This is a genomic window from Corallococcus sp. RDP092CA, from assembly GCF_041903675.1.
Taxonomy (GTDB): domain Bacteria; phylum Myxococcota; class Myxococcia; order Myxococcales; family Myxococcaceae; genus Corallococcus.
Genome location: NZ_JAYESI010000005.1, coordinates 57023 through 113501 on the forward strand (window position 1 = coordinate 57023; position 56479 = coordinate 113501).

At 72.0% G+C, this 56479-nt stretch carries 51 protein-coding genes (1 of these 51 only partly in view); 31 read left to right on the forward strand and 20 right to left on the reverse strand.

What is annotated here, in order from left to right:
• Window positions 1-35: 35 nt before the first annotated feature.
• Complete coding sequence (locus U8525_RS07725) at window positions 36-1169, reverse strand: aquaporin (RefSeq protein ID WP_374263181.1); 1134 nt, start codon at window positions 1167-1169, stop codon at window positions 36-38.
• Window positions 1170-1286: 117 nt separating this feature from the next.
• Here U8525_RS07725 and thiL point away from each other — a divergent pair, with 117 nt between their 5' ends.
• The 8 genes from thiL to larC all read left to right on the forward strand — a co-directional run bounded on the left by thiL (window position 1287) and on the right by larC (window position 9752).
• Window positions 1287-2249: a thiamine-phosphate kinase gene (thiL, locus tag U8525_RS07730; protein ID WP_374263184.1), complete on the forward strand. Its 963-nt coding sequence runs from the start codon at window positions 1287-1289 to the stop codon at window positions 2247-2249.
• A 64-nt stretch (window positions 2250-2313) separates the two neighbouring features.
• Window positions 2314-3687, forward strand: a complete 1374-nt coding sequence (locus tag U8525_RS07735) for a methyl-accepting chemotaxis protein (RefSeq protein WP_374263187.1) — start codon at window positions 2314-2316, stop codon at window positions 3685-3687.
• A 51-nt stretch (window positions 3688-3738) separates the two neighbouring features.
• Window positions 3739-4161 carry a chemotaxis protein CheW gene (locus tag U8525_RS07740; RefSeq protein WP_374263190.1) on the forward strand — a complete coding sequence of 141 codons (423 nt, stop codon included), beginning with the start codon at window positions 3739-3741 and terminating at the stop codon, window positions 4159-4161.
• A 71-nt stretch (window positions 4162-4232) separates the two neighbouring features.
• A complete protein-coding gene (locus U8525_RS07745) occupies window positions 4233-4601 on the forward strand; it encodes a response regulator (protein ID WP_014400067.1) in 369 nt (122 codons plus the stop codon).
• A 68-nt stretch (window positions 4602-4669) separates the two neighbouring features.
• A complete protein-coding gene (locus U8525_RS07750) occupies window positions 4670-7195 on the forward strand; it encodes a chemotaxis protein CheW (protein ID WP_374263194.1) in 2526 nt (841 codons plus the stop codon).
• Window positions 7192-7782, forward strand: coding sequence for a chemotaxis protein CheC (locus U8525_RS07755; protein WP_374263196.1), 591 nt, complete (start codon window positions 7192-7194; stop codon window positions 7780-7782). Before U8525_RS07750 ends, U8525_RS07755 begins: the two co-directional genes overlap by 4 nt.
• 44 nt (window positions 7783-7826) lie before the next feature.
• A complete protein-coding gene (gene larB / locus U8525_RS07760) occupies window positions 7827-8579 on the forward strand; it encodes a nickel pincer cofactor biosynthesis protein LarB (protein WP_374263198.1) in 753 nt (250 codons plus the stop codon).
• A 6-nt stretch (window positions 8580-8585) separates the two neighbouring features.
• On the forward strand, window positions 8586-9752 hold the full coding sequence (larC, locus tag U8525_RS07765) for a nickel pincer cofactor biosynthesis protein LarC (protein WP_374263201.1): 1167 nt from the start codon (window positions 8586-8588) through the stop codon (window positions 9750-9752).
• Window positions 9753-9780: 28 nt separating this feature from the next.
• Here larC and U8525_RS07770 read toward each other — a convergent pair whose 3' ends face one another.
• The 8 genes from U8525_RS07770 to U8525_RS07805 all read right to left on the reverse strand — a co-directional run bounded on the left by U8525_RS07770 (window position 9781) and on the right by U8525_RS07805 (window position 20111).
• Window positions 9781-11478 carry a DUF6311 domain-containing protein gene (locus U8525_RS07770; protein WP_374263203.1) on the reverse strand — a complete coding sequence of 566 codons (1698 nt, stop codon included), beginning with the start codon at window positions 11476-11478 and terminating at the stop codon, window positions 9781-9783.
• Window positions 11479-11536: 58 nt separating this feature from the next.
• Window positions 11537-12871, reverse strand: coding sequence for a hypothetical protein (locus U8525_RS07775; protein ID WP_374263206.1), 1335 nt, complete (start codon window positions 12869-12871; stop codon window positions 11537-11539).
• Between the two features lie 90 nt (window positions 12872-12961).
• The gene (locus U8525_RS07780) at window positions 12962-14695 is read right to left on the reverse strand and encodes a caspase family protein (protein ID WP_374263208.1); all 1734 of its coding nucleotides are present in this window, start codon (window positions 14693-14695) and stop codon (window positions 12962-12964) included.
• Entirely contained in the window at window positions 14692-15483 is a 792-nt protein-coding gene (locus tag U8525_RS07785) for a hypothetical protein (protein WP_374263211.1), read from the reverse strand. The genes U8525_RS07780 and U8525_RS07785 overlap by 4 nt, the downstream gene beginning before the upstream one ends.
• Window positions 15480-16151, reverse strand: a complete 672-nt coding sequence (locus U8525_RS07790; protein WP_374263213.1) for an RNA polymerase sigma factor — start codon at window positions 16149-16151, stop codon at window positions 15480-15482. Before U8525_RS07790 ends, U8525_RS07785 begins: the two co-directional genes overlap by 4 nt.
• A gap of 278 nt (window positions 16152-16429) precedes the next feature.
• A complete protein-coding gene (locus U8525_RS07795; RefSeq protein ID WP_374263215.1) occupies window positions 16430-18256 on the reverse strand; it encodes a serine/threonine-protein kinase in 1827 nt (608 codons plus the stop codon).
• 95 nt (window positions 18257-18351) lie between these two features.
• Window positions 18352-19281, reverse strand: coding sequence for a DUF2381 family protein (locus U8525_RS07800; protein ID WP_374263218.1), 930 nt, complete (start codon window positions 19279-19281; stop codon window positions 18352-18354).
• Between the two features lie 134 nt (window positions 19282-19415).
• Window positions 19416-20111, reverse strand: coding sequence for a hypothetical protein (locus U8525_RS07805; protein WP_374263221.1), 696 nt, complete (start codon window positions 20109-20111; stop codon window positions 19416-19418).
• Between the two features lie 209 nt (window positions 20112-20320).
• Between U8525_RS07805 and U8525_RS07810 the strand changes: the two genes are divergently transcribed.
• On the forward strand, window positions 20321-20974 hold the full coding sequence (locus U8525_RS07810) for a hypothetical protein (protein ID WP_374263224.1): 654 nt from the start codon (window positions 20321-20323) through the stop codon (window positions 20972-20974).
• Between the two features lie 17 nt (window positions 20975-20991).
• Here U8525_RS07810 and U8525_RS07815 read toward each other — a convergent pair whose 3' ends face one another.
• From U8525_RS07815 to U8525_RS07825, 3 genes are all read right to left on the reverse strand, one after another.
• Entirely contained in the window at window positions 20992-21558 is a 567-nt protein-coding gene (locus U8525_RS07815) for a head protein (protein WP_374263227.1), read from the reverse strand.
• Entirely contained in the window at window positions 21555-22145 is a 591-nt protein-coding gene (locus U8525_RS07820) for a hypothetical protein (RefSeq protein WP_374263230.1), read from the reverse strand. The genes U8525_RS07815 and U8525_RS07820 overlap by 4 nt, the downstream gene beginning before the upstream one ends.
• An 89-nt stretch (window positions 22146-22234) precedes the next feature.
• Window positions 22235-24571 carry a lamin tail domain-containing protein gene (locus U8525_RS07825; RefSeq protein ID WP_374263233.1) on the reverse strand — a complete coding sequence of 779 codons (2337 nt, stop codon included), beginning with the start codon at window positions 24569-24571 and terminating at the stop codon, window positions 22235-22237.
• 245 nt (window positions 24572-24816) lie between these two features.
• Between U8525_RS07825 and U8525_RS07830 the strand changes: the two genes are divergently transcribed.
• The 5 genes from U8525_RS07830 (at window position 24817) to U8525_RS07850 (ending at window position 30024) form a co-directional block, all read left to right on the forward strand.
• Window positions 24817-25305, forward strand: a complete 489-nt coding sequence (locus U8525_RS07830) for a transcriptional regulator (protein ID WP_374263236.1) — start codon at window positions 24817-24819, stop codon at window positions 25303-25305.
• Between the two features lie 101 nt (window positions 25306-25406).
• The gene (grpE, locus tag U8525_RS07835; protein WP_374263239.1) at window positions 25407-26276 is read left to right on the forward strand and encodes a nucleotide exchange factor GrpE; all 870 of its coding nucleotides are present in this window, start codon (window positions 25407-25409) and stop codon (window positions 26274-26276) included.
• A 2-nt stretch (window positions 26277-26278) separates the two neighbouring features.
• Window positions 26279-28108: a molecular chaperone DnaK gene (gene dnaK / locus U8525_RS07840; RefSeq protein ID WP_374263241.1), complete on the forward strand. Its 1830-nt coding sequence runs from the start codon at window positions 26279-26281 to the stop codon at window positions 28106-28108.
• Between the two features lie 94 nt (window positions 28109-28202).
• Window positions 28203-28505 carry a hypothetical protein gene (locus U8525_RS07845; RefSeq protein ID WP_374263244.1) on the forward strand — a complete coding sequence of 101 codons (303 nt, stop codon included), beginning with the start codon at window positions 28203-28205 and terminating at the stop codon, window positions 28503-28505.
• A 103-nt stretch (window positions 28506-28608) separates the two neighbouring features.
• Window positions 28609-30024 carry a serine/threonine-protein kinase gene (locus U8525_RS07850; RefSeq protein ID WP_374263701.1) on the forward strand — a complete coding sequence of 472 codons (1416 nt, stop codon included), beginning with the start codon at window positions 28609-28611 and terminating at the stop codon, window positions 30022-30024.
• Between the two features lie 99 nt (window positions 30025-30123).
• Here the strand turns inward: U8525_RS07850 and U8525_RS07855 are convergent, their stop codons facing one another.
• On the reverse strand, window positions 30124-31002 hold the full coding sequence (locus tag U8525_RS07855; protein WP_374263246.1) for a YsnF/AvaK domain-containing protein: 879 nt from the start codon (window positions 31000-31002) through the stop codon (window positions 30124-30126).
• A gap of 369 nt (window positions 31003-31371) precedes the next feature.
• Here U8525_RS07855 and U8525_RS07860 point away from each other — a divergent pair, with 369 nt between their 5' ends.
• From U8525_RS07860 to U8525_RS07895, 8 genes are all read left to right on the forward strand, one after another.
• Window positions 31372-31707, forward strand: a complete 336-nt coding sequence (locus U8525_RS07860; protein ID WP_374263248.1) for a hypothetical protein — start codon at window positions 31372-31374, stop codon at window positions 31705-31707.
• Between the two features lie 159 nt (window positions 31708-31866).
• Window positions 31867-33078 carry an ABC transporter substrate-binding protein gene (locus tag U8525_RS07865; protein ID WP_374263250.1) on the forward strand — a complete coding sequence of 404 codons (1212 nt, stop codon included), beginning with the start codon at window positions 31867-31869 and terminating at the stop codon, window positions 33076-33078.
• Window positions 33079-33096: 18 nt separating this feature from the next.
• Window positions 33097-34017 carry a branched-chain amino acid ABC transporter permease gene (locus tag U8525_RS07870; RefSeq protein ID WP_374263253.1) on the forward strand — a complete coding sequence of 307 codons (921 nt, stop codon included), beginning with the start codon at window positions 33097-33099 and terminating at the stop codon, window positions 34015-34017.
• Window positions 34017-35093 carry a branched-chain amino acid ABC transporter permease gene (locus U8525_RS07875; protein ID WP_374263256.1) on the forward strand — a complete coding sequence of 359 codons (1077 nt, stop codon included), beginning with the start codon at window positions 34017-34019 and terminating at the stop codon, window positions 35091-35093. Before U8525_RS07870 ends, U8525_RS07875 begins: the two co-directional genes overlap by 1 nt.
• Window positions 35090-35980, forward strand: coding sequence for an ABC transporter ATP-binding protein (locus U8525_RS07880; protein ID WP_374263259.1), 891 nt, complete (start codon window positions 35090-35092; stop codon window positions 35978-35980). The genes U8525_RS07875 and U8525_RS07880 overlap by 4 nt, the downstream gene beginning before the upstream one ends.
• Entirely contained in the window at window positions 35977-36729 is a 753-nt protein-coding gene (locus U8525_RS07885) for an ABC transporter ATP-binding protein (protein ID WP_374263261.1), read from the forward strand. The genes U8525_RS07880 and U8525_RS07885 overlap by 4 nt, the downstream gene beginning before the upstream one ends.
• 180 nt (window positions 36730-36909) lie before the next feature.
• Window positions 36910-37668: a hypothetical protein gene (locus tag U8525_RS07890; RefSeq protein ID WP_374263264.1), complete on the forward strand. Its 759-nt coding sequence runs from the start codon at window positions 36910-36912 to the stop codon at window positions 37666-37668.
• Between the two features lie 172 nt (window positions 37669-37840).
• A complete protein-coding gene (locus U8525_RS07895; protein ID WP_374263266.1) occupies window positions 37841-40186 on the forward strand; it encodes an exo-alpha-sialidase in 2346 nt (781 codons plus the stop codon).
• A 55-nt stretch (window positions 40187-40241) separates the two neighbouring features.
• Here the strand turns inward: U8525_RS07895 and U8525_RS07900 are convergent, their stop codons facing one another.
• Window positions 40242-42362 carry a MopE-related protein gene (locus U8525_RS07900; protein WP_374263269.1) on the reverse strand — a complete coding sequence of 707 codons (2121 nt, stop codon included), beginning with the start codon at window positions 42360-42362 and terminating at the stop codon, window positions 40242-40244.
• A 79-nt stretch (window positions 42363-42441) separates the two neighbouring features.
• The gene (locus U8525_RS07905) at window positions 42442-43095 is read right to left on the reverse strand and encodes a YiiX/YebB-like N1pC/P60 family cysteine hydrolase (RefSeq protein WP_374263272.1); all 654 of its coding nucleotides are present in this window, start codon (window positions 43093-43095) and stop codon (window positions 42442-42444) included.
• A 261-nt stretch (window positions 43096-43356) separates the two neighbouring features.
• Between U8525_RS07905 and U8525_RS07910 the strand changes: the two genes are divergently transcribed.
• Entirely contained in the window at window positions 43357-45552 is a 2196-nt protein-coding gene (locus tag U8525_RS07910) for a PhnD/SsuA/transferrin family substrate-binding protein (RefSeq protein WP_374263274.1), read from the forward strand.
• Here the strand turns inward: U8525_RS07910 and thpR are convergent.
• Window positions 45549-46100, reverse strand: coding sequence for an RNA 2',3'-cyclic phosphodiesterase (gene thpR, locus U8525_RS07915; RefSeq protein WP_374263276.1), 552 nt, complete (start codon window positions 46098-46100; stop codon window positions 45549-45551). The genes U8525_RS07910 and thpR overlap by 4 nt on opposite strands.
• A gap of 29 nt (window positions 46101-46129) precedes the next feature.
• On the reverse strand, window positions 46130-46672 hold the full coding sequence (locus tag U8525_RS07920; RefSeq protein WP_374263279.1) for a metal-dependent hydrolase: 543 nt from the start codon (window positions 46670-46672) through the stop codon (window positions 46130-46132).
• Window positions 46673-46741: 69 nt separating this feature from the next.
• Between U8525_RS07920 and U8525_RS07925 the strand changes: the two genes are divergently transcribed.
• Window positions 46742-47986: an adenylate/guanylate cyclase domain-containing protein gene (locus U8525_RS07925; RefSeq protein ID WP_374263282.1), complete on the forward strand. Its 1245-nt coding sequence runs from the start codon at window positions 46742-46744 to the stop codon at window positions 47984-47986.
• A gap of 59 nt (window positions 47987-48045) precedes the next feature.
• On the opposite strand, the gene proS is transcribed toward U8525_RS07925, so the two are convergent.
• Window positions 48046-49479, reverse strand: a complete 1434-nt coding sequence (gene proS / locus U8525_RS07930; RefSeq protein ID WP_374263284.1) for a proline--tRNA ligase — start codon at window positions 49477-49479, stop codon at window positions 48046-48048.
• Window positions 49480-49605: 126 nt separating this feature from the next.
• Between proS and U8525_RS07935 the strand changes: the two genes are divergently transcribed.
• The 3 genes from U8525_RS07935 to U8525_RS07945 all read left to right on the forward strand — a co-directional run bounded on the left by U8525_RS07935 (window position 49606) and on the right by U8525_RS07945 (window position 52025).
• Window positions 49606-50301 carry a DUF4336 domain-containing protein gene (locus U8525_RS07935; protein WP_374263287.1) on the forward strand — a complete coding sequence of 232 codons (696 nt, stop codon included), beginning with the start codon at window positions 49606-49608 and terminating at the stop codon, window positions 50299-50301.
• 110 nt (window positions 50302-50411) lie between these two features.
• Window positions 50412-51044: an MXAN_6652 family MXYO-CTERM-anchored protein gene (locus U8525_RS07940; RefSeq protein WP_374263290.1), complete on the forward strand. Its 633-nt coding sequence runs from the start codon at window positions 50412-50414 to the stop codon at window positions 51042-51044.
• A gap of 78 nt (window positions 51045-51122) precedes the next feature.
• Window positions 51123-52025 (forward strand): endonuclease/exonuclease/phosphatase family protein, encoded by a 903-nt coding sequence (locus tag U8525_RS07945; RefSeq protein WP_374263294.1) that lies wholly within the window; start codon window positions 51123-51125, stop codon window positions 52023-52025.
• Between the two features lie 4 nt (window positions 52026-52029).
• Here U8525_RS07945 and U8525_RS07950 read toward each other — a convergent pair whose 3' ends face one another.
• The gene (locus U8525_RS07950; protein ID WP_374263296.1) at window positions 52030-52593 is read right to left on the reverse strand and encodes a hypothetical protein; all 564 of its coding nucleotides are present in this window, start codon (window positions 52591-52593) and stop codon (window positions 52030-52032) included.
• Window positions 52594-52813: 220 nt separating this feature from the next.
• Here U8525_RS07950 and U8525_RS07955 point away from each other — a divergent pair, with 220 nt between their 5' ends.
• Window positions 52814-53446, forward strand: coding sequence for a YdcF family protein (locus tag U8525_RS07955; RefSeq protein WP_374263298.1), 633 nt, complete (start codon window positions 52814-52816; stop codon window positions 53444-53446).
• 5 nt (window positions 53447-53451) lie between these two features.
• On the opposite strand, the gene U8525_RS07960 is transcribed toward U8525_RS07955, so the two are convergent.
• On the reverse strand, window positions 53452-53892 hold the full coding sequence (locus U8525_RS07960) for a MarR family winged helix-turn-helix transcriptional regulator (protein ID WP_374263703.1): 441 nt from the start codon (window positions 53890-53892) through the stop codon (window positions 53452-53454).
• 141 nt (window positions 53893-54033) lie between these two features.
• Here U8525_RS07960 and modA point away from each other — a divergent pair, with 141 nt between their 5' ends.
• The 3 genes from modA to modC form a co-directional block, all read left to right on the forward strand.
• Complete coding sequence (modA, locus tag U8525_RS07965) at window positions 54034-54945, forward strand: molybdate ABC transporter substrate-binding protein (RefSeq protein ID WP_374263301.1); 912 nt, start codon at window positions 54034-54036, stop codon at window positions 54943-54945.
• Between the two features lie 154 nt (window positions 54946-55099).
• On the forward strand, window positions 55100-55777 hold the full coding sequence (modB, locus tag U8525_RS07970; protein ID WP_374263705.1) for a molybdate ABC transporter permease subunit: 678 nt from the start codon (window positions 55100-55102) through the stop codon (window positions 55775-55777).
• A protein-coding gene (gene modC, locus U8525_RS07975; RefSeq protein WP_374263707.1) for a molybdenum ABC transporter ATP-binding protein crosses the window boundary here: on the forward strand, window positions 55777-56479 show its 5' portion. The gene runs 368 nt beyond the window's last position; 703 of the gene's 1071 nt are visible here — the first part of the coding sequence; the start codon lies at window positions 55777-55779; the stop codon falls past the right edge of the window. The genes modB and modC overlap by 1 nt, the downstream gene beginning before the upstream one ends.

Sequence of the window (56479 nt, forward strand, 5' to 3'; positions counted from 1 at the left end):
GCTTCGCGCCGCTGCCGGCCCGCCGCGGCCCGCGGTCAGGTGAGGGCGCGGGGGCCTTCCGGCGCGGCGCCACCGCTCACGACCTGGAGCCGCTCCCAGCCCTGGCGCGCGAGCAGCTGATGCAGCCGGGGCCGCAGCGCCGCCAGGAGCGCCTTCGCGCCGGCCTCGTCCTTCAATGACAGCGCGGGCAGCGACCAGCGCTCCCGCACGCGCGCGTCCATGCCGGGCGCGTGACCCGCGACGTCGATGAGGACGTAGTGGGCCGCGGGAATGCTCCGGTCGCGCCGCGGCGCGGCGCGCAGGCCCGCCTCCCGCATCAGCGCCTCCACGGCCGGCGGCGGCCCGTCATCCAGGCCCGAGCCCGGCGGCGGCGACACCACCGCGCGCGCCCGGTCCGGGTGCGCCAGCGCGTTGAAGAGGGCCGCGGCCAGGTGCGCGGGGCCGGCTTCCGCGCACTCGAAGACGACGGTCTCCACGGCCGTGGCGGCGGGCCGCGGCGTGCCGCCCAGCAGCCACCGGAAGAGGAACACCGCCAGCGCCGCGCCCAGGAGCTGCGCCGCGACGAAGGACTCCACCTCCCAGGGGCTCATCACGCCCGCGTGGGCGCTGGCCGCGCGCGCCAGCACCAGCGCGGGGTTCGCCAGCGAGCGCGAGTCCGTGAACCACACCGTCGCGGCCACGTACCCCGCCATGGCCAGCGGGGTCGCCGACGGGCGCGTGCGCACGCAGCCGCGCACCACCACCAGCAGCCCGAACGTGGCCACCATCTCCGTGAGGAAGCGGGCCCCGTCCGCCGCGGGCATCCTCGCGGTGAGCAGCAGCGGCTCGTTGCACATGCGGTGCGCGACGAGCCGCCCCACCAGGCTGCCGGACAGCTGCGCCAGCGCGTACAGCGGCACCTCGCGCCAGGGCGTGTGGTCCCCCAGCGCGTCCGCGAAGGTGAGCGCCGGGTTCAGGTGCGCGCCCGACAGCGGCCGCAGCACCCACAGGAGGCACGCCAGCACCGCGCCGCACGACAGGGACATGAAGAGGCGTCCCTCCGTGGCGCTCGCGCCCAGGTGCTCCGCGACGTGGTGCGACCCCTCCAGCGCCACCACCAAGAGCGCGCACCCCAGCGCTTCCGTCACCAACCGGCGGCGCAGGTCCATGGGTGTGGAGGAGGAGGGCACTCCCTGTCCTATGCCTGGGCCCCCTGACACCGTCAACGCCATGGGCCCGGGCCCCGCCTGGCCGTTCGCGGGTCGTCATTGCGTCCCCGGGCGCGGGCGTGGTCTTCAGTGCCGTCCATGCCCGGCGAGTTCGACCTCATCCAACGCTTCCTCGCCTGCTTCCCGCGCGCGCGGGTGCCGGTGGGCCCCGGGGACGACTGCGCCGTGCTCGCCCCCTCGAAGGGCGCGCTGTGCGTCACCACCGACGCCGTGGTGGAGGACGTGCACTTCACCCGCGCGACGTTCTCCGCCGCGGACATCGGCCACAAGGCGCTCGCGGTGAACCTGTCGGACCTGGCCGCCATGGGCGCCACGCCGCGCTGGTTCGTCTGCGCGCTCGCGCTGCCCCGGGACTTCCCCGCCCGCGAGGTGTCCGCGCTGGGCCGGGGCATGGCCGCGCTCGCGAAGGCCCACCGCATCCAGCTCGTGGGCGGCAACTTCACCTCCGCGCGCGAGGTGTCCGTCACCCTCACCGTCACCGGGGAGCTGTCCCATCCGCCCCTCACCCGCTCGGGGGGCCGGCCCGGGGACGGGCTCTACGTCTCCGGCACGCTGGGCGACGCGCGCCTGGGGCTCCAGCACCTCCAGGCCGGCGTCCGGCGGGGCGCGGCCGTGACGCGCCAGCGCCGCCCGGCGCCCCGCGTCGCCCTGGGCAGGCTGGCCGCGCGCTTCGCCTCCGCCGGGATGGACGTGTCGGACGGGCTGGCCCAGGACCTGGGTCACCTGTGCGCCGCGTCCCGGGTGGGCGCGGAGCTGGCGCTGGACCGGCTGCCCCTGTCGCCCGCCGTGCGCGCGGCGCTGGGGCCGGAGGGGGCCCTGCGGGGAGGGGAGGACTACGAGCTGCTGCTCGCCATCCCCCCCTCGCGCACGCGGGCGTTCGAGCGGGCCTGCGCCCGCGCCGGGCAGGCGGTGACGCGCGTGGGGGCGCTGACCCGGGAGCGGAGGTTGCGGTTTCGGGACTCAGGGGGGCGCCTGCTGGACCCGCCCGGGGGATACGATCACTTCGCCCGGTCAGGCAGGCGGAGCCGGCCGGATGATTGACCCGTACCGGACAGCAAGGCTAAACCCCTGGGCTGTTTTCCGCCCCTCCCGCTGAAGGCACTCCGTGCGCCGCCCCCTTCGCGACGACCCCTCCTCCGGCCTCACCCCCCGACGCGAGCCGGTGCAGCGACTGCTGCGCGCCGTCGAGGGCCCCAAGGTGGTCCGCGAGCAGTCCCTGCACCGGAAGATCACCACCGGGTACATCCTCCTGGGCCTGCTGCTGGGCACGTGGCTCCTGTGCACGGAGAGCGTCTTCGACGCGTCCTGGGGCCGCTGGGGCTTCATCGTCCGGGTGGGCGTGGGCGTGCTCATCACCTTCGGCTGCGCCACGTTCCTGCCGTCCCTGCTGGCGCGCGTCACCCGCGTGAAGGTGCTCAGCCGCTCCGCCTTCGAGATCTCCCAGGGCGACCTGTCCAAGCCCGTGGCCGCGGAGGTGCACAGCACCCGCGACGAAATCGACGAGCTGACGGGCGCCATCTCCCGCATGCAGGAGAACCTGCGGGAGCTGGTGGGCAAGATCCAGGACACCGCCAAGAGCGTGGCGGACACGGCCATCGACCTGCAGCGCAGCGCGGAGAACGTCAACGGGTCCACGGAGGAGGTGGGCTCGTCGATGGAGAAGATCGCCAGCGGCGCGGAGACCCAGTCGCAGCTGGTGTCGCGGGCCTCCAAGGTCATCACGGAGATGGCCGGCAGCATCGAGCGCACGGCGGCCAGCGCCCTGGACGCGGCCCGCACGTCCGCGGAGACCAGCAGCAGCGCGGAGGACGGCTCCAAGGCGGCGCGGCTCGCGGGCGACAAGGTGAAGAAGGTCTTCAACCGCATCGAGTCCGCCAGCCAGCAGGTGTTCGCCTTCGGCGAGAAGACGCAGGAGATCTCCAAGATCGTCGACGCCATCACCCAGGTGGCGCAGCAGACGAACCTCCTGGCCCTCAACGCCACCATCGAGGCGGCGCGCGCGGGCGAGTACGGCCGCGGCTTCGCGGTGGTGGCGGACGAGGTGCGCAAGCTGGCGGAGAGCGCGGGCCGCTCCGCGGAGCAGATCTCCCGCCTGGCGCGCGACATCTCCGGCCAGTCCACCTCCGTCGTGAGCGCCATGAAGGAAGGCATCGCGGAGCTGGCGGAGGGCCGTGAGGACCTCACCGACATCATGCGCTCCATGGGGGCCATCACCGACACCGCGCGCAAGGGCGCGGAGAAGGTGACGCTCATCTCCGACAGCACCCGCGACCAGCTCAAGGGCAGCGAGGAGATGGTGAAGGCCATCGAGGAGATCAAGCTCGTGGCGAAGAACAACGCCAGCTCCACGGAGGCCATCCAGGCCGTCATCCAGGAGCAGACGGCGGCGGTGTCACGGATGACGTCGCTGGCGAGCGAGCTGACCAACCTCTCCGTGGAGCTGCAGAGCGTGGTGCGCAGCTTCCGCCTGGGGCCCTGAGCGCCCCGTCCCCCCCGCCTGTCGCCGCCTTCCGGCGCAAGGGGCTTCACCGTGCGGCACGTCATCTTCCGGGTCGAGAAGGAACGCTACGGGTTGCCCTTGTCGGCCGTCCGGGAGGTCGTCGTGCCCCCGGAGCGCTACACGCGGGTGCCCCGCGCCCCGGCGGCCATCACCGGGGTGATGAACCTGCGCGGCCGGGTGGTGACCGTGGTGGAGCTGCGGCAGCTCCTGCACCTGCCAGAAGGTCCCACGCCCCAGTGCCGGGTCGTGCTACTGGACCGGGGTCGCAGGGACTTGGGGCTGCTGGTCACGGACGTGGACGGCATCGAGGCGGTGGAGCGCGTGAGCGCGGCGCCGGGCAAGGCCATGCCCGCGGTGCGCGGCATTGCCCGCCTGGGCGGCCTGGGAGTGACCGTGCTGGATCCGGAAGGACTTGATGCGGCGGTCGTTGCCTTGTTCACTCCCTCCAAGTGAGTAGCCCCCTGGAAACGGCCGGTGATAGGGTGCGCTCCCTCTAGGCCTGAAACGGAGGCGGAGTTCTTCACATGGCTAAGCGGGTGCTGGTCGTCGACGACGCCATCTTCATGCGCAACATGATCAAGGACATCTTTGCGTCTGGAGGGTTCGAGGTCGTCGGTGAGGCGGCCAACGGCCTGGAGGCCGTGGAGAAGTTCAAGGAGTTGAAGCCGGACCTCACGACGATGGACATCGTCATGCCGTTCAAGAGCGGCATCGAGGCGACGCGGGAAATCATCAAGGCCGACAGCAGCGCGGTCGTCATCATGTGTTCGGCGCTCGGGCAGGAGAGCCTGGTGATGGAGGCCATCGAGGCGGGCGCCTCGGACTTCATCGTCAAGCCGTTCCGGGCGGAGGACGTGCTGGCGGTCGTCAAGAAGGTGTTGGGCGAGGCCTGAATCGGCGCGCGAGGGGCCGCGCCCACCCGGGTCGCGGTCGGGTCCGCGCATGAAGGAGGTGCCGGGTCATGACGATGGACATGTCCCGGTACCTGGGCCTCTTCATCTCGGAGGCCACCGAGCACCTGGAGGCGCTCGGGCGGGACCTCGTGGAGCTGGAGCGCGAGGCCACCGCCAGCACCGTGGACTCGATGTTCCGGCACGCCCACTCGGTGAAGGGCATGGCGTCGTCCATGGGCTTCGAGCCCATCGCGATGCTGGCGCACCGGGTGGAGGACCTGGTGGATGCGGTGCGGCAGGACCGCAAGCTCCTGGACCGGGACCTGGTGGACCTGCTCCTGCACGCCGCGGACATGCTCACCGCCCAGGTGCGCGCCGTGGCGGCCAACCGCGAGCCGGAGCAGGCCGAAGCGCTGCTCAAGCAGCTGGGCGCCCGCGTCCGGTCGCTCACCGGCCACGCCCCCGCCGCGACGCGCGTGGCCCACGTCACCGCGCTCAAGACGCCCTCCGGAGGTGACGACGGCGAGGGCTCGGGAGGCGCGGGCTCGTCGGGCGCCCCGGGGTCCGGGACGCCAGGGGGCCCCGCCGGTCCGGCCCCGGGTTCAGGGCCCCCGGGGGGGGGCGCTGGTGCCGCGGGAGCCGGTGCGTCGGGTGCGGGAGCTCCGAGCAGCGCGGCCGGTGGTGCCTCGGCGACAGGGACGGATTCAGGCATCACGGCCGGTGGCGCCTCGGCGACAGGAGCGGCGGCTCCAGGCAGCGCCGTGGGAGCCGCTGGTCCGGGTGCCGCGAACACGGGCGCCTCGGGTGCCGCTGCGGCGGGCTCGGGTGCCTCGGCCGGTGCGTCGGGTCCGGGAACGCCCGGCGGTGACGCGGCCCCGGGCGCCGTGGGCACGAGCGCTTCCGGCGCGGTGACGCCCTCCGGCCTGGCGGTGCTGCCGCCGGCCACGCTGATGCCGCCGCGCGACCTGAGCGGCCCGGATGCCCTCTACGGCGCCCCGGTCGCCCGGTCCCTGGCGGCGGTGCCGGAGAGCGACGCCTCCGCCTCCGTGATGGCGCTGGCGTCGGGGCTCAAGGCCGTGGCCAGCGTCGCGGACGGCAAGGCCAGCGCCCCCCGCTGGGCCGTGCGCCTGCGCATCTCCCCCGCCTGCCAGGTGCCGGGCGTGCGCGCGTTCCTCGTGCACAAGCGGCTGTCCACGCTGGGCACGCTCGTGGACCTGCGCCCCCCCCTGGAGGAGCTCAAGGCCGGCCGCATCCCGGACGGCTACATCCAGGTGGAAGTGGAGACCTCCGTGGGTGACGCCGGCATCCAGGCGGCCCTGCGCAACGTGGCCGAGGTGGAGGTCGTCTCCGTCGCGCCCGCCGTCCCGGAGCCGCCCGCGCTCCCCATCGCCGCGCCCGCGTCCGACCCGGCGCGCGCCACCGCCGACGCGGGCTCGCGCACGGTGCGCGTGCGCACGGAGCTGCTCGACTACTTCCTGGACACCGTGGGCGAGCTGATGCTCGCCACCGCGCGCCTGCGCGAAGTGGGCAAGGTGCTGCCGGAGAACACGCGCCCCGCGCTGGAGGAGGGCGTCTACCGGCTGCACACGCTGGTGAAGGACCTGCACGACAAGGTCATGAGCGCGCGCATGACGCCGCTGTCGCTCATCACCGACCGGCTGCCCCGCGCCGCGCGCGACCTCGCCCGCCGCAAGGAGCGCGAGGTGGAGCTGGTCATCACCGGCGCGGAAATCGAGCTCGACCGCGCCATCCTCGACGAGCTGGCCGACCCGCTGCTGCACCTGCTGCGCAACTGCATCGACCACGGCCTGGAGTCCCCGGACGAGCGGGCGGCCGCGAAGAAGCCCCCGCGCGGCCGGGTGACCGTCACCGTGCGCCGCGCGCGCGACCGCGTCATCATCGACATCGAGGACGACGGCCGGGGCATGGACCCCGCGAAGCTCAAGTCCGCGGCGCTCCAGCGCGGCCTCATCTCCGAGGACGCCGCCCAGCGCATGGCGGACCGCGACGCGTTCCTCCTGTCGTGCCTGCCCGGCGTCTCCACCGCCAAGGACATCACCGACATCTCCGGCCGGGGCGTGGGCATGGACGCGGTGAAGCGCGTGGTGGAGAGCGTGGGCGGCACGCTCGAAATCGACAGCGAGCGCGGCCGGGGCACCGTCTTCACGCTGCGCCTGCCGCTCACCGTCGCCGTGGTGCACCTGCTCCTCGTGGAGGTGGGGGAGGAGGTCTTCGGCCTGCCCATCGCCAAGGTGGTGGGCGCCACCGAGGCGGATCCGCGGTCCCTGAGCAAGAGCCGGGAGACGGCGCTCCTGCCCCATGGCAATGGCCTGTTGCCGGTGCACGCGCTGGAGGCGCTCCTGGGCGTGCCCGCGGCGCCCAAGCCCGGCTACCGGCCCTTCGTGGTGATGGAGGGCGACGCCGGCACCGGCAAGGTGGCGCTGGCGGTGGATCGCCTCCTGGGGCAGGAGGAAGTCGTGCTCAAACCCTTGTCCCGCCCCCTGGACTTGCTGCCGGGATTGTCCGGCGTGACCATCCTGGGCAGCGGCCGTCCCGTGTTCATCCTGGACGTCCCGAGGTTATTGACCGCGTGAGTCTCCCCCTGCCCAGTGACGCGCAGCTCGACGCCCTGCGCGAGGTGGCCAACATCGGCTGCGGACACGGCGCCAACGCGCTGGCCCGGCTCGTGGGGGGGCGCGTGGACCTGTCCGTCCCCGAGGTGCGCGTCACGGACGCCGCCCACGGCCCCGCGCTCTTCGCGGACGAGGCGCCGGCCGTCGCCGTGCGCCTGGGCATGACGGGCGAGCTGCGGGGCGCGCTGGTGCTGGCGCTGCCGTCCGGGGACGCGCAGGCGCTGGAGTCCGCGCTGCTGCGCGGCCACCCCGCGTCCCCCGAGGAGCGCGAGAGCGCCCTCGCCGAGGCCGCGAACATCCTCGCCAGCGCGTGCCTGTCCGCCATCGGGCGGCTGACGGGCTGGCGGCTGCTGCCCTCCGTGCCCCAGCTCCAGCGCGGCCCCGTGCGCCCGGTGCTGGCCGGGGTGCTGGGCGACGTGGAGCCGGGGCCGGGCGTGGTGCTGGCGGCGCGCTTCTCGGCCACGGGCCCCACGTCCCTGGGCGGCCAGATGCTGCTGGTGCTGGAGCGCGGGAGCGCCCAGGCGCTCCTGTCCCGGCTGGGCCTCTAGGTCCGCCTGGAGGCCCGGGGGCGGGTGGGGTAGACCGCTCGCCCATGGACGAGAAGGCGCTCAGGGCCCTGCTGGGCCAGGTGAAGACGGGCAAGGTCAGCCTGGACGACGCGGTGGGCAAGCTGAAGGACCTGCCGTACGCGGAGCTGGGCTACGCGACGGTGGACACGCACCGCAACCTGCGGTTCGGCTTCCCCGAGGTGGTGCTGGGCGAGCCCAAGACGGCGGAGCAGCTCCTGGGCATCGTCGGCGCGCTGGTGGAGCGCAAGCAGACGGTGCTGGTGACGCGCCTCCAGCCGGAGAAGGCGGAGGCCCTGGTGGCGCGCTTCCCCAAGGGCGAGTACCACCCGGTGGCGCGCATCTTCCACCTGCCCCAGCGCAAGGCGAAGGCGGGCCGCGTCGCGGTGGTGACGGCGGGCACCAGCGACATCCCCGTGGCCGAGGAGGCCGCGCTCACCGCGCAGGCCATGGGCGCGGACGTGCGGCGCGTCTACGACGTGGGCGTGGCGGGCATCCACCGGCTCCTGCGCCGGCGGGAGGAGATCCAGGAGTGCCACGTGGCCGTGGTGGTGGCGGGCATGGAGGGCGCGCTCGCGTCCGCGCTGGGGGGGCTGGTCGGCATCCCGGTGGTGGCGGTGCCCACGTCGGTGGGCTACGGCGCGAACTTCAAGGGCGTCTCCGCGCTGCTCGCGATGGTGAACTCGTGCGCCTCCAACGTGGCCACGGTGAACATCGACAACGGGTTCGGCGGCGGCTTCTACGCGGCGCTCGTCTCCCGCACCAAGGGCCGGAGCTGAGGCGCCATGCGACGCATCCTCTACCTGGAGCCGGTGGGCGGCATCGCCGGGGACATGTTCCTGGCGGCGGGCATCGACCTGGGCGTGTCGCCGGACGCGCTCGCGCAGGCGCTGTCCGGCCTCAACGTGCCGGGCTGGAGGCTGGCGGTGTCGCGCGCGGTGCGCCACGCCATCAGCGGCACGCACCTGGACGTGGTGCTGGACGCGCAGGAGGCGCACCCGCACCGCGCCTACGCGGACATCCGCCAGCTCATCGAAGCCGCGCCCACGCTGCCGGAGCGCGCGAAGGCGAGGGCCCTGGCGGTGTTCCGCGCCATCGGCGAGGCCGAGGCGAAGGTGCACGGCGTGTCCATCGACGCCATCCACTTCCACGAGGTGGGCGCGGTGGACTCCATCGTGGACATCTGCGGCGCCGCGGTGGTGCTGGAGCTGCTGGGGGACCCGGAGGTGCACGCCGCGCCGCCGCCGCTGGGCAGCGGCACCATCCGCGTGGCGCACGGCCAGATGCCCATCCCCGTGCCCGCGACGCTGGAGCTGCTGCGCGACGTGCCCGTGCGCTTCGAGGGCGTGGGCGAGCTGACGACGCCCACGGGCGCGGCGCTGCTCAAGGTGCTGACGCGGATTGGCCACCCGCCGGACTTCATCGTGGAGAAGGTGGGCTACGGCGTGGGGACGAAGGACTTCCGCGACCGGCCCAACGTGCTGCGCGCGTCGCTGGGCCGCGTGGAGACGCCGGCCACGGAAGGGCTGTGGGTGGTGGAGGCGAACCTGGATGACGCCACGCCGCAGCTCCTGGCGCACCTGGTGGAGCGGCTGTTGGAGGTGGGCGCGAAGGACGCGTGGGTGTCCCCGGTGGTGATGAAGAAGGGCCGGCCGGCGCACCTCTTGGGCGCGCTGGTGGAGGGCGGCCTGCGCGAGGCGGTGGTGGACGCGCTGCTGCGGGAGTCCACGTCGCTGGGCGTGCGCTACCACCGGGTGGAGCGCCACGCGCTGGAGCGCGACTTCGTGGAGGTGGAGACGCCGTGGGGCCGGGTCCGCGTGAAGCGCGGCCTGCGCGACGGCCGGGTGCTCAACGCGCACCCGGAGTTCGACGACTGCGTCCGGCTGGCCCGTGCGGCCGGCGTGCCGGTGAAGCAGGTGATGGCCGCCGCGACGGCGGCCCTCACGCCCTGAGGGCCGCTACTTTCAGTGTCACCTCGCGTCAGCGGAGCGGCTGACGCGCGAGCCCCTGCGCGAACGCATCCGTGTTGCCGCCCGCCACGCACACCGGCAGCCCCTCCACGACACCGCAGCGCGCGCCCGCGTCGAGGAAGGGGCGCGCGTGCTGCGGCAGCACCACGTACGCGGTGCTCGCGTCCAGTCCGCCCGTAGGCAGGGACGCGTGGCACTCCGCCGCCAGCGCCGCCGGCGTGCGCGACGCGTAGCCGCTGTTGAACGTGAGCTTCAGCCGGTACGCCTGGTACGCCAGCGCGTTCACCAGCGGTTCGTCATAGCGGCACACCCACTGCACCTGCGGCGGGAAGAGGGCCAGGTGTTGGTAGGGGCCCCGCAGCGCGTCCCAGTCCGCGGAGGTCAGGCGGTGGAAGCGCACGGGCTTGAAGAGGGCGCTCTTGCCCTCGCGCACGTCGTACACCTGGAGCGCCAGCGCCACCGTCAACGCGGCCGCGGCGACGGCGGGGACGCCGCGCCACAGCCGCGCCACCACCAGCACCGCGCCGGCGAAGAGCAGGGAGTGCAGCGGCCAGACGAAGCGGCCGGAGGCGCGGAACGCGTTCGTCGCCTTCACCAGCGGCGCGTACAGCGCGCCCAGGTCCGCCACCGGCTGGCCCAGCCACGTCACGCGCGACGACAGCGCGTAGACGGCCATCAGCAGCGCCATCACCGCCGCGGGCAGCACCCGGCGCCAGTCCAGCGTGCGCGCCTCGCGCCCGCGCACGAGCAGGCTCACGCAGGCCGCCCCCCCGAGCAGCAGCGCCCCCGCGCCCAGGTAGCCGAAGCCCTCGCCCTGCCGGGGCGCGGCGGGCAGGTCCGGCAGCAGGCGCCCCCAACCCATGGGGTTCACCAGCGTGGCCAGGTCCGCGGAGAACTCTCCGAAGCCCTCCGCGCCCAGCCCGCCGCCGCCGAAGTAGCCGAAGAGGGCGAACAGCCCCACGTCCAGCGCGGCGATGCCCGCGCACAGGGCCGCGACGCGCCCGGCGCCGAGCTTCCGGCTCCAGACGAGCCGCACCCCGAGCGCCAGCGTCAGCGGCATCAGCATGCCCACCCAATACGGATGCGTGCCCGCCGCGATGGCGTTGAAGAGGGCGGCGAGGCCCAGGCTCCGCGTCGCGGCGCGCGCGTCCGGGAGGTCGCGCAGGTTGAGCCACAGCAGGGCCAGCAGCAGCCAGTGCGCGCACAGCGTGGGGTGGCCGAAGCGCGCCGCCATCACCGGCGACAGCGCCAGCAGCGTGCCGCCCAGCACCACGGGCACCGGGCGCGGGGACACCGTCTCCACCAGCCGCGCGCCGAAGTAGCCCATCAGCGCGTAGCACAGCGCCAGCCACGGCCCGGTGTACTGGAAGTCCACGGGCAGCAGCGGCGAGAGGGGCTTGAGCAGCAGCGCCAGCCACGGGTTGCCGTCCGTGAGCGCCACCGACGAGCCGTAGGGGTAGAAGTGGTTGGGCGCCGCGCCCAGCGGCAGCGTCCAGTCCGCGTTGCGGAAGAAGAGCCAGCCGAAGATGTGCGCGGCCCAGTCCTCGCGCATCATCCAGTCGATGCGCGTGGGCGGCAGCACCGGCCCACCGCCCAGCCACAGGAACCAGCCCAGCCCGCCGAGCACCGCCAGCGCTCGCGCCACGGCGAGGGCCCGGCGCGAGGTGGAGGGGGGCGGGGGATGGAGGGACGGGGCGGACTCGCTCAAGGCGCGGCGACTGTAGGCGCCCGCTTCCGTGGCCCGCAACCGCGTCCCCGCGCGGGGCTCACGGGCAGTACTGCACGTAGCGCAGGCCGCGCGTCGTCGGCTGCGCCACTCCGTCCAGGTCCTTCTCGTAGTGCACGTAGAAGAAGCCCGCCTGCATCCGGTCCTGGTCATCCACGTGGAGCGCGGAGGGACCGGGGAACGCGTTGCCCCCGTCCCGCGTCTCCAGGACGAGCGGCGGCGTCACGCTGGAGGCGGACGTGCCGGAGAGCCTCCGCACGACCACCTGGCTGGTGCTCCCGTTCTCGAACGCGCTCGCGTCCGCGTCATCCAGCAGCACGTGGCGGACCTCCGGGGCGGTGGCGCTCCGCACCAGCGCGGGGCCGCGGCTCATGTAGGCCCCCAGCCCGTACGACCTCCAGCCGCTGGCCTCCTTCGTCCACAGCCACGCGCCCTGGCTGTTGGAGCCCACCAGCGAGGGCCGCCCCGTCGCGTCCACCTCGAGCGTGACGCGGTAGCGCGGCGAGCTCATGAGGAGCCGGAAGTCCAGCGGCTCCTCGGTCCAGGTCCCCGACGCATTGCTCGCGTACACGACCTGGTTGTCCAGGTCGTCCGCGCGCACCAGCGCGATGTGGAGGTGCCCCGCGGCGTCCACCACCATGCGCTCGCGGTCGCCCCGGAGCCCGACCCCCTCCAGCGGCGTCATGGTCCAGCGCCCCTGGGCGTCGCGGGTTCCGAGCACGTAGCCCTTCTGGGGAGGGAGCAGGCCGATGAGCAGGTACGGCTCGCCCCGGGCATCGAGCGCGAGCGCGGAGGACCACCCCGTGACCAGCAGTTGTGACTGCCAGCCCCCGCCCGTGTCGTGCGCGTAGCCCACCGCGGTGCCCTGCTCGAACATCAGGTGCCGCGTGCCATCCGCGGCCACCGCCATGGACATCTCAAAGGGGCGCGTCACGCCCTCCACTTGCACCGGCACGTCGCCCGGCCGGGTGGTGCCGATGTAGAGGCGTTCGTTCTTCGAGTAGGCGTAGTGGCCCACGCCCTGCGCGTCGAAGACGAAGCTGCCGGAGATGTTGTCGCTCTCCTCGTCCAGCACCCGCGTCGTCCAGCCCCGCCCGGCGGTGCAGGGGCCCCCATCCGGGTCCGGCCCGGGCTCCCCACCGCCATCGCCCGCGTCGGGGAGCTCGCCTCCATCGCCCCCGTCCGGGGCATCCTCGTCTCCAGCGTCGGGGTGGGTGACCACGACCTGCACGCAGGTGCCGGAGGCGCTCCGGGTCACCGGGCCCTGCCCGGGGCGGGAGACCCCATTCGTGCAGATGGGGTCGCAGCCGGCCAGCACGACGGCGGCGACGGCGGCGCTCGACAGGGCGGTGTGCACGAGGAGGGAGCGGGACACGGGAGAACCGTCAGGGCTCGAGGTTGACGCGGTGGGCGCGACGGCGCGCACCCACGCGCGGACACGGTCGGGCCCGGCGGCCCGCGTCCGCTAGCGCCTCAGGGAGAGCTCCAGGCCGTACTGCGGATCCATGCCGGTCCGGCCGTTGACGGTGACGCGATCCATGCCCACCTGGGCGGACAGCCGCAGGGACATGCCCGCGAGCCGCCCCGTCACGCCCGCGGCCGCGTGGCAGGTGAGCATCGTGGGGTCCGCCTGGCGGAAGCCCGGCGCCGTCAGCCCCAGGAGGCCCCAGCCCAGCCCCACCTCCGCGAACAGCGGCGTGTTCGCCAGCTGCTCCCGCCCCACCATCGCCTCCACCGTGAAGCGGTGCAGCCGGATGCTGTCCGTGGCCGCGAACGGCGTCACGCCGTACGCGCCGCGCACGCCGTAGTAGAGCCGGCCCTGCGAGAACGGCGCGCGCCACGACAGGCTGGGCCCGGCGGCGAACTTCGCCAGCCCCAGCGGCGAGCGCCCCGCGCCCAGGCCCAGCTCCAGCCGGGACGTCCAGTGGGACGGCGGCGCCGCGGCCAGCGGCGAGCGCGCCCCGCCGCCCATGACGGGCGGCTGGACGGGGGCGCTGAAGTCCACCGGCACCAGGCCCAAGGCGGTGACGTACGCGTCGTAGAAGGAGCGGTCCAGCGGCACGGCGAACAGGCCCCGGCGGAGCGCCTCCTCCGCGGGACCTCGCTCCCGCAGCTCGCGCGGGTGCAGCTCGGGCGCGCCCGAGGACAGCTGCGCCAGCGTCACGCGCGCCTCCGCGTCCGGCGTGCGCACCCAGTACACGTCGCGCGGCGGCAGGAGCAGCCGCGTCCACTGCTGCGGCGAGCGCCGCACGTCCACCAGCCGCTGGCCGTCCGCGTCCTCCACGGAGAGGCGCGCGTACTCGAAGCCGGCGGGGAAGGTGACCTGGGGGCCTTCGGGCGCGGGCCCCACCAGCGGGCGGCGCGGCGCGGCCGTGGGCGCGAAGGCGTTGACGGACAGGCGCGCGGGCATGCCCTGCACGCCGTGCAGCGAGGCGGCCACGAACGCCGCCAGCTCGCTGTACTCCACCCGCCCGTCGCCGTTGATGTCCGCGCCGCCCAGGAGGCCGGAGCGGGCCACGTGGCTGAAGACGCCCGCGCGGATGCGGGACCACTCGTGCGTCTCGCCGTCCTCGCTCTCCGCGAAGAGGGCGCCCACGTTCGGGCGCGACGCCAGCTGCTCTCGCGCCAGCACCCCGCGCAGCTCCGCCAGCACGGCCGCGTCCGGCGTGCCGCCGCGGCTGCCCACCACGCCAGAGGCGCGGCACGCGTCAGCGATGACGTGCACGTAGTCCGCGCCCAGCGGATCCACGACCTCCGAATAGAGGCGGGTCCGGTCCAGGCGCGCGTCGGCGAGCGTGAAGTAGGCGCGGCCCGCGTCGTCCGTGTTGCCGTGGCCCACGTAGATGATCAGCACGTCCGTCTGGTGTCCCGCCGCGCGGTCCGCCAGGGCCGCTGCCCGCAGCCGCGCCACGGCCTGCTCCACGGCGGCGCGCGTGGGAGGCTGCGCGGACCGCAGCGCGAGGCTGCCGCTCTTGCGCGTGGGCTCGTCGGCATCCACCAGCAGCGTGATGTCCACGCCCAGCCGCTGGAGCGTCTCCGCCCACAGCACGCCGTCGTCATCCGCGTAGCGGAGCGGCGCGAGCGAGGGGTCGTCACTGCCGTTGTGGGCGATGACGAGCGCGCGCCGGACGGTGTCCGCGAGTGCCTCCGGCGCCGCGAACAGCAGCGCCGCCCCCAGGAGGACTTCCAGCTTCTTCATGGAGCATCCTTTACCCGGACCTCCTGCCTGAGCACCACCACTCCCGCTGTCGCCCCGTCGCGCAGGGCCGCCAGGGTGGCGTCCGGGTGCTCGGAGAACGTGGCGGTGACCTCCGCCATCCCGGCCCCCGGGGGCAGCGCGACCGTCAGCTCCAGGGGACGCTCCTCGCCGGCCTTGCCGCTGAGGGGGAAGGGGCCGTCGAGCTCCTCGCGGTCGCCCACGCGCACGCGCACCGCGACGTGGGTGTAGGGAGGGCGGGCTCCCGCCGCGAAGGCCAGCGTGGCGCCCGGCGTGCACGCCGTCCCGGTGCGCAGCTCGCGCAGCGGCTGGCCCGGCGCCGCGCAGAAGACGCGTAGCACGGGCTGGGCCAGCGGCGCGGTGGGCGGGGGCGGGTCCTGCACGGCCCCCCGCGGGCTCCATTCGGGGTCGGCGGGGGCGGTGGGCTCCACGGAGGTGGGCGTCACCACCACGGCGAGGAAGAGGGCCGCGAGCGTGGCGCCGAGCACCGCCAGCGTGGGCCACCGGGCCGGGGCGGCGTCCGGGGGCGCGGCGGCGTCGAGGGCGGCCTCCATGCCCGCGGCGGTGAGCGTCTCCAGCTCCAGGTCGGTGGGGAGGTCCGTCTGGCCGGACTCGAGGACGCGGTGGGCGCGGGCCCACTTGTCGTAGCGGGCGCCGCAGCGGGCGCAGGCGTGGGCGTGGCGCAGGAGCCGCGAGGACTCGGAGGGAGACAGCTCCCCCAGCGACCAGCGCGTCAGTGACGCGTCCACATGGCGTTCGTACCACTTCATGGGAGGCCCCCGAATGGGATGGCGCACAGCAGGGCCAGGGTGGCCAGCAGGGCGCCCAGCTGCAGGCGTCCCGGGACGTCGTCGCCGTCCAGCCACCCCGAGTCCTTCAGGTGTTCGGTGAACTGCAACCGCAGGCGGCGTTCGCGCACCCGCACCTCGCCGCGGGTGAGCTTCAGCTGGTCGGCGGCGGACTCCTGGGACAGGCCCTCCATGAAGCGCAGCTGCGCGAGGGCGCGTCCTTCGGCGGGCAGGCCCTCCAGGAAGCGGCGCACGAGCGTGCGGACCTCGGCGCCCAGGGCCTCTTCCTCCGGGCTCCTGGCCTCGGTGGAGGCGTGCGTGAGCTCCGGCGCCTCCTCCAGCGGGATGGCCTCGCGGGCCACGCGGCCGGAGGCGCGCATCAAGTCAATGGCGGTGGAGCGGGCGACGGTGAGGAGGAAGCCCAGGTAGGGGCGCACGCCGTCGTAGGCCTGGCGCATGTGGGGGCGGAAGGCCCGCACGAAGGTCTCCTGATGGGCGGCGTCCAGGTCCAGGGGCGAGAGCGCGACGGAGCGCGTGCCGGTCTCCGAGTGGACGGAGAAGCGCCGGGACAGGTAGCGCAGCACCTCGGGCGAGTAGGTGCGGTAGACCTGGGTGAGCACGGCGGTGTCGCCCCGGCGGAAGGCCTCCAAGACGGACCGTTCTGTTCCTGGCAGCACGCGGAGGGCTCCGTGTCTCATGGAGGTGCCCGGCCGGGCCCCATCTGGAAAGGAGATACGAAATGACCCCGAAAGTCGGGTCGTTCCCACGCGCCCGGCGCGCGTTTTCTTGAGCCCGGCCCCGGGCCTCCGGCGCCAGGGGCCGTGGGTTCGACTCCTGCATCGCGGAGGACAGCCGCGCTCGTGCCACAGGCGCACGGGGCTGGCCGTGCGCCTGCGGCGGGTGAACCGCGACCTGGAAACGCCGCGTCTTACGGGAACGCGTCCACCACGGTGTAGCCCACGGTCCGGGGCAGCAGGGGGGCGCCGGGCTTGGAGCTCGGGTCCTTCGGCCACCAGCCGTCGCTGTTCCCGAGGACGAAGCAGACCGGGTAGGTGTGGCCGTCAGGCGTCTCAGCCCGGGTGTAGCGGCCCACCACGTGCTCTCCTCGCGTCCACAGTCGCCCGTACAGAAGGGTGCCCGCCGGCAGCCGGCCGTGTCGTTCCTGCTGGACGCTGACGATGTCTCCGTCGCTCACGGAGACCAGGGGCGCATCCGGGCGGAAGGGGTAGCGGATGTCGAGCGTGATGTCTGCCTTTCCATCCCGCCACAGGTCCAGCGTCTTGATCGCCTCCAGGGCTTCCGGGGGACATCGCTGGGGCTTGGGCGTGACCTGCGCGCCCGCGCAGGCGATGAAAGTGGATGCCGCTCCGAGGGCGAGCGTGCAGCCTCGCGCCAGCGAACGGCCATGGACCGGGCGGTCCTGCTTCAAGGGAATGCTCATGGCTTCCTTCTCCAACGGAAGCGGCGCAGGGGAAGGAGAGGCCGCTTCGGACGCGGCAGCTTGGTCGGGCCTGGGCCCCCGCGCCACGGGAGGCGGAGGGGAACGTGCTGGCGCATCGGCGCCGGCCCCGGAGAAGGCCCCCAGACTCCAGACCCACCACGCCATGGCCAGCACGCATGGGACTCCCAGAGTCCCCCAGCGCCAGTGGACCCATTGGGTTTGACGGCGGCGCACCGCGCTCGCGGCGAGGATGGCTTGGGCTTCCATGCGGGCGACGTGGCCGGGGGCCCGGCGGCGCAGCTCACGCGCCTCTCGAAGGCGTTGGAGCCGGTCCAGGCGCTGGAGGCGTGCGTGCTGGAGCGGCACCTCATGTCCCGGAGCCACGGGGCCCGCCAGCCCAGGCGCCTCCTGGGTCGTGCGTGAAGAAGGGGAGGGCGGTGTGGCCCAGTCGAACAGGGGCAGGTCCCAGGAGGTCTCCGCATGCGCCAGGGCCTGATGCAGGTCGGAGGCCAGCGAGGAGGCGCTCGAAGGCCGCGCTTCCGGCGCGAAGGCGAGCAGCCGCGTGACGAGGGAAGCCAGGGCTTCCGGCACATGCGGCTGGGGCCTTGCGCGCACGGGGCCCTCCCCATCCAGCGGAAGCGCTGGATAGGTGTCGGTCAGCAGCCGATAGAAGGTGACGCCCACGGCGTACAACTCATCCGCTACGCCGTAGCGAGGACAGTCCCGCGCGGGCATTGCCAGCCGCCAGCGGTGGAGCTGCGGGCTCAAATAGTGCGCCGTGCCGGGAGGAAGCTGGCCCGCTCCAGTCAGGGGTGTCGCTTCCGGATGCCAGCCCGCGCCCCAATCCAGCAGGGTCAGCCGTCCACCCGGCTGGACGCGGAGGTTGTCTCCCTTGAAGTCGCGGTGCAGGACGCCGCGCCGGTGCGCGAAGCTCAGGACCTCCGCGGCCTGGGCGAGCAGTGCGCCCACTTCCCGAGCCGTGGGGTTGCGAGCGCGGGCCCACTCATACAGCGACTCCCCGTCGACGTACTCCATGACCAGGAAGGGGTGGCTCCCGGTGCCCGCCCGCCACGCGCCGGCATCCACCAGGCGAGGGACTCCCGGATGCCGCAGGCGGGCCAGCACCTCCGCTTCGCGTGAGAACCAGGGGCTGTCGGGTTGGCGAGCCAGCTTCAAGGCGTACCGCCTGCCACGAGGACGGCGTTTCGCCTGAACGACGTAGACCGTGCCATAGCCACCTGACGCCAGTCGTCGGACGACGCGCCAGGATCCGATAAGGGTGCCAGCAGGAAGCGCATCCACCCTCAGCTGCATGGAAGGCAGGGCTGCGCCGACAGCCTTCTGGGCGGGCTTCGTGGAGGCGGGATGCTCAGCCCCGACCGGGTCGCCAGGCATTGCCGCGCGCGGACTCATGGCGCCACCTGCTCCCAGCGGAGGCCGCGTTCGCCCTTCACATCCAAGAGCTCCAGGGTGAAGTGCGTGCCCGGAGGCAGGCCCGGGAGGGTGTTCCACTCCACCACCACGGTGGCGCGCTCCCCAGGTGCCAGCTGTCGCACCTGCATGAGCAGGGGAAGCTCACGGGCGGGCAGGCCATCCGCGTCAGGTCCCCGCGGTGTGATGCGAGCAAAGCCTGGGGTCCAGGGCGCTGCCCCGACGGGATTCCGCAACGAGGTCGCGAGCGCGCGGGTGCTCTCGGAGCGGTAGAGCACGTGGGTCCCTTCGGCGATGATCCCCAGCCTCACAGACGGCTCCCGGAGGTAGTCCACCGCGACGCCTTTCCGGGTGATGGCCCCCGTCAACACCGCGCCGCCCAGGCCCGTGAGCGCGCACTGCGCGCGCAGCGTCGCGAGCCCTGCCTCGGTGACCGCGCACCGGGCCCGCAGGTCCGCGAGCTCCTTTCCCAGCTCCTCCGCGGTGCGCCCCTGCCGCAGCACCTCCACCTGCGAGTCCACCTCCGCCTCCACGGTCGTGAGCACGAACCCGACCCGCGCCGGAGCACCGGCTCCCGCGAAGCGCACGGTGAGCACGGGCGCCCTGCCCGCCGGGAGGTCCATGGACGCCTTGAGGACGAGCACGTCCTCATGCACCGCCACGCGGGAGAAGAAGGGCGCGAGCACGCGCCGGTCCACGGACTCCGGAACGATGGGCGAGTCGAAGGTGACGGTGGTCACTTCATGGGCGGCGACATGCAGGGGATGCAGCACCGGAGGCTCCTCCGCGCGCAACGTGAGCTGCCGGGCCTTGCGCTCCCGGGCCACGGGACTGTGGGACTGCGCCACCGCCGTGGTGCTCAGCAGGGCTGCCAGCACCAGGGGAATGACCGAAGTGGACAGCGACATCACGGGTCACCTCCATCCTTCAAACCTAACAGATAGGGGTGACACGCAAGGGAGTCCACGGGCCTGGGAAACCTGGATGCGGCGGTTGGGGAAGGGAAAGCCCAGCCTACCTCAAGCATCCTTGAGAGAAATACCTACCTGAGACCGCTGGCCCGTCTTCCGCGCGAAGAACGCGCGGTTGAACGTCGCGCCCCCCACATGCGCGGGTCGTCCGGGTTCCCCTCCTTCGCCAGGGACTCGTCGCTCTGCTCCGCCAGCCAGCGGATGAGCTCCTCCCGTGACGCGAAGGTCCGCTTCGGCCGCGAGTCCCCCTGGATGGACTGGAGCCCGTGCGCGTATGTGCCATCCCCGGACCTCCACAGCGCGCGGGACACGCCGTCGCGCGGGTCGACGGTGATGGACAGGTCCGCCCCCGCGTCCAGCAGCTCCGCCACCCGCTGCGCCAGCGCGCGTCCGTAGTGCCGGGAGTCGAAGTGGGCCGCTGCTCGGGCCTGCTCCTTCGCGTCCTGCTCCCGCGTGACCGCGTCGGCCAACTGGATGCGCGGCGGCGCGTGCGCGTCGCAGACGATGGACAGCGCGATGTCCCCCAGCCCGGGGGCGGCCGCGTGATGCTGCTGCATCAGCGCCTGGACCCGGGCGCGCGGCGCCTCTGGCAGCGAACCGAACGTCAGCGCTCCGTCCGGCGCCGTGAAGAACAACGTGTCATCCAGGACCCGGCCCCGATACTTCAACGACGCGGACAGCTCGATGCGTGCCAGCCCACGGGCCTCGCGTTCGGAGCGCAGCCAGCGGATGACGTCGGAGTCTCCGCTCAGGAGGGCGGAGGTCATGGCGGGGTCGGCGACCCTCGCACGGCGCGCGCCACCGGTGACTGAGCAGGAAAGCTGACATTCCTGTCGCGCTTCAGGGGCATTCCCGCGCCCCGCCGTACTCGAAGCCCGGGGCGTCCACGCCAGGGAAGCCCTGGCCGCGGGCTTGCAGAGCGTGCCGCCGCCAACACCCAACGCCGTCGGATGACGGCCCCAACTCCGTGGACGACATGACTGCTCGACACATCATCGCATCGCTGGCGCTGACCTCCTTCCTGGGCGCACTGCCGGCGGCGGCCCAGGAGCCCAAGAAGTCCGGGCTCGCGCTGGGGGTACGCGGCGCCATGGGCATTCCCGTGGGAGATGCCTTCACGGACCAGTCGCTGCGCGACACCTTTGGCACCACCGTGGCTCCGCAGGTGGACGTCTCGTGGTTCTTCAGCCGGCGGCTCTCGCTGGGCGCCTACTTCCAGTACGGCTTCGGCTCCGGGCCCGGCGACCTGTGCTCGGACGTCGTGGACTGCAAGAGCCAGGTCCTGCGCGTCGGCGTCGACCTGGACTACCACTTCCTCCCGGACTCCTTCATCGCGCCCTGGGTGGGCGTGGGCTTGGGCTACGAGGTCGCGAAGCTGGACGTGGGCGGCAGCTCCTCGAACAACTGGCTGAAGCTGGAGGGCTATGACCTGATCCACGCCCACTTCGGCGTGGATCTCCAGCTCACCCGCTCCATCGCGGTGGGGCCCTACATCTCCGCGTCCGTGGGGCAGTACTCCGAGGGCGCGGTCCGCGTCGCCGACCTCGAAACGAGCGACGAGCTCACCAGCGACGAGAAGCAGATCCACGTCTGGATCCAGCCGGGCGTGCGCGTGCAGTTCCGGCTGTAGTCACCGCCCTTCCGTCCTCACGTCTCCGGTGGGGAGGGCGTGGGGGCGGGCAGGGGATAGAGGACGCGGTAGTCGATGCGGTGGTGGTAGGCCGCCAGATACGGCGCCCCCGCGATGTCGATGACCACCTGCTGGGGAGGCGTGGGCTGCTGGTTCATCCACGCCTCCGCCTCCGCCTTCGTGGCGAAGGACAGCCCCGAAGGCTTGCGCCGCTGGTCCGCCATTTCCTGGAGGTACTGCTCCAGGATGGGGGGCATGAAGACCAGCTGGGTTCGCCCCGTGGCCGGGACGAACATGGCGGAGTAGTAGTCATCCCCAATCAGGATGCGCGCCGAATCGATTGGGGGTGTCCGCGCGTCCATGGCGGCTTCTGCTTCCTCTCGGGTCTTGAACCGGGCGATGACCAATGGAGGCGCGGAGGCATCCTGGTTCTGGACATAGGCTTCCAGCGCGGTGCCCTGCCCGGTGCCCAGGATGAAGTAGATGGCATCCATCGCGAAGCGGAAGGCCTGCTTCTCCTCCTCGGAGGTACTTTCCGAGGAGTGCCGCCCCAGCACTTCCAGCTTGTCGAAGAAGTGCATCATGGAGCGCTCTCCACCAGGTGTTGGGCTGGGGTCATGGATGCCGTCGCGAGAAGCAAGGCGGGGGCGAGGACGATGAGTCCCGCGCCCGCGGAGACGACGACGAACGCGACCCCTGCGATGACCACGACGCTCCCCACCAGGATGGCGCGCTGGTTGCGTCGGGCCCATTCGGAGACCGCACCCAGGGATGAGAGCTCCTGGGGCCGGAGTTTTTCGAGGTCGATGCAGTCCATGTAGGGCTGCTTGCATCGGTGGACGCAGTACTCCTCCTTGCCTCCAAGCCCAGGCCGCTTCGTGATGTGGCTGTAGTGACCTGACAGGGGCCGGCTCATGCATTCATCAATGCACTCGCGGTTCTCCGCATCGCAGTCCCGCACGGAGCGCGCGGTCCGCACGATGCGCCGGCCCTCGGGCGACTTCACGTAGCTGGCCAACCCGAAGTGCTCCGCGGGCCGCCACTCCTGGGTGAAGCTCCCATCCGGGGCCTCTCGCAGGAGCAGCACGCTGCGCGGAAGCTCCGCCCGCGAAGGCGGGGCCACCGCCGCACGCGCGCCTCCACAGGCCGTGAGCCACAGACAGAGCGCCACGGCCGTGACGCTCCTCCCCACCTGACTCCAGACATCCATGCTTCCACCCAAGCAGAACCCCGGGTGGAAGTCATGTCACCGGGGGCCGCTCAGAACGTGGAGCCGTCCGCGCGGAGCCCCGGGGTCGCGGGGTAGTAGAACAGGTCGTAGCAGTAGCCCCAGGTCCCCGTGGCGCTCGCGTCCGGAGAACGGTTGAACGAATAGCCCTGGTACACGGAGATGTCGGCGCTCTGGTACGAGTGGCTGTCCTGCACCGTGCCGTCCGCGCGCACCAGGTACACGATGTCGCCCGCGCCGCCCTGGTTGATGCCCCGGTCGAAGCGCAGCCCGTAGCCATTGTTGTTCGCGTACGTCGCGTACTGCGCCCCCACCGGCACCGCGGACGCGCCCGAGTACACCACGTAGGCCTTGCCCGCCGGCAGCACCGTGCCCGATACGAACGTGTGCCTCGGCGCCCCGGACTGGTACGACGACGCGTCGTGGATCTTCCAGCCGCTCAGGTCCACCGACGTCGGCCCGGCGTTGTAGATCTCCACGAACTGCTGATCGTAGTCCGGTGTCCCCGCGGCGCCGTTGAGCGGCTGCGCCAGGTACTCGTTGATGAACACCTGCGGCACCGGCCGCGTCATCGTGAACACCCCGTCGCTCACGTCCGCCACGTCCGCGCGCGTGGAGTCCGCCACGCGCACCCGCGCGGTCGTGGAGGCCTCGCTCGGCACCGTCCAGGTGTAGCGGCCGGTGGACGCCGTCAGCCCCGTCGCCACCGAGCGCCACACCGTCCCGTCCAGCGTGTACGTGAGGTCCACCTGCGACACGTTGCTGGACGTCCAGGTGATGTTGAACGTCTTGCCGGCCTGGAGCGTCTCGCCGCCGTTGGGCGCGGTGAGCCTCACGCTGCGCGCCTGCGCGGCCGTGCCGAAGTTGAACCGGCTGAAGATGGGGTAGTGGTCCGACGTGGTGGCCTTGTAGTTGGCGATGCTCGGCTTGAGCGCCTCCGTGGAGTTCGCCACGTGGTACGCCGCCAGCTCGTTCGTCACCAGCTGATGGTCGATGAACTGGCTGTTGCTCACCGTCGAGCGCACCCCGGACTCCGACAGCGGCTGGGTGAGGAACTTGTAGCGCGCGGGATCATTCACGAAGTCCACGTAGGGCGACGCGTACGGCGTGTAGATGGACGCGTCCACGTCGTCGTTCCAGTCGCCCAGCACGATCACGTTCTGCGTCGGCAGGGACGTGTCCAGGTAGTTCTTGAGGCACGCCGCCGCGCCCTGGCGCCGCGCGTACGAGTCCGAGTCCGCGAACGCCTTCATGTGCAGCACCATCACCGTCAGGTCCACCGGCGTGGCGCTCCGCAGCAGCTTCAGGTCCACGCGCAGCGGCGGCCGGTAGGCGAAGTCCTGCGCGCAGCTCGTCAGCACGATGCTCGAACCCACCACCTGCACCGCGTCCGTCTTGTAGAGCAGGCCCACCTTCTGGTCCTCCGAGCCGTAGTAGGAGCCGCTGGCCAGCAGGCCGCTGTACCCGGACAGCCCGCTCTTCAGCGAGTTGAACGCGTCCACGCCGACGATCTCCGCCAGGCCCATCACGTCCGGCCCCGCGTCCGCGATGACCGCCGTCGCGTTGGCCAGCTGGAGCGCCTCGTCGGTGGGGCCCTCGGCCGTGGAGCCGAACCACTCGATGTTCCAGTTACCCACCTTGAGCGTCGCCGTCGTCGTGCCGCCGTCCGTGGTCGTGCCACCGTCCGTGGTCGTGCCGCCATCCGTCTTCGTCCCGCCGTCCGTCACCGGGCCGCCGTCGGGCAGCTCCCCGGTCGACGTCTGCACGGGCAACTGGATGACCGCCTGCGCGAGGGCCCCGTTGGCGTCCTTCACCTGCAAGGTGAACTCGTACAGCGCCGGGCCCCGCGGCGTGCCGGACAGCACCCCGTCCTCCGACAGCTCCAGGCCGTCCGGGAGCGCCCCGCCCTCCTGCGACCAGGTCAGGGGCTGCGCGCCGCCCGTGGCGGTGAAGGTGAAGGTGTAGTCGCTGCCTTCCTTCACGGCCCGCAGCGGCGACGTCGTGGTGATGACCGGCGCCGGCCACGCCTTCAACGCATAGCCCCGCGTGTTCTGGGCGCCCTTCGCGTCGCGCACGACCACCGTCAGCGACCACTCGCCGGCCGTCGTCGCGGGCCCCACCAGCCGCCCGCTGTCTCCATAGAAGGAGAAGCCCGGCGGCACCTGGTCCACCGAGTACGTGAGCGGCGCCGCGCCCCCCGTCGCCGTCAGCACCTGCTCATACGCCGCGCCCACCGTGGCCGCCGGCAGCGTCACCTGGGGCAGCACCGGCCCCGCTGACTCCGCCTCCTCGGAACCACAGCCAGCCAGCGTGACGAGGGAGGTGACGAGGATGAGCGACGCGAACGCTCGGAGGGACCGGGACGACATAGAAGAACGCTCCAGCACCGGGCCCGCCCCAACGCGGCTTCCCCGGAAGAGGGCACGCACCTTAACGTGTCCTGCATCGGACTGTCGCGAGTCCCCCCGCTTGCGCCGCGGCGGAGCCCCTGACGCACTGCCACATGGCAATCGATGGCGCGCTCCGCCGTCCTACACGGACAGCGCGGAAGGCTTTGCGCGCGGTCCACACGTGCAGTTGGATGGGTTCGAGCAGACGACGGAGGAGACGCGTCATGGCCGAGAAGTGGGACAGGCAGTTGATGGACTTCCTCAAGCGCACCGGCGAGGACCTCAAGCGCACCACGGACGACCTCCGTGGCGAGGCCGAGCGCCTCCTCAAGGAAGTGAAGGACCCGGAGAAGCAGGCCAAGGTGAAGGAGGGCCTCGCGCAGCTGCGCACCTGGGCCGCCGCCACCACCAAGACGGCCGCGGAGAAGATCGAGACCGCCGTGCGCCGCGTGGAGACCTCCGTCGAGGAGGCCTTCAAGCCCGGCTCCAGCGCCACCCCTCCGCCCGCCTCCGAGGCCCGGGCCACCCAGGCCGCCCAGGAGGAGGCCGCCCCCAGCCGCCCGGCTCGCCCGAAGGGCGCCGGCGCCCCCAAGGCCGCCAACAAGTCCATCGGGCGCAAGAAGCCCGCCTCCGCCGCCAAGGGCGCCCGGCCCGCGAAGAAGTCGGCTTCCAAGAAAACGATGGGCCGCAAGAAACCCGCGCCAGGGACGTGAAGTTCCGCTCCCCATGAAGTCGCGCCTGCCCGCACGCCGGCCATGCGCGACCGCCCCGGGTCCTGTTGGATCGCTCCGCGTCGCGTGAGATAGTGCGCGCCGTGTCGGGTACCAATGACAAGGACAGCATCCAGACGGACATCGGGCAGGACGTGATCGACGAGGCGGTTCGCAGCGTCGAGCGTCGGATGGACGGAGACGCGGACAGCGCGGGCTCGGAGACGGAGGTGGAGCTGGACGTCTCCGCCCCGGCTCCCGAGGCGGACGCCTCCACCCCCGAGGTCGTTCCCCCCACCGAGGACGCGGCCGCGCTCCGCCAGGAGGTGGAGTCGCTGCGCGCGCAGCTGGACTTCAGCCAGACCAAGGCCCGCGAGACGCTGGAGCGCCTGAAGGAGGCGCACGAGCGCGCCAAGGACTTCCAGGACCGGGCCATCCGCTCCGCCGCGGACCTGGAGAACTACCGCAAGCGCGCCCAGAAGGAGAAGGAGGACGTCCAGAAGTTCGGCGTGGAGAAGCTCCTCAAGGACCTGCTCCCCGTGGTGGACAACCTGGACCGCGCGATCGACGCCGCCAGCAAGTCCACCGACTTCGACAGCTTCCAGAAGGGCGTGGCCATGACGCGCAAGTCCTTCGAGGACGCGCTCGCCCGCCACGGCGTGAAGGGCTTCTCCGCCAGGGGCCAGCCCTTCGACCCGCGCCTGCACGAGGCCATCCAGCAGGTGGAGTCCACGGACGTCCCGTCGGGCCACGTGCTCTACGAGGTGACGCGCGGCTTCTTCCTCAACGACCGCCTGGTGCGTCCCTCAATGGTCGTCGTCGCCCGCGCGCCGGAGGCCGCCGCTCCGCCACCGGAGCCCGCGGTCGCGCCCGCGGCCAGCGCCGAAGCACCGCGGGCCTCTTCTGAAGAAGGCAGCAGCGCGGCGCCCCAGGCGACCGCGCCGTCCGACAGTTCCTCCGGGGGGGGGCAGTAGTCATGGCGAAGGTGATTGGAATCGACCTGGGCACCACCAACTCCTGCGTCGCCGTGATGGAAGGCGGCGAGCCGGTGGTCATCCCCAACAGCGAAGGCAGCCGCACCACGCCCTCCATGGTGGGCTTCACCGACTCCGGTGAGCGCCTGGTGGGCCAGATTGCCAAGCGGCAGGCCATCACCAACCCGGAGAACACCGTCTTCGCGGCCAAGCGACTCATCGGCCGCAAGTTCGACTCGCCGGAGGCCAGGAAGGCCATTGGCGTCTCCTCCTTCAAGGTCGCGCCCAGCCCCAACGGCGACGCGTGGGTGGAGATCCGCGGCAAGGGCTACAGCCCGCCGGAAGTCAGCGCCATCGTGCTGATGAAGATGAAGCAGACGGCGGAGGACTACCTCGGGGAGCCCGTCACCGAGGCCGTCATCACCGTCCCCGCCTACTTCAACGACAGCCAGCGCCAGGCCACCAAGGACGCGGGCCGCATCGCCGGCCTCAACGTGCTGCGCATCATCAACGAGCCCACGGCCGCCGCGCTCGCGTACGGCCTGGACAAGGTGAAGGACGCCACCACGGAGCGCATCGCCGTCTACGACCTGGGCGGCGGCACGTTCGATATCTCCATCCTGGAGCTCAACGCCGGCGTGTTCGAGGTCAAGAGCACCAACGGCGACACGTTCCTGGGCGGCGAGGACTTCGACCAGCGCCTCATCGACTACCTGGCCAAGCGCTTCGCGGAGCAGAACAACGGCCTGGACCTGCGCAAGGACCGCATGGCGCTCCAGCGCCTGAAGGAGGCGGCCGAGCGCGCCAAGCACGAGCTGTCCAGCGCCCCGGAGACGGAGGTCAACCTCCCGTTCATCACCGCGGACGCGTCCGGCCCCAAGCACCTCACGGAGACGGTGGACCGGTCCACCTTCGAGGCCCTGGTCTCGGACCTCATCGACCGCTCCATCGAGCCGTGCCGCATCGCGCTCAAGGACGCGGGCGTCACCGCGCAGGCCATCAACCAGGTCCTCCTGGTGGGCGGCATGACGCGCATGCCGCGCGTGCAGCAGAAGGTGAAGGAGTTCTTCGGCAAGGAGCCCCACAAGGGCATCAACCCGGACGAGGTCGTCGCCGTGGGCGCCGCCATCCAGGGCGGCGTGCTCAAGGGCGAGGTGAAGGACGTCCTCCTCCTGGACGTCACGCCGCTGTCCCTGGGCGTGGAGACCGCGGGCGGCGTCTTCACGAAGATCATCGACAAGAACACCACCATCCCCTGCAAGAAGGGCCAGGTGTTCTCCACGGCGGTGGACAACCAGCCGCTGGTGTCCGTGCACGTCCTCCAGGGCGAGCGCGAGATGGCGGCGGACAACAAGACGCTGGCGCGCTTCGAGCTGGTGGGCATCCCGCCCGCGCCGCGCGGCGTGCCGCAGATTGAAGTGTCCTTCGACATCGACGCGAACGGCATCGTGCACGTGAGCGCGCGCGACCTGGGCACCGGCAAGCAGCAGCAGGTGCGCGTGGTGGGCAACTCCGGCCTGTCCGAGGCGGAGATCCAGGCGATGATCAACGACGCCCAGTCGCACTCGGCGGACGACAAGAAGAAGAAGGAGCTGGCGGAGCTGCGCAACAACGCGGACGGGCTCATCTACACCACGGAGAAGAGCCTGGAGGAGTACGCCAACCTCCTGTCGGAGAAGGACCGCGAGGAGATCCAGGCGGACCTGGAGCGCCTGCGCTCCGTGCTCAACACCTCCGACGCCGGCGTCCTGAAGGAGGCCTTCCAGCGCCTGGAGGGCAGCGCGTACCGCATCGCGGACGCCATCTACACGGACCAGGCCAAGTCCGGCTGAGGCCTTGCCCCGGGCGCGGGCCGGGCGGTGCAATCGCCCGGTCCTCCCGCGCGTAGGCCGGGGGGCCGCCTCGCCTTCCCCCCGGAGCCTCCCCATGGAGTTGACCGAAGCCGTCACCATCATCCTGGTCACGGGCATGACCATCGGCATGCCCCTGCTCGGCCTCACGCTGCGCTTCGCCCTCAAGCCGGTGATGGAGACGTGGCTGCGCGTGCGAGAGGTCCAGGCCCGCGGGCAGGTGGCCGCCGGGGAGCTGGAGGGGCTGCGCGCGCGCGTGGCGCACCTGGAGCACATGCTGGACCGGCACGGCCTGCTGGAGCACCCCGTCACGCGGGCCTCCGCGGAGCTGCCGGAGCGCCTGGCGCCAGGGGGCCGCGTGGAGCGCGAGCGCGTCTGACGCCCCACCCGCTGAGCGCTCCATCCCCGCCGGATTTTCAGGTATTGATGGACGCGTGGCGTTCCAATCCCCGGAAGAAGAGCTGGCCTTCCTGCGCGGCCTGATGGCCGTGAACCGGATGGCCGACGACATCATCGAGGACTGCCTGGAGCGGGGGCTGGACCTCGACACCGGCCTGGACGTGTTCCTCACGCAGTGCGCCCGCATGGTGCACGCGAAGGCGGGCTTCGTGTCGCTCCGGGGCACGCGGGGCCCGGTGCTGACGCGCGTGCTGGGCGAGCTGGGCGTGGACGTCTTCGAGGCGGCGCACTGGAGCGGCCCCCGGCCGCTGCGCGAAGGCCGGATGCTCTTCTGCCAGCAGCTCACCCTGGGGCGGCTGAACCTGGGCGGGCTGGGCCTGGTGGTGGACGGGGACTTCGCGGACGGCGGCGCGCGGGTGATGGGGCTGGTGGAGGCGATCGGCGAACAGCTGGACTCGGCGGTGCTGTCCTTCCTGGCGCTGACGGACGGGCGCGGCCCGCTGGAGCGGCTGGACGAGCTGGACGTGGACGGCACGCCCGTCAACCGCGGGCGCATCGGCCGCTATGAGATCGTCCGGCCCCTGGGCACGGGCGGCATGGCGCAGGTGCTGATTGCCCGCACGCGCGGGCCGGAGGGGCTGGGGCGGCTGGTGGCGCTCAAGCGCATCCTGCCCCACCTGACGGCCCAGCCGGAGATGGTGCAGCAGTTCCTGGACGAGGCGCGCATCGGCCTGCGGCTGTCGCACCCCAACCTGGTGCACGTCTACGACTTCGGCGAGGCGCAGGGCGCGCACTACATCGCCATGGAGCTGGTGAACGGCATCGACCTGGACCGGCTGCTGCGCGCCAACAAGGGGCCGCTGGAGCCGGCGCTCGTGTCCGCCATCGTGTCGCAGGCGCTGCGGGGGCTGCACTCCGCGCACGCGCTCAAGGGCGAGGACGGCGCGCCCCTGGAGCTGGTGCACCGCGACCTGTCGCCGCACAACCTGATGATTGGCTTCGACGGCCAGGTGAAGGTGCTGGACTTCGGCGTGGCCAAGGTGCGCGCGCAGCGCACGGTGACGCTGCCGGGCATCGTGAAGGGCAAGCCGCTCTACATGTCCCCGGAGCAGGCGCTGGGGCTGCGGCTGGACGCGCGCAGCGACCTGTTCTCCATGGGGCTCATCCTCTACCAGTCCCTCACGGGGCGGCGCGCCTTCGACCGCGACGACGAGCTGGCCACCATGAAGGCCATCTGCCAGGACAAGCTGACGAAGCCCCCGGAGGTGCCCGCGCCCCTGTGGAGCGTCCTGTCGGTCGCGCTGTCCAAGGCCCCGGAGGCCCGCTTCGACAACGCCCTGGTCATGGCGGACCGGCTGGTGTCCGTGTGTCCCCCCGCGCGCGACACGGCGCTGGCGGCGCTGGCGGGCCGGCTCTTCCCGGACCGGCTGCGCGACTCGCAGCGGCTGGAGACCGCCGTGGACCGCGCGCGCGAGGCCCCCACCCGCGCTCGGCGCTGACGCGCCGAGGTGCGCCGCCTCCCCCGCACGCCGCGCGCGTGAAGGCGCGGCATGCGGGGGCGGAGCACAAGGTCCGCGATGCTTCCCGTCCTGGCGACGCTACGAGCGCTTGAGCGGATCCCTGTCCGGGTTCGCGCGGTAGCCGGTGCGGCGCGTCTCCTCGTCCACGTCGGGCTCGGTGCGGACCACCTTCACGTCCCCCAGCTCCTCGTGACGGACCTGGCCCTCCATCGTGCGGCGCTCCTCGACGGGGCGCTTGTGGATGGTGATCTCCTCGTCCGTGTAGGCGCGCTTGGTGAGCTCCGCCTCCTCCGCGCTCAGGGGGATGCGGATGGTCTCCTCCTGGAAGGACGCCACGTCGCCGGGGATGTCGTCCTTCACCGCCCGGCGCACCACCTCCACCTCCTCGTGGCGCAGCGGCACCTCCACCGTCTTCCGCTCCTCCACGACGATCTTGCGCACCTGCGCCTCGCCCGCGGCGCGCTGGTGCTTGGTGACGCCCAGCTCCTCATGGTGCGTGCGCAGCGTGACGTCCTCGTTCGCGATGCGCTCCTGGGTGCGCAGGTCGCGGTCCCTCAGCTCCCTGTCCTTGATGCCGACCTTCTCCGCGCCGGTCTGGACAACGTCCCCCATGCGCTGGGTGCCCGTCTTCAGCCCCGCGCCCATACCGCTCGCGGTGCCGGTGGCCGCCGCTGTCGTCGCGCCCACCGCGCCCACGCTGGTGCCGCTGCCGCGGCCCGCGCTCAGGTCGGTGGAGTCCGCCAGCCCGCGCAGCGCCTCGCGGCCGTGGTTGAGGAAGATCTCCCCGTTGCGGATGTCGCTCACCTCCGCGTAGCGGACCAGGTAGTCCTTCGGGAAGAACATCCCCTTCTCGATGTGGAACTCGCCCTCGCTCACGGCGAAGACCTTGCCCAGCTTCTCGCCGTCGCTGCTGCGGACCGTCATCCCTTCCTTGATGTCGTTGCGCTTGATCATCATTGACTTGGCTCCTTGTGCCTGCACGTCGGGTCGGGTGTGGTCGGAAGCGGAGCACCAGGCACGTCCAGCACGCTGGAGAGGGTCCCCTGGGAGGTAGTGGACGTTGAGGTGTCCGCCACGGCCACACCCGAAAAGTGGGTTCAATGACGCCCAAGAAAACCCCTGCCGCTGAATGGTCCAGGGGCTCGGCATGCCGCCCGCCGTGGGCAACAGGGTTCCGGGTGTCTCCCCGCTTCCTGTCGGCAGGGCAGGCGTGCAGGGGCCACACCCGCGGTTCACGCGCTGGCCGCGCGCGTCGCCACACCCCACTGTGTGGGCGTGAGCCTGGAGGTTCCGGCTCGCATGAAGGAGGAGCCTGCGATGCGAGCCATGAGGCCACGCCGGGGACTCGGGTGGGTGGCGGGCGCGGTGGGACTGCTGGTGGCGGGGCGGCTCGTGCGCCGCCGCGCTGGCGCGGCCCTCCCGGCGTCCTCGCCGCGAGCGGCGTCAGGCGTGGAGCCCGTCTGCTGGGCCTTCACCGCGGCCGAAGCCCCGCCCGCCCTGTCAGCGGAGGAGGAGGCTCCTTCCTCCTCCGGGCGGGACCTGACGCACGAGGACGTGGCGCCGTGGGAAGACGGCGAAGCGGAGGGAGCGGGGCCCCAAGGCCCTCCTCCGAGGATCCGCCGGGGGCCGTCGGGCCGGGAGCATTACTGGCTGGAGCCTTGAGCTGGTGGGGGCGCACCCACCGTGAGGCACGGGTTCGAGACGGCGATGTTCCTGGAGGTTGGCGGGACTCGGGAGCCAAGCTGTGCGCTTGACCCATGGGGAGGGCTCCCCTAGAAAACCGGGGCTTTGCACCTCGTCACCCCCGGAGGAAGCCCCCGCATGCGACGACTTGCCCCGATGCTCCTCGCCGCGCTCGCCGTCCTGGCGGTCGCCTGCGAGAAGAAGACGCAGCCCACGGGAGCGGCGGGAGGCGCGTCCCCGGCGCAGGCCCCGGCCACCGCGCAGGGCGGCGGCGCGCCCCCGGCGGATGACGACGTCATCGTGCTGGGCGAGGTGGGGGCGCTGACGGGCGGTCAGGCGACGTTCGGCATCTCCACCCGCAACGGCGTGGCGCTGGCGGTGAAGGAGGCCAACGCGGCCGGCGGCGTGAAGGGCAAGAAGCTGGTCGTGCGCGTGTACGACGACCAGAGCAAGCCCGAGGAGGCCGCGCAGGCCGTCACTCGCCTCATCACCCAGGACAAGGTGGTGCTCATCCTGGGCGAGGTGGCCTCGTCCAGCTCCCTGGCCATGGCGGAGAAGGCCCAGGCGGCCGGCGTGCCCATGATCACCCCGTCGTCCACCAACCCCTCCGTGACGGAGAAGGGCGACAACATCTTCCGCGTCTGCTTCATCGACCCGTTCCAGGGCTTCGTGATGGCGAAGTTCGCGCGGGAGAACCTCAAGCTCAACAAGGTCGCGGTGCTCCAGGACAACAAGAGCGCCTACTCCATTGGCCTCACGGAGGTGTTCCGCCAGAAGTTCACGGAGCTGGGCGGCAAGATCACGGCCACGGAGAGCTACAGCCAGGGCGACACGGACTACCGCGCGCAGCTGACCGCCATCAAGAAGACGCAGCCGGAGGGCATCTACGTGCCCGGCTACTACAGCGAGGTGGGCATCATCGCCCGCCAGGCGCGCGAGCTGGGCCTGAAGGTGCCGCTGATGGGCGGCGACGGCTGGGACTCGGAGAAGCTCTTCGAGCTGGGCGGCAGCGCCATCGAGGGCAGCTACTTCTCCAACCACTACTCGCCGGACAACCCGGACGCGCGCGTGAAGAAGTTCATCGCGGACTACAAGGCGGACAACAACGGCGCGGTGCCGGACGCGCTCGCGGCGCTGGGCTACGACGCCGCGCGCGTCGCCATCGAGGCGTTGAAGCGCGCCCCGGACACCAGCGGCCCGGCGGTGCGCGCGGCCATCGCGCAGACGAAGGACTTCCCGGGCGTGGCGGGCAACATCACGCTGGACGACAAGCGCAACGCGGTGAAGTCCGCCGTGGTGCTGAAGGTCGAGGACGGCAAGTCCACCTACGTCACCACCATCTCTCCGTAGTCCAGGGCCTCCTCCGGCATGTCGCAGCTCCTCCAGCACCTCATCAACGGTCTGGCCGCCGGCACCATCTACGCCCTGGTCGCGCTGGGCTACACGATGGTGTACGGCGTCCTCAAGCTCATCAACTTCGCCCACGGCGACGTGATGATGGTCGGCGTCTACATGGGCTACGCGACCGCCTTCGCCCTCGGGCGGCAGGCGCAGCGCTCCCTGTGGGGCGTGGTCGTCATCTTCGCGGTGGCCATGGCGGGCTGCGCGCTGCTCGGCTTCCTCATCGAGCGCTTCGCCTACCGTCCGCTGCGCGAGAAGCCGCGCCTCACCGCGCTCATCACCGCCATCGGCATCTCGTTCGCGCTGTCGTACGGCTTCCAACTGGACATCGGCTTCCTGCCGGGCGCGTCCCCGCGGGCCTTCCCGGAGGTCATCACCCCCAGCGAGTGGTTCATCGTGGGGGACCGCGACGTGGTGGTGTGGAACTGGCAGGTCATCAGCTTCCTCATCGCCGTGGGGCTGATGGCCGGGCTCCAGCTCCTCGTGTACCGCACGCGCTTCGGCAAGGCGATGCGCGCGGTGTCCTTCGACCACCGCACCGCGGCGCTGATGGGCATCCCCACCGACCGCATCATCGCGCTGACGTTCATGCTCTCCAGCGCGCTGGCGGCGGGCGCGGGCCTGCTCTACGCCATCAAGGACACGTCCGTGAGCCCGCTCATGGGCCTGTACGTGGGCCTCAAGGCCTTCGTGGCGGCGGTCATCGGCGGCATCGGCAACGTGCCGGGCGCCGTGGTGGGCGCGCTGCTCTTGGGCCTGGTGGAGGAGTTCGTGGTGGGCTACGCGGCCAGCACCTGGCGTGACGCGGTGGCCTTCGGCTTCCTCATCCTGGTGCTGCTGGTGAAGCCGGGCGGCCTCTTCGGCCGCGTCGCGGCGGAGAAGGTCTGATGGCGGCCCAGTCTGGAGGCGTGACGGCGCTGACCGACGAGGCCGTGGGCCGCGTGCCCCCGGCCCTGCGCGGCATCCTGCCCGTGCTCATCGCGGTGCCGGTGCTGGCGCTGGCGGAGGTGCTGCTGGATACCTCGCCCTTCGCCACGTACCTGCTGTCCGTGGTGGGGGTGAACATCATCCTCGCGGTGAGCCTCAACATCGTGAACGGCATGACGGGCCAGTTCTCCATCGGCCACGCGGGCTTCATGGCCGTGGGCGCGTACATCGCGGGCGTCACGTCGCTCTCGCTCAAGGAGGTGGCGCTGTCCTTCCTGCCGGTGGCGGCCAGCGACCAGGTGCTCTTCACCGTGGCGCTGCTCGCGGGCGGCGTGGCCGCCGCGCTGTGCGGCTTCCTGGTGGGCCTGCCGTCCCTGCGGCTGCGCGGGGACTACCTGGCCATCGTGACGCTGGGCTTCGGGGAGATCATCCGCGTGGTGGTGCAGAACACGGAGGCCTTCGGGCGCGCGCTGGGCCTGTCCGGCATCCCGCAGTACTCCAGCGTGGGCATGGTGTACTTCTGGGTCTTCCTGGTGGTGCTGGTGGCCCGGCGCATCGCGGGCTCCAGCCACGGCCGCAGCCTGTGGGCCATCCGCGAGGACGAGGTGGCCGCGGAGGCCATGGGCGTGGACACCACCGGCTACAAGGTCCGCGCGTTCGTCATCTCGTCGTTCTTCGCGGGCATCGCGGGTGGCCTGTTCGCGCACTTCGTGCCCATCATCAACCCGGGCTCGTTCACGTTCGTGAAGTCCATGGAGATCGTCGTCATGGTGGTGCTGGGCGGCCTGGGCTCCAGCACGGGCGCCATCGTCGCGGCCATCTTCCTCACGCTCCTGCCGGAAGGGCTGCGCTCGCTGTTCGGCGCGCTGGGCGCGGAGGGCAGCCTGGCGCAGAAGGTGGATCAGATCCGCATGCCCGTGTACGGCCTGCTGCTGGTGGTGCTGATGCTGGCGCGGCCGCAGGGCCTGTTCGGCACGAAGGAGCTCTGGGACGTGCTGCCCCGGTGGCTCCCCCGGAAGAAGAAGGGGCTGTCATGACCGCCGCCGCGACTCCCGCCGCCATGGCCTCCGGCTCCGGGGACGCGCTGCTGCAGGCGTCCGGCGTGAGCATCCGCTTCGGGGGCCTCAAGGCCCTCACGGACTTCAACCTCACCGTGCGCCAGGGCGACCTGCTGGGCCTGATTGGTCCCAACGGCGCGGGCAAGTCCACCGCGTTCAACGTGCTCACCGGCGTGTACCAGCCCACCGAGGGCGAGGTGCGCGTGGACGGGCAGCGGGTGAACGGCTGGGTGCCGCATCAGATCAACCACCTGGGCCTCGCGCGCACGTTCCAGAACATCCGCCTGTTCCGCGCCCTGACGGCCCTGGACAACGTGAAGGTGGCCTGCCGCGCGCAGGGGGCGCTGCACCCGGTGCGCCTGGGCCCCATGGCCAAGGCGACCACGGCGCTGCGCAACTACCGCGACTGGTGGCGCGCGCTGCTGCTCACCCCGGGCTTCCAGGCCGAGGAGCGCGAGCTGACGCGCCAGGCGGAGCACCTGCTGGAGGTCATGGGCCTGTCGCACCGCCGCGACGAGGAGGCCAGGAACCTCCCCTATGGCGAGCAGCGCCGGCTGGAGATCGCCCGCGCGCTGGGCACCCGCCCGAAGGTGCTGCTGCTGGACGAGCCCGCGGCGGGCATGAACACGCGGGAGAAGGCGGACCTGATGGTGCTCATCCGCCGGCTGCGCGACGAGTTCTCGCTGGGGGTGCTGGTCATCGAGCACGACATGAAGCTGGTGATGGGCATCTGCGAGCGCATCACCGTGCTGGACCACGGCGAGACGATTGCCCGCGGCGCGCCGGCGGAGGTGCGCAGCGACCGCAAGGTCATCGAGGCGTACCTGGGCGACAGCTACCTGGAGTCCCACGGAGGCGCGGCGTGAGCGAGCCGGTGAAGGTGCTGGGCGAGCGGCGCGCGTTCGAGCCGCTCCTGTCGGTGGAGGGCATCCAGGTCCGCTACGGCGCCATCCAGGCGCTGCGGGGCGTGTCCCTCACGGTGGGCAAGGGCGAGATGGTGGCCCTCATCGGCGCCAACGGCGCGGGCAAGACGAGCACCCTGCGCGCGGTGAGCGGCATGCTCAAGCCCACCGCGGGGCGCATCACGCTGGCGGGGCAGGACATCACCGGCCTGAAGGCGCACCAGCTGGTGCCGCGCGGCATGGCGCACGCGCCGGAGGGGCGGGGCATCTTCCCCAACCTCACCGTGTACGAGAACCTGGAGCTGGGCGCGTACCTGCGCAAGGACACCGCCCAGGTGCGCCAGGACATGGACAAGGGCTTCGGCCTGTTCCCGGTGCTGCGGGAGCGCCAGAAGCAGCTGGCGGGCACGCTGTCCGGGGGCGAGCAGCAGATGCTGGCCATCGCCCGGGCGCTCTTGAGCAAGCCGCAGCTGCTGCTGCTGGACGAGCCGTCCCTGGGCCTGGCGCCGCAGGTGACGGAGACCATCTTCCGCACGCTGCGCGAGGTGAACGCCACCGGCGTCAGCGTGCTGCTGGTGGAGCAGAACGCGCACCTGGCGCTCAACGCCGCCCACTACGGCTACGTGCTGGAGACGGGCGAGGTGGTGATGGCCGGCCCCGGCAAGGCGCTCCTGGAGAGCGCCGAGGTGCGGCGCGCGTACCTGGGCGAATAGCCTCCGCGCGCCGCCCTTCCGGCCCGGTGCGCGGTGTCCGCCCCCGGACGCTTCCGGGGGCCGCGCGGGGGCAAGTTCCTCGCCCCGCGTCGAAACTCGGGTAGTCAGCGGCGGAGGACTTCGTCTACCGTCCGACAAGTCAGTCTGTTTTCTTCCACTTCCCTCTCAGGAAGCGTGCCCATGCGTCCGTTGTCCCGCCTCCTCCTCGCCTCGCTCACCACGCTCGCGCTCATCGCCGGCGCTTGCGCCAATCAGCAGAAGACCGACGGCTCCACGTCGGGCGGCCCCCAGGCCACCTCCACCATCGAGGACGTGCCCAACGAGCCCGTGCCGGGCGAGCAGGGCACCGCCGAGGCTCCGGCCCCGGCCTTCAAGCCCTACGAGGCGACGGAAGGCTTCACCATCGGCATGCCGACGGAGCCCCAGGTGGAGCGCAAGCAGGTTCCGCTGGGCGCCAACACGGTGAACACTGCGGCGTTCTCCTCGCGCACCGAGGACGGCACCATCTACTCCATCAGCACCGCGGACTACCCGGAGCGCCTGGTGGCGAGCCGTCCCCCGGAGGCCCTGCTGAACGAGGGCAAGGACGGCCTGGTCAAGCAGGTCCAGGGCACCATCAAGGAAGAGGCGGACATCACCCTGGATGGCTACCCCGGCAAGTCCTACACGGTCAGCTCGCCCGTGGTCGGCGAGGTGAAGGCGCGCAACTTCCTGGTGGGCCCGCGCCTCTACACGCTGCTGGTCATCTACAACCCCAACCACCCCAACACGACGGCGGACACGTTCCTCACCTCGCTGAAGCTGGTGAACCCGCCCCCGGCCATCACCACGGCCACGCCGGACGCTGGCGCGGCCGCGGGCACCGTCGAGGCCGCGGACGCGGGCACGGGCTCCGACGCGGGCACCCCCGCCCCCACGCGCCGCCGCAAGGCGAAGTAGTCGCAGCGCGCTGACGCGACGCTCCCGCGAGTCCCGGGAGCGTCGCGCGGCGTGGATGTGTTCACCTGTCCGCGCGGAGAATGTCGGGCCCTCGAGGTTCGCCTCCGCAGGATTGCCCCCGGGTCGTGCGTTCCTACCTTTCGGGAGGGAATACGACAGGGGGTGCAATCACATGATGTCCTGGGTGGGAGCCCTGCTGACCACGGTGGTGGCGGCGGGTGGGGTGCCCATGGTGCCGGCTGGCGGGGGCAACGCCCTGACGCTGCCAGCGCATCGGCACGCGGTGCGGATCGAGACAGGCCCGGGGCATGCGCCCACGTGGCTCCTGGCCATCCAGCAGCAGGGGTCGGGAGGCGAGGGGCTGAACCTGTTCCGCTCCGAGGACGGGTTCCGGAGCTTCACGAAGCTGGCGGCGGTCCAGCCGGACGCGTCGCACCATGACCGGGCGGAGCTGGTCGCGGTGGGGCGGGACGTGGCGATGGTCTACGCCTACGAGGGCCCGTCGCTGGCGGCGTCGTCGCGGCACGACGTGTACTTCCAGTGGTGGCGCTACGACGCGGGCGAGGACACCTGGGCGCCACAGCCGGCGGTGCGGGTGTTCAACGCGGACGGCACGACGGCGTACTCGCGGGCGCTGCTGGCGCGGGACTCGAAGGGGCGGCTGTGGGTGCAGGCGTTCCGGCTGGAGCCGGACGGGGGCTCCACGGCGGTGGTGGCGGTGTCCACGGACGGGGGCGCCACGTTCCAGCGGCAGCCGGACCTGGGGTGGACGAAGCATCGGGGTGGGGGGCGGCTGCTCAGCGTGGGGTCGAAGCTCGTCTTCTTCTGGGCGATGCATGACGGCTTCGAGCCCACGCGGATGCGGGTGCGCGACGCGGCGGATCCGCTGGACACGTGGGGGCCGCAGCGCAACGCGTTCTCCGAAGGCATCTACCATGGCGCGGCGCTGAGCGCGGTGGAGGACGGGAAGGGCGGCATCCACCTGGTCTACAAGGACGAGACGGAGCGGCTGTACTACCGGCGCTTCGACGGGACGTCGTTCGGCGCGCGCATCCTGGTGGAGGAGACGCCGGACTGGGCGTTGCAGCCCGCGGTGACGCGCATCGGGGATGCGCTGTATGTCTTCTACAATCACTTCCAGACGGCGACGGATTACGAGCTCCGGGTGCGGGTGCTGCGCGGCGGCGTGCTCAGCGACCCGGTGACGCTGGACTCGCGCACGAGCTTCAAGGGCTACCTGAGCACGGTGGACGTGCTGCCGGACAGCGTCACGGAGGTGCCGTGCTTCTACGGTGACGCGGTGGACGCGAGCTCCAGTGGCCGGGTGATGCGCGTGGCCCTGGCGCGCCAGCCGGGAGGGGGCGGCGGTGGGCAGGACGGCGGGACGCCGGATGGCGGCTCGGGGACGGATGGCGGGGTGGACGCGGGGACGCCGGATGCGGGGACGGATGGCGGGGTGGATGCGGGGACGCCGCCGGTGGATGGCGGGGTGCAGGGGCCGGTGACGCTGGAGCCGGTGTTCTCGAACACGACGCATGAGGTGCTGGCGGTGGACGGCGCGGGCACGGTGTACGCGCTGGCGCTGGATGGGAGCCGCTCGAAGCTGTGGGCGAGCACGGATGGCGGGCGCACGTTCAGCGCGAGAGGGCAGGGCGTGGGCGGCGCGTCGTTCTGGGTGATGGCGGCGCTGAAGAACGGGACGCTGCTGGCGCAGATGAGCAGGAGTGGCAGCTACCACCTGGAGCGCTCGACGGACGGCGGGCGCACGTGGGCGGACGTGGCCGCGCTGGGGAGCTACCGGGCGATGTCGCCCGCGAGCTTCGCGCAGCTGGGCAGCACGGTGTTCTTCCTGGAGTACCAGACGTTCACGTCCGCGAACACGCCGCTGCGGCTGTGGGCGAGCACGGACGGCGGCGCGACCTGGACGGCGCGGGCGACGTTCCAGGACCACCGGCACGGCACGGCGCTGTACGCGGACGCGACGCGGAACGTGCTGTGGGCCACGTTCGGGAGCAGCAGTGCGCAGGCGGCGGTGATGCGCTCGACGGACGGGGGGCGCACCTGGACGAAGGTGATGGCCGGGTATGCGGCCAACGCGGTGACGGGGACGGTGCTGTCGGGAGGGGAGCTGCTGTTGGGGCAGTCCACGCTCTACGAACCGGAGCACCCGAAGCTCTTGCGCGTGTATGCGAGCGGACGGGTGGACGCGCTGATGACGTTGCCAGGGCCGGCGTACTCGCTGGCGGCGCTGGCGGGACGCGGCTACGTGCTGGGAACGGCGAGGGCGGACGTGGGGGACGTGCAGCCCGCGTCGGACGTGTACGCGCGCCTCTTCACCAGCACGGACGGCGTGGCGTGGACGGAGGCCCGGAGATACGAACGGGCCACGAGCGGCGTCCTGGCCCGCGCGGAGGTCTGGGGCGTCCTGGCCAACGGAGACCTGGTGGTGCGGGCGGAGAACCTGAAGGGCTTCGGAGCCGGAGGGAAGGGGTTCCAGGTCCTGCGGGTGAAGCGCTGAGGCCGTGACACGGGCCGGACTTCCACGCGGGAAGTCCGGCCCTGTGCTTCAGGGGTTACTGGGGCACGGGAGCGACTGGGAAGTGGATCACTCTCCCGAAGTTGCCAACGGTCCAGATATTGCCTGGATTGCTTCCTTCAATGTCATACAGGGCGGTTATAAACGAGTGGGTCAACCAGCTGGTGCCGTCGAATTGATAGACGTTCCCCTTGTCGGTCGAGATGTAGATGGAGTTGCGCCCGAAGGCGAGGACACCTGTAAACACTTCATCTGTGTCGGCATTGGGGATCTGCTCTTTTGTCCAGGTGTCGGTATTGCCATCCCACCTGAGCAGGGTCGCCTGCTCGCCTACAGCGTAAGCCAGCTTGTCGTTGACGACCTTGACGGCCCACAAGGCGCCCGCAGTGGGGAGCCCTGAGACGGGCTGCCAGGAGGCTTCTCCTGGGACGTGCTTGCGGATCCTGGGCTGCTGTCCCGTAGTCCCACCGACCGCGAAGGTGAGTTCGGGCGACAGGCCGTGAACATCGCGCAGGGGGGAATTATCGTCGTATTGCGTGACGGTCACGTTCTGAAGACCGCCATCCCAGGTGAATGAGCCTCCAGAGGTGTTCGAGCGGCTTGTGACGCCCAGGATTTCAACGCCACCATCCTGCAGATTGAATCCCATGAGTCCCTGGGTGGTGCCCTCGGCCTCTGGTGGCTTCCTGGGGGCGCAGCTCTCACTGTCGGCCTTCTGGATGATCAGGTTGTTTCCCTGGCCGCCAATGTATGCCGTGCCCGTGCGAGTATCGGCCCACACGCTGAACAGATCGCGAGTCTCTGCCTGCGGCGTTGCGGTGCAAAACCCGGGCAACATGGAAAAGTCTGACGGCGTCGAGGGCTTCACGGCACGTGTCGAGTCTCCTCCCACGAGCCAGACGCCGCCATCATTCATGAGCGCGATGCTACGCCAAGCGGTGCCACCATCGCCCACCGTAGTGGAGTTCCACGACGGCCCGGCATCAGTGCCGGTGCCACAGATGCCCTCATCCGTGTCCGAGAGACCATTGCAGTTGTTGTCCTGACCGTCACACAGTTCGTCCGCTTCCGCATGCGTGAAGGGATTGCCGTCGTTGCAGTCTCCAGGGGTCCGGATGTAACCGGCATCCGGCTGCGGACAATAGACAACGCCTGCATCGGTACGGCCAAACGAGTCTTTGTCCTCATCTGGGTACCAGGTGGGGACCATGGGTGGAGGCTGGCAGAGCGTACCGCCGTCATCAAAATTGCATTGCGTGGTGGCATTGTCGCATCGATAGGTCGGGTCAGTGCAGGGCTCGCCAAGATCCAAGCCTTCGTCTGTGTCGTCGTCGCAATCGTTGTCGAGTTCGTCGCAGATCTCCGGTGCGCCGAGATACACGGTGCCCCGCGTGTCGTCGCAGTCGTCGCGGGGTGCGGATGTCGGCAGTCGGTTCTCCGGAAAGAGCAATGTGCAGGCAAATACATTGTCGCGCTTTGGATCACCGTGGCCGTCCCTGTCTTCGTCCGCCCAGGCGGGCTGAGCCTCGGGCGTGGCGCATTCGCGCTGCGGGTCGTTGCCAGAACCGCATTGATAGGTGCCCGCGCAGCCATTGCTTTCGTTGATGCACACCTCGCCGAGTTGGAATCCCTCGTCGATGTCTCCGCCGCAGTTGTCGTCCCTGCCATTGCACAGTTCCTTGGCGCCCGGATTGGTGGTGGGCCGCGTGTCATCGCAGTCCGAGCCGCCGTTCAACGTGCTGACGTAGCCATCCCGGTCCTCGTCCGGAGCGTCGACCCTGAGTCGCAGCTCCGGCGTCTTGCCTTCCTTCCCGCTGCCTTTCGGAACGGTGATGCCCTGCTTGTTGTTCCGCACGGGAGTCCCCGTGCACGTGCCGGCCTGGGGCAGCGCCTCGTAGGCATTCGCCTCGATAGAGACGGTGGTGCCCCACTTCGTCGGCACCAGCACGCCCACCACGATTTCTCCGTTGGGGTCGGCGTTCTTCTCCCGGACCGCCACGTCCGTCGTGAGCGCATTCTTTCCGGTTGTGTCCGTGGCCGTGACGCGCACGCAGCCTGGGACGAACTGGCCATACGAGATGATGACCTTCACCCCATCCTTGGGGTCCTTACAGCCCGCGAGGGCCAGCAGCGGCAGCATCAGCAGGAGGCGTTTCATGGGCGCGCATTCTACCGGCCCTTCTCCCCGCGTGTGAGTCCTTGCCAACCCTCTTGGTTCCTCAGGGAATGATGCGTGCTCACCGCTCCCGCGGGAAATCCGAATACACCACCGCCAGCCGGGCATCCGCCGCCAGGCTCGCCGGCGTCACCAGCTCCAGGTCCAGCGGCACGGGCCCCCGGTAGCGCTCGGCGAGCTCCTGTTTCAATCCCGCGACATCCAGGGCGCCCAGCCGCTCCAGCTTCCCGTACTCCACGCCCGCCCCAGCCGCGTACGCCTTGCGCACCAGCTCCGAGCAGTACATCGCCTCGTCCCCCCAACCGAAGAGCGCGTCGTAAGGCTTGCCCAGGTGGCGCTTCGCCTCCGCCACCGCCCGCGCCCTCGCCGCGTCATCCACCCCCTGTGGCCGCATCACGAGCAGCCGCCCCTTCACCCCGCGCGCCCTCCACTGCGCGAACGGCGTGCGCTTCACCGGCTGCACGGCCTCCACCACGAACACCCCCTCTGGCGTCACCTCCACCAGCCCCACGTGCGACAGCGGGCTGTGCGTGGCCGCCTGGATGGCCTTCGACTGGCGTGATCCCGACGTCTGGAACACCACGTCCCCCGTCCGCACCTTCGCCGCCACCCCCTCCACCCCGCGCGGCGCCGCCTGCGTCCCGCGGCCCACGAACCACGCCGCTCCCACCAGCACGAGGGCCAGCAGCCACAGTCCCCTCACAATCCGCGTCATCCGCCAGTCCCTCCCTCGGGTTCCCTCTGTCCCCCCGCCTCCAGTGCAGCCCCGGTGCCAGCCCGGGCCGGACTGCCTTCACTCTCCGTGGAGACGGTCGCTGCCGACCCCTGGGTCAGAACGTGGTAAAACTGGGGAAACTACTTATTACAGCGATTCAGGAATAGTGTGGCAATGTCGGAAATTTTCAGGTAATCACGCAGGACCCGCGAGCCGGCTGCCAGGGCGCGCGGGAGAGGGGGCCCATCGGAGGAATTCGTCGTGACCGCATTGAACTCGCCCATTCGTTGTCTGCTGTATCCGTCGCTGGGCGAGGTGCGGGAGCACGTGCGCGTGGAGCTGTTCGCGCGGGCGCTGTCGGAGCGGATGGGCCGGCCCGTGGTGATGTCCATGGCGCCCACCTACGAGTACCTGGAGGCGGAGCTCGCGTCCGGCCGCGTGGAGATGGCCTGGGGCACCGCCGAGCAGTGCGACGCCTTCGAGCCGCAGGCGCGCGCGGTGCTGCGCGCGGTGCGCTCGGGCAGCTGGCACTACCACTCCGCCTTCATCTGCCGCGCGGACGCGCCGCTGACGCTGGAGACGCTGCCGGGCAAGCGCGTGGCGTGGGTGGCGCCGCGCTCCACCGGCGGGCACCTGCTGCCGGTGCGCCACCTGGAGTCGCTGGGCCTGCGCCCCGACACGCTCTTCTCCGAGCAGCGCTTCCTGGGCACCTACCGCAAGGCGCTGGACGCCGTGCTGCGCGGCGAGTCGGACCTGTGCGCGCTGTTCTCCAACCACTCGGACGCTCACGCCATGCGCGCCACGCTGACGACGTACCTGGGCGCGGACGCGCCGCGGCTCACGCCGTTCCTCTTCACCCTCTCCACGCTCGCGGACGGCCTCATCCTCACCCGGCGGCTGCCGGAGGCGGACGCGCAGGCGCTCATCTCCGTCCTCACCCGGATGAACACCGACGGCGCGGGCCTGGAGATGCTCATGGGCCCCTTCCGGGTGGAGGGCTTCGTGCGCTCGCCCGGGCCGAGCGCCCCCGTGTCCAGCCCGCGTCCCTCCGGGGCCGCGGAGTACCTGGCCGGAGAGCTGGACGCGGAGGGACACTGCCTCCGGCTCTGGTCCCCGTCCGGCCGCGCCTTCGGCGTGGACCTGCGCGGCGCGGAGGGGCGCACGCTCGAGGACGTCCTGGGCACCGCCGCGAGCAGGCCCCTCAGGTCCCTGCTCCAGGCCGTCCTCCGGGGCGGCTCCGACGGGCGGCTGGAGTTCCGGCTCACCGTGAACGGCGACGAGCGCATCTACGCGGCGGAGGTCACCCCCTGCGCGCCTTCGCCGGAGGACACGGGCCTGCGGCTGGGCCTGCTGGTGCGCGACGTCAGCGGTCTGCGCGCGCTGGAGGACCCGCTGTACCGGCTGGCGTCGTTCCCGCTCCTGCACCCGGAGCCGCTGCTGGAGCTGGGCATGGACGGGGCGCTGCGCTACGCGAACCCCGCCACCCACGCGGCCTTCCAGGACCTGGTGGAGCGCGGCCCCGAGCACCCGCTGGTGCACGCGGCGGTCACCTGGGCGTGGCGGGGCGCGCCCCCGGGAGAGCCCCCGCCCACCGTGCACCTGGACGGCCGCTACTGGGAGCTCACCGTCGCGCAGCTGTGGGACCCGCCGGGCCTGCGCGTGTTCGCGCGCGACGTGACGCTGCGCAAGCAGCTGGAGGCGCGGCTGTTCCAGGCGGACCGGCTGTCCGCGCTGGGCTCGCTCGCGGCGGCGGTGGGCCATGAGATGAACAACCCGCTGGCCTTCGTGCTGGCGAACCTGTCGTTCATCCGCGAGGAGCTGGACCGCCTGAGGCAGCCGCTGCTGGACGGCGCGCCGGTGAAGCGCGAGGACCTGGAGGACGTGCTGGAGGCGCTGGGCGAGACGGTGGAGGGCGCCACCCGGCTCAAGCACATCGTGCAGGACCTGCGCACGCTGTCGCGCAAGCCGCCGGAGCACCGCGCCCGCGTGGCCGTGCAGCCGGTGCTGGAGAACGCGCTCAAGCTGCTGCGCGGCGAGCTGCAGCACCGCGCGCGGCTGGAGCGGGACTTCCACGACATGCCCACGGTGGACGCGGACGAGGCGCGCCTCACCCAGCTCTTCCTCAACCTGCTGCTCAACGCCCTCCAGCAGATGGACACCCAGGACGCCGCGCACAACGTGCTGCGCGTGGCGGCCTATACCAGCGAGGACGGCGAGGTGGTGGTGGAGGTGCAGGACTCCGGCAAGGGCCTGCCCCCGGACGCGCTCGCGCACATCTTCGAGCCCTTCGCCACCGCGCGCCCCAACAGCACCGGCCTGGGCCTGTCCGTGAGCCACACCATCGTCACCGGCCTGGGCGGCACGCTGCGCGCGGAGAGCCGCGAGGGCCGGGGCACGCTGCTCACCGTCACGCTGCCGCCCGCCGTGCCCGTGGCCGAGTCCCTGCGCGCCTGCTAGCCGCGCTCCAGCGGCACCTCCAGCCGGGGCGCGTAGTGGCCCTGCGCGCTCTCGAAGAGCACCAGCCGGTCCACGCGCCCCTCGCCCCACTTCGCGTCCCGCAGCTCGCGCGCGCACGCCGCCAGCGCCGGGTCGCCTCGAAGCGGACGCGCCCGGGCCAGCGTCAGGTGCGCGGTGTACTCGGCGTGCTCGGACGCGAAGCCCAGCGGCTCCAGCGCGCGGGCCACGTCCGCCTGGAGCGCCTTCAGCGCGGCGGTGTCCCCGCGCACGTCCGCCCAGAGCACGCGCGGGTGCGACGGCGGGCCGAACGTCCCTCCGCCCGCCACCGACAGCGCGAACGGCGCGTGGTACAGCCCCACCGGCTCCAGCGCGTCGCGCAGCTCCGGCAGGCGGCTGGCGTCCACGTCCCCCAGGAAGAGCAGCGTCAGGTGCACGCCCTCGGGCTTCACCCACTTCGCGTCCGGCGCCAGGGGGCGCAGGCGCTCGATGCCCCGCCCGGCCTCGGCGGTGAGGGCGTCTCCCAGCGTCACGGCGGTGAACAGGCGCATCGCGAGTGCCCTCCCTTCCGGCCCCTGCCTCAGGGAACCTGGACGCGCTGCGCCGCGCGCGCCTTCCGGGGCCACAGGGCGTAGACCCAGGCGGGCAGGAACGCGAGGAACTCCACGGCGCTCACGTACAGGCCGCGCGCGGACAGCATGCCCGCGCCAATGGGCGCCACCGGCAGCGGCCGCACCGGGGCGAAGACGCGCGCGTGGGAGAAGGGCCAGAAGAGGGCCGCGCCCAGCCCGCCGTCCGTGAGCGTGTCCAGGATGCCGTGGCTGGCCAGCGCCGCCAGCGCCAGGAAGCCCCAGCGCCGGGCGGACTCCCCCTTCCACCGGGCCAGCGCCGCCACCCCGAGCGCCACCGCCGCCGCGAAGACGAACGAGTGCGACGCGCCGCGGTGCCCCCACGTCGCCGCGTAGGGGATGCGCAGCGCGAACGCCACCACGTCCGCGTCCGGCAGGAGGGCGAGCAGCGACAGGAACGCCATCACCGCCACCCGCCGCCGCCAGGGCGCGCCCGGCCCCGTCTCGAAGCGCCCCAGCGCCATGCCCACCGCCACGTGCCCGATGCTCGCCATGCGCGGGACCCTAACGCAGGTGGCCCCGCCTGGAGAGCGCCCCGTGCGTGGGGTAGCCTCCGGCGATCCATGCGCTTCCTGTTCTCACGCGCCCGTGTCGAAGCCACCCTGCAACGCCGCCTGGAGGAGTGGCGGGCCGACGTCGGCGCCTGGCTCAACATGACGCGCGTGGGCGCGACCGCGGCGTGGCTCCTGCTGGCCGTGGCGGACGCCTGGAGCGTGTCGCGCGGCGTGCTGGGGGCCTACATCGCGCTCGCGGCGGTGCTGTGGGCGGCCGCGCGCCGGGTGCCGGACCTGCTGCGGCGGCCCGCGCTGGGCGTGGCGCTGCTGGACATGCCCGTCATCTACTTCCTCCAGGCGCAGTCCATCCGGACCTCCGCCAACGGCGTGCCCACCGCGCTGCTCACCATGGGCGTGTACCTGGTGCTGGTGGTCATCGTGTCCATGGTGACGCTGTCGCGGCTCATCGTCGCGGGGGCCACGGCGCTGGGCATCGTCGCGGTGGCCCTGCTCGGCTTGAGCGCGGGCCTGGAGCCCTCCCAGTTCCTGCCCGGCGTGGTGCTGGTGATGGTGCTCGCCTCCGCGGTGGCCTTCTTCATCAGCCGCACGGTGATGGGGCTGGTGACGGACGTGGTGCGCGAGGAGATGCAGCGCGAGCGGCTGGGGCGCTTCTTCTCCCCGGAGGTCGCCCGGCGCATCTCCGAGCGCGGCACCGACGGCGAGGCCGGTGAGCACCGCGAGGTGACGCTGCTCTTCTCCGACATCCGCGGCTTCACCTCGCTGTCGGACCGGATGGAGAGCCCCCAGGTGGTGGCGCTGCTCAACGAGTACCTGTCGCGCATGGTGGAGGTGGTGTTCCGCCACGGCGGCACCCTGGACAAGTTCATCGGGGACGGCATCCTCGCGTACTTCGGCGCGCCCCTGGACCAGCCGGACCACCCGGAGGCCGCCGTGGCGTGCGGGCTGGCCATGCTGGAGGCGCTGGAGGCGCTCAACCAGGAGCGCGCCGCCCGGGGCGAGTTCACGCTCGACATCGGCGTGGGCATCCACACCGGCCGCGTGGTGGTGGGCGCCGTCGGCAGCGAGCAGCGCCGCGAGTACACCGTCATCGGCGACGCGGTGAACCTGGCCAGCCGCATCGAGGGCCTGACGAAGAAGGTCGGCGCCCCGGTGCTCGTCTCCCACGCCACGCGCGAGCGCTGCAGGGACACCTTCGACTTCGAGGCCGCCGCCCCGCTGCCCGTCGCGGGCAAGCCGGAGCCGGTGGCCACCTTCCTGCCCAGGAAGCGCGCCCTGCTCGCCGCGGGCGGCTGAGACGCGACGGGGCCGGGAGTCGCCTCCCAGCCCCGCGGGTGCGGCACGGCAGCGCGTGCTCAGTACGCCTTGGAGAACACGATGCGGCCGGGCGACGGGTTGCCCGTCACCACGCACCTGCCCGGCTCCTGCTTGAGGCTGAACGGGCGGCAGCGCGTGGTGAGGCCCGTCTCCTCCTTGATGCGCGCCTCCGTCTTCGGGTCCAGGTCCCAGTGCGCCAGCAGGAAGCCGTCCTCGGCGCGCGCCTTCAGCTCCTCGTAGGAGTTGACCTCGAAGGTGTGCGAGTCGCGGAAGTCCCTGGCCTTCTGGAACAGGTCCTTCTGCATCTGGTCCAGCATGGCCTGGGCCTTGGCGGCGGCCTCGTCCAGCGACACGAACTCCTTCTGGCGCAGGTCGCGGCGCACCATCACGCACGAGCCCTTGGCCAGGTCCTTGGGCCCCAGCTCGATGCGCAGGCACGTGCCGATGAGCTCGTGCTCGTTGTACTTGAAGCCCGGCGACTTCGTGTCGTCGTCGTCCACCACCACGCCCAGGCCCGCCTTGCGCAGGTCCGCGGCCAGCGCGTGCGACTTCTCCAGCACCGCCGCCTTCTCCGCGTCGGAGGCCTTGCCCGCGATGGGGATGATGACCACGTGCGTGGCCGCGATGCGCGGCGGCACCACGAGGCCCGCGTCGTCCGAGTGCGTGAGGATGAGCCCGCCGATGAGGCGCGTGGAGGAGCCCCACGACGTCTGCCACACGTGGTGCTGCTGGCCGTCGCGGCCCTGGAACGTGGTGTCGAAGGCCCTGGCGAAGTTCTGGCCCAGGTTGTGGCTGGTGCCCGCCTGGAGCGCCTTCTTGTCCTGCATCATGGCTTCGATGCTGTACGTGCGCAGCGCGCCGGCGAACTTCTCCGACTCCGACTTGCGCCCCGGCAGCACCGGCATGGCCATGTAGTCCTCCGCGAACGCGCGGTAGACCTCCAGCATCTGGAGCGTGCGCTCCTCCGCGTCCGCCTCCGTCTCATGGCAGGTGTGGCCCTCCTGCCAGAGGAACTCCGTGGTGCGCAGGAACAGGCGCGTGCGCATCTCCCAGCGCATCACGTTGGCCCACTGGTTCACCAGCAGGGGCAGGTCGCGGTAGCTCTGGATCCACTTGGAGAAGCTGCGGTTGATGATGGTCTCGGACGTGGGCCGGATGACGTACGGCTCCTCCAGCTTCTGGCCGCCCGCGTGCGTGACGACGGCCAGCTGCGGGTTGAAGCCCTCCACGTGCTCGGCTTCCTTCTTGAGGAAGCTCTCCGGGATGAGCAGCGGGAAGTAGGCGTTCTTCACGCCCGTGTCCTTGAACATCTTGTCCATCGTCCGCTGGATGTTCTCCCACAGCGCGTAGCCGTTGGGGCGGATGACCATGCAGCCCTTCACGTCCGAGTAGTCGGCGAGCTTCGCCTTCTGGACCAGGTCGACGTACCACTCGGAAAAGCCCTTCTCGCGGGGCGTGAGCTTCTCGGCCATGTGCTGGGCACCTTGCTAGGGGATGGAAAGAGGGGGGTTGCCTACGCTGGGATGTACCGGAAATCAACGCCGGACCGAGGCCGGGCTCCTCCCGTGGGGCCGGCCGTGCCAGGAGGACGACCCACCATGCCCACGCTCCCTGATGCCGCGCCCCGGAAGCTCGCCGACGACGTGCACGTGTTCGACGCCCCCTTCTCCGTGGCGGGGCTCGAGCTGGGAGGGCGCATGACGGTCCTCCGGCTGCCGGACGGCGGGCTGTGGGTGCACTCGCCCGTCGCCTTCACGCCCGCGCGGCGGGCCGCCGTGGAGGCCCTGGGGACGGTGCGCTTCCTCGTGGCCCCCAACCTCCTCCACCACCTGCACCTGCCGGACTGGTCCGCCGCCTTCCCCGACGCCCGGGTGGTGGCGCCCGCGGGGCTGCGCGCGAAGCGGCCGTCGCTGCGAATCGACCAGGAGCTGGACGATACGCCGGACCCCGCCTGGGCCCCCGTGCTGGAGCAGATGCACGTGCGCGGCATGCCCACGGTGAACGAGTTCCTCTTCTTCCACCGGCCCAGCCGCACGCTGCTCATCACCGACCTGGCCTTCCACTTCCAGCGCGCGGACTCCCGGGCCCTGCGCCTGTACCTCCGGCTGAACCGCGCCTGGGGGCGGCTCGCGCCCACGGTCCTGGAGCGCCTGCTCATGAAGGACAAGGAGGCCGTGCGGGCCTCCATCCAGCGTGCGCTGAAGTGGGACGTGGAGCGCGTCATCGTCTGCCACGGCCAGGTGCTGGAGCACGGCGGCCAGCAGGCGTTCCACGACGCCTTCTCCTGGCTGTAGGGCGCGGTTCGCCCCCGCGTCGCGGGGGAGTGTCGCCTGCTGCGCTCCTCGCCGCGCTGCGCTACAAGGGCACCTCCTCGGTTTTCCGGATTCCCCCAGGAGGTCGTTCCATGCGGTCCCTTCTTTCGTCCGTGGGCGCGGTCGCGGTGTGCCTCGTCGCGGGCTCGGCGTTCGCCAACTCCACGGGCATCAACGGGCGCAGCGGCAAGCAGGGCGTGTCCTGCACCGCGTCCGGTTGCCACGGTGGCGGGAGCACCCCCACGGTGACGCTGGAGGGGCCCACGGCGCTGACCGCGGGCCAGACGGGGCAGTACTCGCTGACCATCACCGGGGGCCCGGGCGTGAAGGCGGGCATGAACGTGGCCGTGGACGGCGCGACGCTGACCGCGGGCTCGGGCACGAAGCTGATGAGCGGTGAGCTCACGCACTCGCTGCCCAAGGCCTTCACCAACGGGGCGGCGCGCTTCGACTTCTCCCTGGTGGCCCCGGCCACCAACGGCACCTACAAGGTGTACGCCGCGGGCAACTCCGTGAACGGCAACAACGACTCCACGGGGGACTCGCACGCCAACGCCACGCTGGACATCGTCGTCACCGGCGGCACGGACCCCGTCACGCCGGCTCCGAACGACACGAAGGACGAGGGCGGCTGCTCCGTGGCCACCACCGGCGCGCCCGCGGCGCTCCTCGCCGTGTTCGTGGCGCTGGCCGCGCGCCGCCGCCGTCCGTCCCGTCAGGGCTGATGCCCGCCTGCCCTCCGGCCGGGCCCCGGGAGGGTGGGACGACAGCGCGAGGGCAGGCCGCCTACCATCGCCCCCTTGATGCGAACGAGCCCCCTCTTCACCGCCCTGTTCGTCGCGGGAACGCTGGCCTGCGCCTCCGGTCCCGCGGTGCGTCCCACCCTGTCCGCGGGCGTCACGCCCGTGGCCGTGGCCCCGAAGCGTGAGCCGGGCGCCCTGCGGGTGATGACGTTCAACATCCAGTCGGGCCTCCGGGGGCTGGAGCAGGTGGCGGACGTCATCCTCCAGGAGCGCCCGGACGTCGTCGCGCTGCAGGAGGTGGACGTGGGCTCCACGCGCGCGCACGGCGAGGACCAGGTGGAGCGGCTGTCCGCGCTCACGGGCCTGAAGTACCGCGCGCACTTCGGCACCACGCGGCTGTACGGCGGCGCGTACGGCATCGCGCTCCTGTCGCGCTACCCGCTGGAGTCCCTGGCGCAGTACCCGCTGCCCACGCCCCGGGGCGCGGAGCCGCGCACGCTGGCGCACGCCGTGCTGGACGTGGACGGGCGCGAGGTGAGCGTCTACGCCACGCACCTCATCCGCCGGCCCTTCAACGGCGCGGCGCGCGTGCGCCAGAGCGCCTTCATCGCCCAGCTGCTGTCGAAGGACGCCCGGCCCCGGCTGCTGATGGGGGACCTGAACGACGACCCGGACTCGCGCCCGGTGCGCCTGCTGCGCCGCCAGCTCCAGGACGTGGCGCGCGTCACCCGCTCCGATGGGACGGGCACCTACCCGATGCCGCTGTTCCTGAAGTCCCTGCGCATCGACTACGTGATGGCGTGCGGCGCCTTCACGCCGGTGTCCACGCGCGTGCTGCGCGTGGGCGCGTCCGACCACTACCCGGTGGTGGCGGACCTGCGGCTCCAGCCGGAGCCCACCCCCGTGGTGGCTCCGGCGTCCGCCGCGCCCGCGGGCACGGCCACGGCGGCGGCGGGGCCCTGAGGCTTCACGCCGGGGTGGGCAGGGTGAAGCGGTAGAGGACCTCCAGGTCCCCCTGGCTGAAGCCCTTCACCACCTCGTGGTGGATGTCCTGGCGGCCGCTCAGGTACGCGAGCCCTCCGGACGCGAAGCCCATCACCGCCAGCTCGAAGTAGATGTGCGGCCGGGGCACGCCGGTGATGCGCAGCTCCACGGTGTCGCCCTGGAGCTGCGCGGTCAGCTCGCCTTCGGTGAAGTAGCCCTTCCAGATGCCGGGGGTGAAGAGGGCGAAGCGGCGGAAGTCGTCCTTGCCGAACATCGTCTTGAGCTGGCCCTGGCTCAGCGCGTACTCGGCGGACTTGATGCCGTATTGCCAGTACGCCCTGGTGTCGCCGCCGTAGAAGCGCTGGGTGAAGGCCTCGTTGAGGCGGAGGAAGGCCTCCGCCGGGATGCGCGAGACGGGCATGATGAGCTGCCCGAAGACGGGGTCCCGCTTCGCCTGCTCCGCGAGGAAGGCCTTCCACGCCGGCTCGCCGAAGGCCTGCACCGCCATGGTCTGCCGTGCCAGGAATGCGACGCCTTTGACATCCATCCGTAAGCCCTCCACCGGCTGCTCCGTGTTCGTCGCGGACCCCAGCCGGATCATCCTTCGCATTGTGTCTTGAGACACCCTCCCAGGGCGATACGCATCGTGGCAATTCGCCGGGGGGCCTTCCGCTGAACAGGATGAAACCTGTTATCGCGGACACAGTGCCTCCCCCGAGGTGCATGCCGGGCGGCGGGATGTCCGATGCAGGACTAGGTTCCCGGGGGTGCGGCCCCTTGCCCTCCTTCCCAGACCCGGACGCGCGCGCCGGGCGCTGCTCCTGTGCGTGGGCGCACTCACGGGCGGTGTGTTCGGGCTGGCCTGGTGGGTGGACCGCTTCGGCCGGCGCGACCGGGTGACGGACGCGGAGGTGCTGGTGGTGCTGGGCGCGCGGGTGCTGCCGGGCGGTGCGCCGTCCGGCGCGCTGAGGGCGCGCGTGGAGCAGGCGGCGGAGCTGTATCACCGGGGCGTGGCGCCGTGGCTGCTGTTGTCCGGGGGCGTGGGCGCCCATCCGCCGTCCGAGGCGCGCGTGATGCGCGAGCTGGCGGTGGCGGCGGGCGTGCCCGCGTCCGCGTGCGTGCTGGAGGAGGACAGCCACTCCACGGAGGACAACGCGCGCTCTTGCGCCCGCGTGCTGCGCGAGCGGGGAGCGCGCCGGGTGGTGGTGGTCTCGGACCCGTATCACCTGCTGCGCGCGCGGCAGTGCTTCCGGCGCGAGGGGTGGGAGGTGGCCACGAGCCCGGCGCCCATCGCGGGGAGGATGCGCGCGGAGGAGCGGGCCTACTGGACGGTGCGCGAGGCGTTCGCGCTGCTCCTGCGCCCGCGCCTGTGGTGGGCGCGGGTGCCGGGCGGACGCTGAGGGCTTCAGGTCCCGGAGGTGGGGGCGTCCGGCGTGGCCGTGTCCAGCCTGAGCAGGACCTTCTCCAGGACGCGGAAGAGGGCCTGGCGGTCCTCCGGGTCGAGCATGCCCATCACCACGCCCATCGAGCGGTGCATGGAGCGGTCGAGCTTCCCGAAGGTCTGCTTGCCCTTGTCGGTGAGGCGGCAGCGCACGACGCGCCGGTCGGTCTCGCCGCGCTCCCGGACGATGTGGCCTTCGCGCTCCAGGCGGTCCATGACGCCGGTGACGGTCTTCTCGGTGACGCCCAGTCGCCGGGCCAGCTCGCCCATGGTGAGCGAGCCGTCCAGGCCCAGCCACAGCAGGGCGTGCACCTGGGGCGGCGTGAACTGGAACTGCTCGCAGGTGCTGGCGATGGGGTCACGGAGGGAGCGGCGACGGCCCAGTGAGAACATCAACTCCTGCATCCGGTCGACGTCCTTCGCGAGCGCTTCATCCTCTTTATGGATATTCCGTGACACAGAGTATTCATTAGCGGCGGGGTGCGGGCCGGTCAACTTGTAGGCTCCGTCAGGACCTCCGGCGGGACCGGGGGGGAGGAGCGGGTGATGCGACACGCGTGGTGGGGTTTGTTGCTGGCGTGGGTGGCGGTGTCGTCGGCGCGGGCGGAGGAGGTGCTGGTGTTCGCGGCGGCGAGCACGACGGATGCGCTCCAGGCGCTGGCGCCGGCGTTCCAGCAGGCGTCGGGGCACCGGGTGCGCTTCGCCTTCGGGGCGTCGAGTGACCTGGCGCGTCAGGTGGTGGCGGGGGCTCCGGCGGACGCGTTCCTCTCCGCGGACGAGGCGAAGATGGACTCGGTCGACCGGGCAGGGCTCGTGCAGGCGGGCTCGCGGGTGGACCTGCTGTCCAACCGGCTGGTGGTGGTGGTGCCGGCGGGGTCGGCGCTGGAGGTCGCGGGGCCGGCGGACCTGAAGGGGCTCAAGCGGGTGGTGCTGGCGGAGCCGGCAGCGGTGCCGGCGGGTGTGTACGCGAAGGCCTGGCTGACGCAGGCGGGCGTGTGGGCGGACGTGGCGCCGCGCGTGGTGCCGGCGGTGGACGTGCGGGCCGCGCTGGCGGCGGTGGAGGCGGGGAGGGCGGACGCGGGCGTGGTGTACGCGACGGACGCGGCGGGCTCCAGGAAGGTGCGGGTGGCGTTCACGGTGCCGGAGGGGGACGCGCCGCGCATCGTGTATCCGGCGGCGGCGCTGACGCAGGGTAAGTCGCCGGCGGGAGGGCTCGCGCTCGTGCGCTTCCTCCAGACGGAGGCCGCGCGGAAGGAGTTCCGCCGGCTGGGCTTCCTGGACGCGAGCGCGGCGAAGGCGGCGCCGGACGCGGGCGTGAAGGGCGCTTCCGGCGGCGCGGCGACATGGGACGCGGGCGTGAAGGGCGCTTCCGGCGGCGCGGCGACGTTGGATGCGGGGGCGCCGCGGGCCGTACCCGCGCCGAAGTCCGGTGCGGGGTCGCGGAAGGAAGCGCCGTGACGCCACTGGCTGGCGTGGGTAACGCAGGGCGGAGTGCGGACGCGGGAGGCCGACCCATGATGGCGGCCCCGCGCGCCGGCGGCTCGCCGCGATGCCTGAAGCCGGACGGGGTGGCGCATCGCGTGGCTTCAGCCCAGGAGCATCCTTCTCCGTGATGGACGAAGGGCTGACAGGGCTGGTGCTGTTCACGGTGGCGGTGGCGGCCCTGTCCACGGCGCTCATCCTCGTGCCGGGCGTGGCTGCGGCTTACGCGCTCTCGCGCTGGAGGGGGCCGGGGCGCGGCGTGATGGAGACGGTGCTGGCGCTGCCGCTGGTGCTGCCTCCGACGGCGGTGGGCCTGGTGCTGCTGGAGCTGCTGGCGCGGGACGCGGTGCTGGGACGGCTGCTGGATGCGCTGGGCGTGGAGGTGGTGTTCACGCCGAAGGCGGTGGTGCTGGCCAGCGCGGTGATGGCGTTCCCGCTGCTGGTGCGCTCCGCGCGCGCGGGCTTCGAGGAGGTGGATCCCCGGCTGGTGGCGGTGGCGCGCACGCTGGGGGACTCGCGCACGCGGGCCTTCTTCCGGGTGACGCTGCCCCTGGCGTGGCGCGGAGTGCTCACGGGCGCGCTGCTCGCGTTCTCACGGGCGCTGGGCGAGTTCGGCGCGACGGTGCTGGTGGCCGGCAACATCCCCGGGAGCACGCAGACGCTGTCCCTGGCCATCTTCCAGCGCACGCAGGTGGGGCACGACGCGGAGGCGCTGAGGCTCGCGGGTGTCTCCGTGGTGCTCGCCTTCGGGGCCATGTACGTGACGGAAGTGGTGACGCGGCGTCGCGGAGCCCGGGGGCTGGCGTGATGGAGCTGTCCCTGCGGCTGCCCCTGGCGCGCTTCACGCTGGCGGTCGATGCGCGCTTCACGTCCGCGTCGGTGGCGGTGCTGGGGCGCTCGGGCTCCGGGAAGACGTCGCTGCTGGAGGTGCTCGCGGGCCTGCGGCGGGGCGCGACGGGGCGTGTCGTGGTCGATGGCCGCGTGCTCCTCGACACGGCCGCGCGCGTCGACGTGCCGCCCGAGGCGCGTCGGATGGGCTACGTGCCCCAGGACGCGTTGCTCTTCCCGCACCTCACCGCCGGACAGAACGTGCGCTTCGGGGTGCGAACCGGGCGGCCGTCGCGCGTGGATGAAGCCGTGCACCTGCTGGAGCTGGAGCCGCTGCTGCACCGCTACCCGGTGACGCTGTCCGGCGGCGAGAAGCAGCGGGTCGCGCTGGCGCGGGCGCTCGCCACGGACCCCGCGCTGCTGCTCCTCGACGAGCCCCTGGCCGCGCTCGACGTCGCGTTGAAGGAGCGCGTGCTGCCGTACCTCTTGCGCGTGCGCGACGAGGCCCGGGTGCCCCTGCTCTACGTCACCCACCAGCTCGGAGAGGCACGGGCCCTGGCTCGCGAGGCCCTGCTCCTGGACGGCGGCGCCGTGCGGGCCGTGGGGCCCGCGGACACGGTGCTGGGCACGGTGGCGCGAGGCCTGCTCACGGGCGAGCCCGAGGAGAACATCCTCGAAGGCA

Coding starts and splice junctions, on each gene's coding strand:
- thiL (WP_374263184.1), top strand. CDS start 1,287: ATGCCCGGCGAGTTCGACCTCATCCAACGCTTCCTCGCCTGCTTCCCG.
- U8525_RS07745 (WP_014400067.1), top strand. CDS start 4,233: ATGGCTAAGCGGGTGCTGGTCGTCGACGACGCCATCTTCATGCGCAAC.
- U8525_RS07750 (WP_374263194.1), top strand. CDS start 4,670: ATGACGATGGACATGTCCCGGTACCTGGGCCTCTTCATCTCGGAGGCC.
- larB (WP_374263198.1), top strand. CDS start 7,827: ATGGACGAGAAGGCGCTCAGGGCCCTGCTGGGCCAGGTGAAGACGGGC.
- larC (WP_374263201.1), top strand. CDS start 8,586: ATGCGACGCATCCTCTACCTGGAGCCGGTGGGCGGCATCGCCGGGGAC.
- U8525_RS07780 (WP_374263208.1), bottom strand. CDS start 14,695: ATGAAGAAGCTGGAAGTCCTCCTGGGGGCGGCGCTGCTGTTCGCGGCG.
- U8525_RS07785 (WP_374263211.1), bottom strand. CDS start 15,483: ATGAAGTGGTACGAACGCCATGTGGACGCGTCACTGACGCGCTGGTCG.
- U8525_RS07795 (WP_374263215.1), bottom strand. CDS start 18,256: ATGCAGCTGAGGGTGGATGCGCTTCCTGCTGGCACCCTTATCGGATCC.
- U8525_RS07800 (WP_374263218.1), bottom strand. CDS start 19,281: ATGTCGCTGTCCACTTCGGTCATTCCCCTGGTGCTGGCAGCCCTGCTG.
- U8525_RS07805 (WP_374263221.1), bottom strand. CDS start 20,111: ATGACCTCCGCCCTCCTGAGCGGAGACTCCGACGTCATCCGCTGGCTG.
- U8525_RS07810 (WP_374263224.1), top strand. CDS start 20,321: ATGACTGCTCGACACATCATCGCATCGCTGGCGCTGACCTCCTTCCTG.
- U8525_RS07815 (WP_374263227.1), bottom strand. CDS start 21,558: ATGATGCACTTCTTCGACAAGCTGGAAGTGCTGGGGCGGCACTCCTCG.
- U8525_RS07825 (WP_374263233.1), bottom strand. CDS start 24,571: ATGTCGTCCCGGTCCCTCCGAGCGTTCGCGTCGCTCATCCTCGTCACC.
- U8525_RS07830 (WP_374263236.1), top strand. CDS start 24,817: ATGGCCGAGAAGTGGGACAGGCAGTTGATGGACTTCCTCAAGCGCACC.
- dnaK (WP_374263241.1), top strand. CDS start 26,279: ATGGCGAAGGTGATTGGAATCGACCTGGGCACCACCAACTCCTGCGTC.
- U8525_RS07845 (WP_374263244.1), top strand. CDS start 28,203: ATGGAGTTGACCGAAGCCGTCACCATCATCCTGGTCACGGGCATGACC.
- U8525_RS07850 (WP_374263701.1), top strand. CDS start 28,609: ATGGCCGTGAACCGGATGGCCGACGACATCATCGAGGACTGCCTGGAG.
- U8525_RS07855 (WP_374263246.1), bottom strand. CDS start 31,002: ATGATGATCAAGCGCAACGACATCAAGGAAGGGATGACGGTCCGCAGC.
- U8525_RS07860 (WP_374263248.1), top strand. CDS start 31,372: ATGAGGCCACGCCGGGGACTCGGGTGGGTGGCGGGCGCGGTGGGACTG.
- U8525_RS07865 (WP_374263250.1), top strand. CDS start 31,867: ATGCGACGACTTGCCCCGATGCTCCTCGCCGCGCTCGCCGTCCTGGCG.
- U8525_RS07870 (WP_374263253.1), top strand. CDS start 33,097: ATGTCGCAGCTCCTCCAGCACCTCATCAACGGTCTGGCCGCCGGCACC.
- U8525_RS07875 (WP_374263256.1), top strand. CDS start 34,017: ATGGCGGCCCAGTCTGGAGGCGTGACGGCGCTGACCGACGAGGCCGTG.
- U8525_RS07880 (WP_374263259.1), top strand. CDS start 35,090: ATGACCGCCGCCGCGACTCCCGCCGCCATGGCCTCCGGCTCCGGGGAC.
- U8525_RS07890 (WP_374263264.1), top strand. CDS start 36,910: ATGCGTCCGTTGTCCCGCCTCCTCCTCGCCTCGCTCACCACGCTCGCG.
- U8525_RS07895 (WP_374263266.1), top strand. CDS start 37,841: ATGATGTCCTGGGTGGGAGCCCTGCTGACCACGGTGGTGGCGGCGGGT.
- U8525_RS07900 (WP_374263269.1), bottom strand. CDS start 42,362: ATGAAACGCCTCCTGCTGATGCTGCCGCTGCTGGCCCTCGCGGGCTGT.
- U8525_RS07905 (WP_374263272.1), bottom strand. CDS start 43,095: ATGACGCGGATTGTGAGGGGACTGTGGCTGCTGGCCCTCGTGCTGGTG.
- thpR (WP_374263276.1), bottom strand. CDS start 46,100: ATGCGCCTGTTCACCGCCGTGACGCTGGGAGACGCCCTCACCGCCGAG.
- U8525_RS07920 (WP_374263279.1), bottom strand. CDS start 46,672: ATGGCGAGCATCGGGCACGTGGCGGTGGGCATGGCGCTGGGGCGCTTC.
- U8525_RS07925 (WP_374263282.1), top strand. CDS start 46,742: ATGCGCTTCCTGTTCTCACGCGCCCGTGTCGAAGCCACCCTGCAACGC.
- proS (WP_374263284.1), bottom strand. CDS start 49,479: ATGGCCGAGAAGCTCACGCCCCGCGAGAAGGGCTTTTCCGAGTGGTAC.
- U8525_RS07935 (WP_374263287.1), top strand. CDS start 49,606: ATGCCCACGCTCCCTGATGCCGCGCCCCGGAAGCTCGCCGACGACGTG.
- U8525_RS07940 (WP_374263290.1), top strand. CDS start 50,412: ATGCGGTCCCTTCTTTCGTCCGTGGGCGCGGTCGCGGTGTGCCTCGTC.
- U8525_RS07945 (WP_374263294.1), top strand. CDS start 51,123: ATGCGAACGAGCCCCCTCTTCACCGCCCTGTTCGTCGCGGGAACGCTG.
- U8525_RS07950 (WP_374263296.1), bottom strand. CDS start 52,593: ATGGATGTCAAAGGCGTCGCATTCCTGGCACGGCAGACCATGGCGGTG.
- U8525_RS07960 (WP_374263703.1), bottom strand. CDS start 53,892: ATGCAGGAGTTGATGTTCTCACTGGGCCGTCGCCGCTCCCTCCGTGAC.
- modA (WP_374263301.1), top strand. CDS start 54,034: ATGCGACACGCGTGGTGGGGTTTGTTGCTGGCGTGGGTGGCGGTGTCG.
- modB (WP_374263705.1), top strand. CDS start 55,100: ATGGACGAAGGGCTGACAGGGCTGGTGCTGTTCACGGTGGCGGTGGCG.